This is a genomic window from Azospirillum sp. TSO5 (assembly GCF_003116065.1).
GTDB lineage: Bacteria > Pseudomonadota > Alphaproteobacteria > Azospirillales > Azospirillaceae > Azospirillum.
This window is the reverse complement of the sequence record NZ_LGQY01000083.1, coordinates 1-44,576: the sequence shown is the minus strand read 5'-3', so window position 1 is coordinate 44,576 and position 44,576 is coordinate 1. Positions and strand designations below refer to the sequence as shown.

The window sequence follows — 44,576 nt, the reverse complement described above, 5'->3', positions numbered from 1 at the left end:
CCACGGCGGGCCACCGCGTCGTCGGCGCCTCCACGGTCGCCCAGGGACTGCGCGCGGTGGAGGACGGCACCGTCCGGCCCGACGCGGTGATCGCCGATTACCACCTGTCGGCCACCGAGAACGGCCTGGACTTCATCGAGACGGTGTGGCGGCGGCTGGGGCTGCGCATTCCGGCGGTGCTGATCTCCGGACGGCTGGACGGCGCGGTGGCGGCGCGCGCGGCGGAAATGGGCGTCACCGTGGCCGCCAAACCGATCATGCCGGACCGGCTGTCGGCACTGGTGGAGCAGATGACGGCCGGGCGACCGGCGGCGGCGGTTTCGCTCGGCACCGCCACTCCGCATAAGACCCTGAGCGAATGACGTCATCGGCCGGGAGCCGGATGTTTAGTACCAAAATTATCTCACATATCCCGCTGTGCTGTGGCACAACAATCGGGCTGTGCCCGAGGACGGTCCTGCAACCCTGTCCAAGGGCGGAAAAAGAAGCAACCTCGGAGGATTCCATGCGCGGCGCCACCACGACCGACATCACCCGTGCCCGTGACATCATCGCCGGCTTCGACTTCGGCTATGTGGTCGAACGCGCCGTCGCCGCAGGCATGACCCGCAGCACGTCCGGGATCGCATTGGCCCAGCTGAAGGACTTCCTGCTGGCCTGCGCCGAGCATCCGGACCGCGACATCGTCCCGCAATCGGCCGCCTGCGACGATCTGTGGCACGAGTTCATCGTCGCCGACACCCGCGCCTATTTCCGCTTCTGCGAGGCGGTCTATGGCGAATACCTGCATCACAACGGCGTCGCCGTTCCGGCCGAGCGGATGGCCGCCGCCCGCACCGACAGTGCCCGCCTGTTCACCGGCGCGGATTGCCTGCGGGAAGCCGCAAAGGCGGATTGCCTGCGCGAGGCGGCGAAGGCTGACTGCCTGCGCGAGGCGAAGGCTGCGGATTGTCTCCGGGAAGCTGCGCAAGCCGACTGCCTGCGTGAAGCCAAGCCGGCTGACTGCCTGCGTGAGGCCGCAAAGGCCGACTGTCTCCGCGAAGCTGCGAAGGCTGATTGCCTGCGTGAGGCGAAGACTGCGGACTGTCTCCGCGAAGCTGCAAAGGCCGATTGTCTCCGTGAGGCCAAGCCGGCCGACTGTCTGCGCGAAGCGCGGTCGCAGGGCGCCGTCTGACGCGGCACCAGGTTCTGCAAAAAGCCCCTGTCCGGCAACGGACAGGGGCTTTTTTCATGCGGTCCCCCTGCCCTGCCCCGCGCCGGCTCAGCCGAAGTTCAGGCCGCCGAACGGGGTGATGAAATTCTCGCTCAATACATTGCCGCGTAGCGCGACATAGTCCGGCACCACCAGCGGGATCACCGGCAGCTCGTTCATCACCAGACATTCGGCATCCTTGTAGACCTCGGCACGGCGGCCGGGATCGGGGATGGCCATCGCCTGTTCGATCAGAGCATCGAACTTCGGATTCGACCAGCCGACGGGGTTGAAGCGGCTGCGGCTGCTGAACAGCTCGTCCAGGAAGTTCATCGGGTCGGGGTAGGTGGCGGTCCAGCCGAACAGGAAGGAATCATAGTCGCGCCGCCGGGATCGCGAGATGAACTCCTGACGGGGAGAGATCACCAGCTTCGCCGGAATGCCGGCGTTGTTCCATTGCGAGACGTAATAGACGAACTCCCGCCGGTATTCCGGAATGACCGCGACCTGGAACGGGTCGATGCCGCGGCCCTCCGGATATCCCGCCTCCTCCAGCAGTTGCTTCGCCAGCATCGGATGGTAGGACAGCGGCTCCAGCCTTTCGTTCGACAGCAGCGCCGGCGGAACGATGCCGTTATGGACGGTCGCCACTCCGCGGAAGAAGCGCTCCGCCATCGCGGTGCGGTCGATCAGCAGCGACATCGCCCGGCGCACCCGCAGATCGGCGAAGGCCTTCACCCGGCGGGGATCGAGCGCGACCACACGCGTCTGCATGCGCGGCACGTTCGACAGCCAGCGTTTGAAGCCGGGATCGTCCATCACCCCGCGCAGCGCGTCGGTGTCGACGAAGGTGAAGTCGATCTGGCTGTCGTTGAACAGCGTGATGCCGTCGTTGCCGATGCCGGTGGCGAGGAAGGACACCCGCTCGAACGGCACCGCACCGCCGCGCCAGCCGGGATTGGCCTCCACATCCATGCGGATGCCATCGTTCGACCGCACCAGCCGGTAGGGTCCGGTTCCGGCCGACATGGTGCGGAACCAGTCCGGGCCGGCCTTCTCCGCCGCCTCCACATCGACGATGTTCAGCCGGGCGAAGGGAAAGACGGCGCAGGGTTCGTCGCAGACCACCTCCAGCGTCCGGTCGTCGACCACGGTGATGCCCGACAGTCCGGATGCTGTCTTCGCCCGCAACTCGCGAAAGCCCCGCACCTTGGACAGGGCGAGCACCGCGAAGTTGGCGCCGTCGCCGGCCAAGGCCGCCTCGAAGCTGCGCTTGACGTCGGCGGCGGTCAGGGGGCGGCCGGTGTGGAAGGTGACGTTGTCGCGGATGGTCAAGCGCCAGCGGCGGGCATCCTCCGACCCCTCCCAGGCGGTGGCGAGGCCGGGGAGGATGCGGCCTTGGGGATCGACGGTGGTCAGGCTCTCATACATCGAGCCGAGGACCTGACGCGCGACCAGATCATTGACGGTCAGCGGGTTGATGGCGCCGGGCAGGGCCTTCAGCCCGATCCGCAGGGCAGGGGCGGCGGCCATCACCGGACGCGGCAGGGCGCCGGCCAGACCGGCTGCGCCGAGCAATCCAATGAACTGTCGTCTCTGCACCGCCGGCATCGCTGATCCGTAACGTCGATGGTCTCGTCACTGATCATTACCATGGGGCAGGGCAGGCGGTCACCCTGGCCGACCGCCAGAGGCTTTCGCAATCGAAAGCAACCAAGAGGTGTACTCTGTCGAAAACGCAACCGGAGAGGGCTTTCGCATTCGAAAGTCCAGGCTGGCGCGGTCAGGCATTCAGTTCAGGCAATAGGTCTTTTGGGGCTTCTCTCGGCCGTCATTCCCGCGAAGGCGGGAATCCAGCCACATCCGCCGCTGATCTGCGGAGTTTCCTGGATCCCCGCCTTCGCGGGGATGACGGTCGATGAGGAAGGTGCTTGGCTTCGAGAGCAATCAAATCTTGGCAGGACTCACGAACCCTCAGCCGTTCAGCAGGGCGTCGATGCGGTCGCGCAGAACCTGCAGCCGCTCGCGGTGTTCGCGTTGCAAGGCTTGGGCGACGGTGTCGATGGCGGCGAGATCCTTGTCCATCCGGTTGATCGCCTTGCCCAGCACCCGCAGCGGCTCCGCCGTGCTGGACGCCGCCGGGCGGGCCGCCCGCACCGCACCAACGGTCAGCCCGCCGGTCCGCGCCGTCTGCCACAGCCGGCGCAGTTCCGCCTCGTCCTCGACAAAGGCCAGCTCGACCAGGGCGGAGCGCGACACCGCGTCGGGATTGGCGCGGTAGTCGGCCAGGATGTCGTCGGGCAGGCGCAGCACCTTCAGGCGCTTGGACACCTCGGCCTCCGAACAGCCGACGGCCGCCGCCACCTCCGCCTGGGTGTAGCCGTGCGCCTCGATCAGCTGCGACAGGCCGCGGGCGAGGTCGATGGCGTCGAGGTCCACGCGCTGGACATTCTCGATCAGCGCGATCTCTTCGGGCCGGCCCTTGGTGATGATGGCGGCGATGGTGCCGCGGCCGAGCAGCCGGTGGGCGCGCAGCCGCCGTTCGCCGGCCACCAGCCGATAGCGGCCCTTCTCCGTCCCCTCCTGGACCAGCACGGGTTGCTGCAACCCATGGCGGGCGATGGAGTCGGCCAGCGAGCGCAGGGAGTCGTCGTCGAACACCGTGCGCGGCTGGCCGGGGTTGGTCTCGACGGCGTCCAGATCGACCTCGACCAGCCGGGGCAGCACGCCGCTCAGCCCGAACATACGGTCGGTCTCGGCGGCGAAGCCGGCCTCCTTGGCCTGGAGCACGGTGGCGGCGGTCTGCCGGGTCAGCTTCTTAGGCGGCATCGACAGTCTCCTGCAGGCGGCCCATGGCGGTCAGCAGAGCCGAGGCGATGGCGGCATAGCTCTCCACACCCGGCGCACCGATGTCGGCATCCAGCGTGATGACGTTGGCGCCGGCCGCCTGGGCGTAGATGGTGGCGCGCGGCACCGGCGGGAACACACGGCGGCTGTCGCCCCACAGGCGCTGGATGTCGTCGAGCGACGAACGGTCCTGGGTCTGGCGCGGGTTGACCATGGTCGGCAGGATGCCCAGCACCTCCAGCCGCGGGTTGAGGCGCCGCTGGATCTTGGCAACGGTGTCGAGGAAGGCGCTGACGCCGAGGATGGCGTGCGGCTCCGCCTGGCAGGGCACCAGGACGTAATCGGCGGCGGTCAGCGCGTTGATGGTCACGGCGCCGAGGTTGGGGGCGCAGTCGATGACGATCACGTCATAGCGCTCGCGCACGCCGTCCAGCATCTCCGCCAGCGCGGTCTGGGCGTTGGTCAGGTTGCCGGGAAGTTCGGTGTCGGCACTGGCCAGCGCGATGCTGGAGGGGACGACGTCCAGCCCTTCGACGCTGGTCGGACGGATCACCGCGTCGAGCGGCGTCTTGCCCATCAGCGCGTGGTAGAGAACCTTCCCCGCCTCCGTCAGCGCCACAACGTCGGTCTGCGGCACCCCGACATGGACGGTGGCGTTGCCCTGCGGATCGGCATCGACCAGCAGAACGCGGTTGCCGGCGCGGGCCAGGATGAAGGCGAGGTTGATCGAGGTCGCGGTCTTGGCAGTGCCGCCCTTCTGCAGGCCGACGGCGACGGTGGTGCCGCGGCGGGGCAGGGCGCTTTCCGGCCGTTCCAGATCCAGCAGCAGAAGCCGGCCCAGCAGGTCGCGGGGCAGGGCCTCCTTACCGGTTTCCCACTTGCTCAACCTTTGCTTGTCGTACTTGCGACCGGTCAACTCGTTGACGTAAGCCGCCATCTGCGTCTGGGTCAGGCCGCGCCGTTCCCGCAACGCCTTCAACTGTTCCCCTGTCACGCCCCGTCCTCCTGCCCCGGCACCGGTTGGCAGCGACCCTAGCAAGTCGTCGCGACTCCGGCAACGGGTGTCTACCGAATGGGCGTGACCGGAGGGGCAGGGGGATCAGACCGTTTCGTCGTATTCCACCTTGGGAACGTCGATCCAGTTTTCCGGCTGGCCCTGGTCCTTCTTCCAGAACAGGACCGGCAACTCGGCGTTCAGCACGCGGCCCTGAACGGCGCCGCGCGCCTTCATGGTCTCCTTGTATTCCGCCGTCTCGACGATGCGGACGCCATAGCCGGGGATGCGGTCGGCGGCCAGGACGGGGCCGAGCGCGTTCTTGAACTTGCGCAGGTCGTTGTCGGAGCCGACGCGCTTGCGCAACGGCTCCAGCGCCATCCAGAAGGCATGGCCGCGGGCGAGGTGGGCGCGGGCGATCTCGTAGAGGCGCTTTTCCACCGGCTTCAGCGCGAAATACTGGTCGTCGTAGCTCAGCAGATTGTGGCCCAGCGCCGCACGGGTGACCCAGCCCGACAGCGTCAGCTTCAGCCCGCGCACCGCCCGCTCGCCGTCCTTCTTGCGCTGGTAGAGCAGCTTGTAGTCGGAAATCCACGAGAAGGCGCCGCTCTCGCCCTCGCCGCCGGTTTCAAGGTTGGTCTTGATCTGCGTGCCCTGCAGCCGCTCCAGCGCCCCTTCGATCTTGTCGTATGCGCTGCCGCCGGCGGTCTTGCCGACGATGCGCTGGAGATCGCTGGTGGTGAAGTGCAGCTCGCCCAGCTTGGACGGGCCCTTGCCGGATTCCATCTTCTCGCGCAGCAGCGAGATGGCGTAGAGCAGCACCGCCTTGTCCCAGATCGTCGCAACGCCGACATTCTTCGGCGCCCGCACCTCGATCCGCACCTTGCCGTCATCATAGGTCGGCAGCGATTCCGCCTTGTCCTTCGACAGGCCGAACAGGCTGTAGACCATCATGTGGCGGTCGTTCTGGACATCGCCGGTCAGCGGGGAATCGAGCCGCAGAGCCAATTGCAGCGGCCGGTCGAGCAGCTCGGCGTTGGTGGTCTGGGTCATGCGATCTCTCCGCGGGTCCCGTGCGGCTTGAAGGGGTCCTAGCCATAATCCACAAGCCTGCCGCCCTGTTCCACACTGCCGGACCAAACGTCGCCGTTCTGCCGAAAGATTCCCGTGACCGGGGCGGATTGGGGTGCCGAATGTCGCCGTTCTGCCAGTTTTGCCGGCCGGGGGCGGATGCCGGCCGGTGACGCGGCGGCGGACCGGCTGTCGCCGGGCGATGGCGGCGCCAACGTCTGCGTTCTGCCGTGCCGGAGGGGGGCAGGGCGGGGGGAACGATGGGCAATCCGCTGATTTCATTGGGTTATTGTGGTGCCTCCACCCCCCGATGGCGGTCGAATGCCCCCGTGGATGGCCTTCGACTGGCAGAACGGCGACGTTCGGACGATCCACCGAAGGGCCGATTCCCGCCCGATTCCCCGCCGATTCCATCCCGGCGAGGGTGGGGGAGGGGAGAGATCCGCTCCATCATTCGGCAGAACGGCGACGTTCGACACCACGATCCGGCCGTCGCACGCTGCCGATGTCCAAGAATCTTTCGGCACAACGGCGACGTTTGGACCCGAATCTTTCGGCACAACGGCGACACTTGCAGGCGGCTGGCCGTGGCGACTCCAGCCCAAGTGGTTGATTCCGCCGTGAGAATCCCGCGAGGCGTCCGCGAAATGCCGCCGGTTGGCGATTTTTCCAAGACCGTGGACAGATGCGCGACGGCACGTACACATTTCAAAAAACGGGCGAAAACCGCCCTTACGCCATCGACATGCGCCCTTGCCAGATGCTGGCCGGCGCCACGGGTGCTTGCAGCCGTGTTTTCTGAAGGAACGAGCAGCATGCGGTAACGGAGAACCGACCTCCGCAAACACAAAAGGCCCGGATTGCTCCGGGCCCTTCGTGTCGGACGGAGGAGACCGAGGGAAACCCGGGCACCCCACATCTGGCGGTTTGGCGACTCCATGATGGCAGGGCAGGCCCGCAAAGCCAAGCGGATTCAAGAGCGAGTCCGTTGACGCCATTCCCTTGCCTCCGCCCGTCCACGGATCGACCGACAGACGGGTAACGCAATGAAGCCATACATCGACATGTACAGGCGCTGGATCGCCGTGCCCGGCATCCAGGCCGCCGACATCGCGGTGTTGTCCGCGCTCTACGCCCATGCCGACCGCGACGGTGTCTGCACCGCCACGCAAGGAGAGCTGGCCGAGGAGCTGGGACAAAGCCGCGCCTGGTTCAACGCCGTGCTGAAGGGCCTGCAGGAGAAGGCGGCGCGGGAAACGGCGGCGGCGCTGGTCTGCGCCAAGCCGCGGCGGGGTCTGCGCGGCTTCGCCTATCAGCTGGCGGGGATGGAGGGCTTTACCGCCGGCATGTCCTGTCAGCCGGCTGACAGCAGCAGTTCGCCAGCCGGCATTTCCTTGGAATCCCAGAATCCTGAATCCTCCTCCTCCCCCTCGGGTGGGAGCATGGATCGTGGGGAAATGGATCGGCGGGACGAGGCATTGCCGGCGGACTGGCAGCCGGATGCGGCCGATCTGGCCTGGGCGGCGCTGGAGCGGCCGGAGGTCGATGCCGGCCGGGTGACGGCGAAGTTCGTGTCCTGGTGCCGCAAGGCGCACCGCCGCAATGGCTACCGCCCCCCGGATCCGGGGGCTGCCTGGCGCCGCTGGATCGCTCGCGAGCTGGTGGCGCCGGCCGAGCCATTGGCTGCACCTGCCTCTCAGCCGTCCGTCCAGTCCTCCGCCCCACAATTCCGCCGGGAGCCCCGCAATGACCGCCGCTCATCTGCCTTGCGTGCAGTCCCCCCACACGCAAATTCCGTCTCCGATGCCGCCGGGCGCAACCGTGAAACCCTTGCAGCCTTGCGCCTTCGCCTCGTTGGCCAGGCTTGAGGCGGCGGATCTGCGGTTCGAGATGCAGGATCTGTCGCCCGAGGAGATCGGCGCGCTGGCCGACCGGGTGGAGCAGGCCATCGGCGCGCTGACCCCGGCGATCGGCATCGAGAATGTGCTGATCGGGCTGGAGAAGCTGGCCGAACGCTTCGCGCTGGAACTGCCGGACGCCGACCTGCTGGAGGCCGACGTGCGGGCGATGGCGGGCTGGCCGGCCGACCGCTGGATGGCGGCCTTCGAGGCGGTGTGGGCGGGGTTCCGCAGCGGCTGGAGCCGCTTTCCGACGCTGGGCGACTTCCGCGAGGCGCTGGGCGCCCTGCCGCCGGCGGCGGAAAGCCGCGCCGCCGACGATCTGAAGCGGCTGGCCGGCCGGCTGCGCCAGGAACAGCACTTGCGCGCCCGCACCGAGGACCAGCGCCGCCGTGCCCGTGCCCGCGAAGCGGCCCTAGCCGGGCGGCAGCGCGAACTGGCGCTTGTCCGGCCGCCGGACGATCAATCGCCAATGTTGCATTCGCCCCATGGCGGCCAGCATTATCCGCCGGACCACCGGAGAGTGCCGACAGCGGATGAAACCGAACCATCGCCCGACGGGCACCGCCGACGCACAGGCGCTTCTGACCCGTGCCGTCACCCATCACCAGAACGGGCAGCTGGCCGAGGCGGCGACGCTCTACGAGCAGGTGCTGAAGCGGCTGCCGAGGCAGGCGGACGCGCTGCACCTGTCGGGCCTGATCAAGGCGCAGACCGGAGCGCTGGCGGAGGGGATCGAGCGGATCCGGCAGGCGATGAAGGCCGATCCGAAGCAGCCGATCTTCCATGCCAATCTCGGCCGGCTGCTGGAGGCGGCGGAGCGGTGGGAGGAGGCTGCGACGGCCTTCCACAATGCGGCCCGTCTGGCGCCGCTCGACCCGACGTTGGGGCGGATGGAGGCGGCGGTGTGGACCCGGCTGGGCCAGCAGGGACCGGCGGCGCAGGCGCTGCTGCGCGCGATGGCGCTGGAACCGGCCGACGCCGGGAGCGCCGCGGATCTAGGCGATGCTCTGTACGATTGCGGGCGCTTCCTGCCGGCGGCGGACTGGTATGGGCGGGCGGCGAGGCTGGAGCCGCACCGGGTGCTGGCCGCCTTCAATCGGGGGGCGGCCCTGCGCGACGCCGGCTGGCCGGATCGGGCGGAGGCGGCCTTCCGGGCGCTGGCTGGGCTGGCGCCGCAGATGATGGAGCCGCTGGAGCAATGCGTGCAGATCCGGCAGCAGGTCGGCGACGGGGTGGGAGCCCTGGCGGCGGCGCGCCGGCTGCTGACGCTGGATCCGGGGCGTCCGGCGGCGGTGCGGAGCCTGGGAGTTTCCGAAAGCGATCCGGTTTGGCTGGCGCGGCTGGTGAGGCTGGAGCCGCTGGCGGACGAGCCGGTGCTGGCGCTGGCCGGGCAGCTCTATGGCCGGCGGACCGCGGCGGCGGAGCGGGCATACCGCCATGCGCTGGCCCTGGCGCCGGCCTCCGGGCTGGCGCTGTCGGGGCTTGGGCTGGCGCGGGCGACACTGGGGGTGGAGCGGGCAACGCGGTGGAGCCTGCGCGCGGTGCGCGTGGCGCCCGGCGACGCGGCACTGGCGGCCAATGCCGGATCCGCCTTCCAGCTGGCCTCGCAGCCGGAGGCGGCGCTGTCCTGGCACCGGCGGGCACTGGCGCTGATGCCCGACGACACGGCGGCCTGGGTCAACATCGGCACCTTGCTGCTGGATGCCAACGCGGCGGAGGAGGCGATTCCGCCGCTGGAGCGGGCAAGGCGGCTCGGCGAAATGGAGCAGGATGGGGGGCAACTGGCGCTCGCCTATTCAAATCTCGGGGTCGCCTGGATGGCGCTGGGGCTGCATGGGGAGGCGGTGGCGGCCTTCCGCGCCGCGCTCGACCGGGCGCCGGACGATGCGACGATCCGCTCCAACATGCTGTTCTGCCTGTGCTTCGACGACCGCGCCTATCCGGTGGAGGTCTTCCGCGAACACCGCGCCTTCGAGCGGTATCTGCCGGCGATTCCGGCCGCGCCCCATATGGTGGAGAGCCGCGATCCGGACCGGCGTTTGCGCGTCGGCTATCTGTCGCCGGACTTCCAGCGCTATCCGGGGCCGGGCTACCATTTCCTGCTGCCGCTGATCGAGGGGCACGACCGGCGGGCGGTGGAGGTCACCTGCTATCACAACGACCGCAGCCGCGACGCCACCACCGAGCGTTTCCAGGCGGCGGCCGACCGCTGGCGCGACGTGGCGGCCCTGTCGGACGAGGATCTCGACCGCCGGATCCGGCAGGACCGCATCGACATCCTGGTCGATGCCGGCGGCCACATGTCGCGCAACCGCATGCCGCTGGTGGCGCGCCGCCCGGCGCCGCTGCAGGTCAGCCTGCCGCTCTATCCCAACACGACGGGACTGAGTGCGGTCGATTACCAGATCGCCGACCCTCGCGTGGCGCCGCCGGAGGCGGATGCGCTGCATGCGGAGACGCTGATCCGGCTGCCGGGATGCGTGCTGTGCTACCGCCCGGCGGAATCCGGTTTCGCGCCGCCGGACCGGCCACCGCTGGAGCGCAACGGCTATGTCACCTTCGGGTCCTTCAACAACATCACCAAGGTGAACGCCGCCACCATCGCGCTGTGGGCGCGGCTGCTGGCGGCGGTGCCGACGGCGCGGCTGGTGCTGAAATGGCGGGGGCTGGGCAGTGGCGGCGGTGCCGACCGGTGCCTGCTGGCCGCCTTCGCCCGGCATGGTATCGCGGCGGAGCGGCTGGAGCTGCGCGGCATCACCCCGGATCCCTATCAGGATTACGTCACCATCGACGTGGCGCTGGACCCCGTCTTCGCCAATGGCGGAACCACCATCTGCGACGCGCTGTGGATGGGCGTGCCGGTGCTGAACCAGAGCGGGCCGACCAAGATCGGCCGCTGGGGCGCCACTCTGCTCAATGCCGTCGGGATGGGCGAACTGGTGACGCGCGACGATGACGGCTATCTGGCGCAGGGTGTCCGGCTGGCGACCGACCGTGGCTTCCTCGACGCCCAGCGCGAGGGGCTGCGCGAGCGGATGCGGCGGTCGGCGCTGATGGACGAGGCCGGCTATGCCCGCGCGGTGGAGGCCGGCTATCGCACCGCATGGCGCCGCTGGTGCGCCGGGCTGCCGCCGGCCGCGTTCGATGTGGAAGGGGAGGGGCGGGCATGAGTTTCTGCGATCTCGGCAGCGTCCGCAGCATCCTGGTCGTCAAGCTGGACGAGGCCGGCGACTTCGTGATGGCGACCCCATTCCTGCGCGGCCTGCGCGCCGCCGCCCCGCAGGCGCGCATCCTGCTGGCGGTGCGCGAGGCGGTGGCGGATCTGGCAGTGACCTGCCGCTGGGTCGATGGGGTGATCGCCCCCCGGCCCAAGGAAGGCGGCGGCATCGACTTCCGTGGCATCAGTCCCGGCGGGCTGAAGCTGTTCGCCGAGTGCTATCGCGCCGGCTTCGATCTGGCACTGGTGCCGCGCTACGACTTCGACCGCCATGGCGCGACGACGCTCGCCGCCAACAGCCGGGCGCGTCTGGTCGCCGGCTTTTCCGAGCGGGTGACGCCGTGGAAGGCGGAGGGCAACCAGGGCTTCGACCGCGCCTATGGGCTGGCGCTGACCCCGCCGCCGGGGCGGCACGAGGTGGAACAGAACGCCGCTCTGCTGGAGGCGCTGGGGGCGCGGCCGGATCTGGGTCCGCTGGAACTGACGCTGACGGCGGAGGATCGTGAAGAGGCGCGGCGGCTTCTCGGGCCTCCCGATGGCCGGCCGGTGATCGCGGTGGCACCGGGGGCGGCCAGTCCGCGCCGCGACTATCCGGCCGAGCGGCTGGCCGCAGTGGTTTCCGCCGTCGCTGCGACGCTCGATGCGCGGGTCGCCGTGCTCGGCACCGCGGAGGAGCGGCCGGCGGCCGGCGTGATCGCGGCGGCGCTGCCGGGACGGACCATTGACCTGACCGGCGCCACGCCGTTGCGCGTCGCCGCCGCGGTGATGGCGGAGGCGGCGCTGGCGGTCACCATGGATTCCGCGCCTGCCCATCTGGCTGCGGCGATGGGGGTGTTGGTGGCGGTGTTCTCCTGCCATCCCATCGGCGGCGATCCCAACCACTTCCACGCGCCAGAACGCTTCCGCCCCTGGACCGGCGGACGGGAGGGGCGCGCGCTGGTGCTGCGCCCCGAGGCGGCGGTGCCGCCCTGCAGCGTGTCCTGTCTGGCGGCCGAGGCGCATTGCATCGCCGCCATCGACCCGGCCGACGCCGCCCGGCGCATTCTGGCACTGGTGGGGAAGGGCGGTAACGGTTGAGTCGAAAGACACTTCATCAGCCGTCATTCCCGCGAAGGCGGGAATCCCGCCACATCCGCCGCTGATCTGCGGAGTTTCCTGGATCCCCGCCTTCGCGGGGATGACGCAAAGTTCCTTTTGTTCCAGAGACTTCCCTGAGAGAGGGCAATAAAGGTTGAGCCCTTCCCCGGCTAACAAATCGTAAAAGTTGCTTTCGAAAAAGAAAGTGGGCGGATCCACGGGGTGCGTGGATCCGCCCGAGGCGAGGAGACTGAATGCCGATGCCTGAACGTGCCTGAAAAGGCACCGGCGTTCCGGAAGCCCGGCTGCGCAGGACAGTGCAGCCAGGCCGTCCGAACCGAGGGTCTCCTATCCCTGTGACACCATCAGCCGCCGATCACCCGGCAATCAGGCCGCGCAGCTGCCGATTTGCGACGGCCAGCATGGCGAGATCGACCGCCGGCTGGGCGCGCAGTTCGGCCAGAAGCTGCTCGACGCGCTCCACCACCAGAGTGCGGCTGGCGATCCAGGCGTCCACCGCGGCGGACTCGTCGCCCTCGCTTTCCAGCACGCGCACGGTTAGCGCGCTCTGGTGAGCGAACAGGTCGTCGACGATGGCGGCGACCGCCTGACGCTGCCAATGGTTGTCGACCTTGGCGCCGGCGGCGCGGTCGCGCAGCCATTCCAGGCCGAAGCGGCGGCCCAGCCCGAAATAGACCGAGGCGACGCCTTCCACCGCACGGCCGGTGCGCTCGGCGATCCGCACCAGATCGGGGGCGGCGGCCAGAACCGGCAGGGCGGCGATCCGGCGGGCCAGATCCTCCGGCACGCCCTGGGCGATGGCATCGGCGATGCGGGTGGCGAGGCGGGAGGATTCCTCCTCGTCGAGGAAGCGGTCGAGACCGGCGGCCAGAGCCTCCACCCCCGGACGGAAGGCGGCGGATTCGCGGCCCAGATCCAGCGGGTGCGGGCTGTGGGCCAGGAACCACGCCACGGTGCGGTCGAGCAGATGGACGGTCTCCAGCATCAGCGCCGTCTGCAGCGCCGCCGGCACCACATTGTCGAGCGCGTCGATGGCGTCCCACAGCGGGCGCAGCTGGAACACGTCGCGGGCTATGGCATAGGCGCGGGCGACGTCCGCCGGGCCGAGGCCGGTCTTTTCCACCATGTCGCGGACGAAGGTGGCGCCGACGCGGTTGACCAGGCTGTTGGTGACCGCCGACGCCACGATCTCGCGGCGCAGGCGATGGCGGAAGATCGCCTCGCGCTGGCCGTCGCGCAGCGGCTGCGGGAAGTAGCGCAGCAGGTCCTCGACCGTCGCCGGGTCGTCCGGCAGCTCCGACGCCAGCAGCTCGTCATAGAGCGTGATCTTGGCGTAGGCCAGCAGCACCGCCAGCTCCGGTCGGGTCAGGCCGCGCCGTTCGGCCATGCGCTGGGCCAGTTCCTCGTCGGTCGGCAGATACTCGATGGCGCGGTTGAGGCGTCCGCTGCGCTCCAGATTGCGGATGAAGCGCGACTGCGCCTCCAGCAGGGCCGGCCCTTGCGCCTCGGCGATGGTCAGGGCCTGGGTCTGGCGGTAGTTGTCGGCCAGCACCAGCCCCGCCACCTCGTCGGTCATGGCGGCCAGCAGGGTGTCGCGCTGCTTCAGCGTCATGTCGCCCCGCGCCATGACGTCGCCCAGCAGGATCTTGATGTTCACCTCATGGTCGGAGGTGTCGACGCCGGCGGAGTTGTCGATGGCGTCGGTGTTCAGGCGCACGCCCTTGCCGTCACGGCCCTTCTGGGCGGCCTCGATGCGGCCGCGCTGGGTGACGCCCAGGTTGGCGCCCTCGCCGACCACCTTGGCGCGGATCTGGCCACCGTCGACGCGCAGTGCGTCGTTGGCCTTGTCGCCGGCCTCGGCATTGGTCTCGGTCGAGGCCTTGATGTAGGTGCCGATGCCGCCGAACCACAGCAGGTCGACTGGGGCCGTCAGCAGGCGGCGCATCAGCTCGGTCGGCGACAGGTGATCCTGGTCGATGCCGAAGCAGGCGCGGACCTCCGCCGTCAGCTCCACCGTCTTGGCGCTGCGTTCGACGATCATGGCGCCCTTGGACAGCTTGGAGCGGTCGTAGTCGGCCCAGGAGGAGCGGGGCAGGGCGAACAGCCGGTTGCGCTCCTCCCAGCTCGACGCTGCGTCGGGATCGGGATCGAGGAAGATGTGGCGGTGGTCGAAGGCGGCCAGCAGGCGGATGTGCTTCGACAGCAGCATGCCGTTGCCGAACACGTCGCCCGACATGTCGCCGACGCCGACCACGGTGAAGTCGGTGGTCTGGATGTCGGTGCCCATCTCGCGGAAATGGCGCTTCACCGATTCCCAGGCGCCCCGCGCGGTGATGCCCATCACCTTGTGGTCGTAGCCGGCCGAGCCGCCCGAGGCGAAGGCGTCGCCCAGCCAGAAGCCGTGATCGACCGACACGCCGTTGGCGATGTCGGAGAAGGTGGCCGTGCCCTTGTCGGCGGCGACCACCAGATAGGGATCGTCGGCGTCGTGGCGCACCACGTCCTTCGGCGGCACCACCGAGCCGTCGGCGGCCAGATTGTCGGTGACGTCCAGCAGGCCGCGCATCAGCGTCTTGTAGCACTCGATGCCTTCGGCCAGTGCGGCTTCACGGCCGGCGCTCGGGGCGGGGGGACGCTTGACGACGAAACCGCCCTTGGATCCGACGGGCACGATGACGGTGTTCTTCACCATCTGCGCCTTCATCAGGCCGAGGATCTCGGTGCGGAAATCCTCGCGGCGGTCGGACCAGCGGATGCCGCCGCGGGCGACCTTGCCGCCGCGCAGATGGACGCCTTCCATGCGCGGGCTGTAGACGAAGACCTCCACCCACGGACGCGGCAGCGGCAGCTCCTCGATCGAGCCGCTGTCCAGTTTGAAGGACAGATGCGGCTTCGGCGTGCCGTCCGGGCTGGCCTGATAGGCGTTGGTGCGCAGGGTGGCGCGGATCAGGTTGACGAAGCGGCGCAGGATGCGGTCGTCGTCCAGATTGGTGACGGCGTCCAGCGCATCCTCGATCTGCTCCAGGATCGGCGCCTCATCTGCTTGGTTCTTCGGGTCGAAGCGGGCGGCGAACAGCCGGGCCAGCAGGCGGGCGGTCTGCGGATGGGCCGACAGCGTCGCCTCGATGGTGTCCTGGGCGTAGGCGAAGCGGGCCTGTTTCAGGTACTTGGCATAGGCGCGCAGAATGGTGACCTCGCGGCCCGCCAGCCCGGCGCGCAGGACCAGACGGTTGAAGCCGTCATCCTCCATCCGGCCGTCCCAGACGTCGGCGAAGGCGTCCTGGAAGGTCTGCTTGACCTTGACGCAGTCCACCGGCAGCCCGGTCTGGGTGCGGGCGGCGAAGTCGTGGATCCAGACCGATGGGGCGCCGCCGGCGGGCCGCACCTCGTAGGGCTGTTCGGTGATGACCTTCAGGTCCATGTGCTCCAGCATCGGCAGCACGTCGGACAGCGGCACCGGCCGGCCCTGGTGGTAGATCTTGACGTGCAGCTCGTCGCCGTCGGCCTCCAGCGGGTGGTAGAGCACGATGCCGAGGCGCTGTTCGGAAAGCGCGCGTTCGATGCGGTCGATGTCGTGGACGGCGGTTTCCGCCGTGAAGGTCTCGCGGTAGCCGGCCGGGAAGGCGTCGGCGTAGCGGCGCAGCCGGGCGTTGCCGGTTTCCTCGCCCTGCGCCTCGACCAGCGCGTCGCGCAGCCGGTCGGCCCAGCTGCGGGAGACCTGAACCAGCCGGGATTCGATCTCGCTGATGTCGACGGCGGGGATCTTGCCCGGCTCCGTCTTCACCATCAGGTGCAGGCGGGCGAGCGCGCTGTCCGACAGCTGGGTGAAGTAGGAGGCGCAGGTGCCGTGGAAGGCGGTTTCCAGCACCGACTGGATCTTGCGGCGAAGCGCGGTGTCGTAGCGGTCGCGCGGCACGAAGACCAGGGCGGAGACGAAGCGTTCGAACGGGTCGCGGCGGACGAACAGGGCGAGGCGCTGGCGTTCCTGCAGGTGCAGGATGCCGACCGCCGTTTCGAACAGCTCGTCCGACGGGGTCTGGAACAGCTCGTCGCGCGGGTAGGTCTCCAGGATGTTCAGCAGCGCCTTGCCGTCATGGCCGGCGGGGTCGAAGCCAGCGCGGCCCATCACCCGGGCGACCTTGCGGCGCAGGAACGGGATCTCGCGCGGGCTGCGGTTGTAGGCGACGGAGGTGAACAGGCCGACCGCCAGCGTGACGCCGACCACCTTGCCCTGGTCGTCGAAGCGCTTGACCAGGATGGCGTCCAGCGGGACCGAGCGGTGCACGGTGGCGTGGCGGGTGCCCTTGGTCACCAGCAGCGCGCGCGGCTGGCGCAGGAAGGCGCGGATTTCCTCCGGCAGCACGGCGGCGTGGCCATGCTCGTCGAACACGGTGATCTCGGGGTTGCGCAGCACACCGAGACCGCTGCCGTCCACCAGCTCCAGCCAGGGCTCCTGCCCCTCGTCGCCGACGGTGGCGATGTAGAGGCGGCTGCCCAGCAGGGTCATGTTGCCGTCGTCGACCCAGGTCAGGAAGTCGGCGGCCTCCTTGGACTCCTCAGCGTCGGGGGCGTTGGCGATGTCGGTGCGGGCGCTGCGCACGCGCTCGCGCATCGGCGTCCAGTCCTCCACCGCGGCGCGGACGTCGGCCAGCACCCGCTCGATCCCCTCGCGCAGACGGGCCTGGGCGGCCGGGTCCGACAGCGGGTCGATCGAGCAGTGCATGAAGGATTCGTCGCGGGCGCCGTCCTTCTCCTCGCCCGGCTCCAGCAGCTCGACGATGCGGCCTTCGGCGTCGCGGACGACGCGGGTGACGGGATGGATGATGAGGTGGACGGTGACGCCCTGCCGGTTCAGCTCCGCCGTGACGGAATCGACCAGGAAGGGCATGTCGTCGTTGACGATCTCCACCACCGAGCGTTCGGTCTGCCAGCCATGCTCGTCCAGCCGCGGGGCGTAAACCCGCACCTTGGGCAGGCCGGGCACACGCTGCTGGCCCCACTGCCACATGGCGAGAGCGGCGCCGTAAAGCTGTTCCGGCGTACCGCGCAGCAGGTCGTCGGGTGGCACGTTGGCATAGAAGCGCTTCACGAAGCGCTCCGCCCGCGCGTTCGGAACCCGGCTGCGCACCAGTTCGGCCAGTTGCTGCCGCAAGTCGCCTGCCAGGTCCTTCGTCGCCGTACGCATGATGGTGGATGTCTCCTCTCGGGTTTTCTTTGGATTGGTAGTACCACCCCACAAACAACATTTCGACGGCAAATAAACGGCAGGATTTCTGACCAAGCGGCGATTCGCACCCCTTTGGGGGTATTTCTCCAAAGATTCGGACAACCCAGTGACATGTCCGCCAAATTTATCCATAGCGCGTTCACATCCCCGGCACAGATGATGCCGCGGTAAAGGCGCGCAACGCCCACCCGCCACATCCGGCGGTGGCCGGAGGGGTGACTCAGGCGAGGGAATGCCGACTCGATTCGGCGAGATCGCTCTTTCGCCGACAAATCGACGGGAGGTCAGGGAAACGGCGGGGAAATAAGGGCAGTGCCGCTGACCTAATGGCGTTTCCGAACGCCGCCGGGGTGCTTTCCGCAAGGCTGGCGACAGACCGGCGGCCGTGGGTGGAAAGTTCGGCAAAATCCTGGCCGAACAGCCGCATTGCGTCGTTCTGCCGCATCGGTCAAGCTGGTCAGGTACGACGAGGCCGACGGAAAGGGGAGGACTGAGCATGGCCCTGCCGGATCGCGGCAACACCGGTCCCGACGACGGAAGCGGCCTTCTGGCCGGGGTGGACCGCCGGCTGCTGGTGGCGGCACTGGCTCTGGCGCTGCTGACGCTGCTGGCCGTGCTGGACCATTACCGGCCGACGCCGGGATCGGCGCCGCCGGTGGAGTGGCGGCTGCCCAGCGTGGAGCTGCCGCGGACAGTGCCGATGGCGACGGCGCCCAGCCCTCGGCAGGACGAGCTGCTGGGGGCGGACTGATCCGCGGATTGATTCGAGCGCGTCAGAACCGGATCAGGATGACGCCCAGGATCAGCAACGCGGCACCGGCCAGACGGGTGAGGCTGACCGGGTGCTGCGACAACCCGAACAGGCCGAAATGGTCGAAGGTCAGCGAGCCGAGCATCTGGCCGACGACGATAAGAGCGAGGACGGTCGCAGCCCCCAGGTGCGGAACCATCAGGATGGCAGTTCCGACGAACAGCGCGCCGAACAGGCCGCCGGACCAGGACAGCCAGGAGGTGACTCCGCCGATGCCGTCGGCTAGCCGGGGACCGGGGGCGTTCAGCGCCACCGCCAGCATCGCCAGCATGCCGACGAAATAGCTGACGAATCCGGCCCACCAGGGCGATCCCAATCCCGTCCGCAGGTTGGCGTTCAGGATCTGTTGCAGGGCGACGCTGACACCTGCGCCGATGACCAGGAGGTATGAGGCTGCGGACAAGGCGGCGGTCATGCCGGACTCCCGTGCGGTTGTTTCCAGCCGATGGATAGCAGGCCGGGGCGACTGCGGTCTGGAACGGATGTGACCGATCGGCGCCAAGCACACTTTGCTGGCGGATTGCCGCGCGGTCGGCGATGCTGTGGGTGTGTTTGCGGCTGGGGAGTGTGTCATGGCGGCATCGCTTCGGTTCCCTGACGGCGTGAGTCCGACCGGTCCCTGGCAGTATTGGCGGGCGTCTGGCGGTGGAATTGTCGAGCTTGGCATCGTCCGCGGACAGGAAGTATCGCTGCCGCCGCATTTCCATGACGAAGACCAACTGACCTTCGTCCTATCCGGACGGCGACGTTTCGTGATGGCTGACAGACTGTTCGAGATCGGGCCGGGGGAGGGACTGAGGATCCCGGCGGGGACGCCGCACCGGTCGTTGGCCGAATCGGCGGATGTCATCGGCCTCAACATCTACACCTCGCCGGATGCCTACATGGCTGCGGAGCTATTTGCAGGACTGGCGCAGCTATGGCGACGGCAGGGATGCATCGGCTGGCGGGATCTCCCCGCAATGGTCGAGGAGTATCGGTGCGATCCGGCTATGCCGCAGCTTCCTTTGGACTTCATCGGCGTCTGTTGGGAAAACGTGGGCGAGGCGGCCCGGCTGGCCGGGATGAGCCGCGAAGGCTTCTCGCGCCGATTCCGCCGGCTGCACGGCATGCCGCCGCAGATGTTCCGGCTAACGGGAAGGCTGAACGAGGCACGCAGCCTGCTGCGCGTCGGGCAGCCGCTTGCGGATGTGGCGGCGGAGACCGGCTTTTCCGACCAAAGCCATCTCGGCCGCTGTTTCCGGCGCGCCTTTGGCGTCACGCCCGGTCAGTACCGCCGCGGCGTCCTGACTGCACCGTAATCAGGGACGTGCCGACCGCTCGGTCGGCAGGCTGTCGCTGCCCTCGCCCAGCGGGCGTTCCATCAGCACGCCGTCCAGCCAGCGGCCGAACTTGAAGCCCACCGCCGGCAGGATGCCGACGTGCCGGAAGCCGCAGGCGCTGTGCAGGCCGATCGAGCCGTGGTTGGCGCTGTCGCCGATCGCCGCGATCATCCGGCGGTAGCCCGCCGCCTCGCACATCTCCAGCAGCGGGATCATCAGCGCCCGGCCGATGCCGCGCCGGCCCATGCCCTCGGCGACATAGACAGAGTTCTCCAGCGTGAAGCGGTAGGCGCTGCGCGTGCGGTACAGACCGGCATAGGCGTAGCCGGCCAGCCGCCCATCGCACTCCGCCACCAGATAGGGCAGGCCGCGGGCCAGGATGTCGGCGCGGCGCCGCGCCATCTCCGCCTCGTCGGGCGGGACCTCCTCGAAGGAGGCGGTGCCGTGCAGCACATGGTGGGCGTAGAGCGTCGTGATGGCGGGAATGTCGGCGTCGGCGGACGCCCGCACCATGATGGCAGGCATGATGACTCAGCTCCGTTGAGGACGGTCGGCGGGAAGAAGAAGGGCGCAGACGGTCGCTAACCCGCCGCCGACGCCGAGAAGCGCGAAACCCCAGCCCCAGCCGGAACCACCGGTGCCGCCGGCATGGTCGAGCACCAGACCGACCGCCAGCGGCGCCGCGCCGCCGGCGCCGAAGCCGAGGATGGAGCGCACGGCGAGCGCCGCCCCCAGGCTGCCCGGCTCGACCGATTCCGTCATCGCCGTCGACAGCACCGGCGAATCGCCCAGCGCCGAAAAGCCGTAAAGCGCCGCCACCGCCAGCACGAGCGCCAGCGGCATCCCGTCCATCCAGCCGATGGTGAAGGAACAGGCCGCGCCCAGCACGCCCATCGCGATCAGCACCGCTCGCCGGCCCAGTCGGTCGGACGCGCGGCCCATCAGCAGCGAGGACAGGAAGCCCGAGATGTGGATGGCCGCGGCGATCCACAGCCCGCGAACCCCGGCGCCGCCGGACTCGGCGAGGCTGGCGGTGAGGAAGGCGGGCAGCCACGCCCACATGCCCAGCAGCTCCCAGCAATGGGTGGTGTAGCCCACGGTCAGCAGGAGGGAGCGGCGGTCGGCCAGGAAGCGGAAGGCACCGCGCAGCCGCCGCGCTCCGCCGCCGGCCACCAGATTGGCCCGGCCGCGCAGACCCGGCGTGCCGAGCAGCGCCGCCAGCAGCGGCCCCAGCCCGCAGGCGATGAAGGCGGCCTCGTAGCCGAAGCGTTCCGACAGTCCGGCGGCGAGCGCGATGGAGCCGAAATAGCCGAGCGACCCCGCTGCCAGCAGCCAGCCCACCGCCGCGCCGCGCCGCGCCGCCGGCACCCCCTGCGCCACCAGCATGATGGACGGGGCGTAGGTGCCGCCCTGGGTCAGCCCGACCAGCGCGAACAGCAGCAGCCCGCTTTCCGCCGAGCGGGCGAAGAAGGCGAAGGCGAGGCCAGTCAGCGCCGTCGCCCAACTGGCCCACAGGAAGACGCGCTTGGCGCCCAGACTGTCGGCGAACCAGGAGGACCCGACCAGCGACAGGGCATAGCCGACGTTGAAGGCGGTCTGGATCGACCCGGCCTCCCCCGCCGACATGCCCCAGGCCTGCATCGCCGGCCCGAGCGCGCCGGCATAGACCATGAAGGACAGCGAGGTGGCGAAGCGGCTGGCGCAAAGCAGCAGGAGCCAGGTTTGGCGGGCGGCAGGAGCGGGGATGGCGGCGGTCGTCATGACCACACCGTCGCGGAGGGCGGATAAAAAGGCAAATTTATTGATTTGATCGGAACCATAAGGAAGACTAGGGGTATGCGCGGCCTGAATCTCGACCAGCTCATCACCTTCGCCACCGTCGTCGAGCATGGCGGCTTCACCGAGGCGGCCGGCCGGCTCGGCCTGACCCAGCCGGCGGTCAGCATGCAGATCCGCAATCTGGAGGAGCGCTTCGGCGTGCGGCTGGTGGAGCGGGTGGGCAAGCGGGCCTTGCCGACCGCGGCCGGGCGCGACCTGCTGCCCTTCATCCGCCGGCTGCGCGAGGAAGTGGAGGCGGCGGCGGTCGCCATGGGCCGCCACCGCGCCGGGCAGGTCGGGCGCGTGCGCATCGGCACCGGCGCCACCGCCTGCATCTACCGCCTGCCGCCGATCCTGACGGCATTGCGCAGCGCCCATCCGGGGCTGGAGATCATCGTCGTCACCGGCAACACGCCGGACATCCTGGACGCGGTGGAGGGCGGTTCGCTCGATCTGGCGCTGGTCACCCTGCCGGCCGGCCGTCCCGGCCTGTCTATCGAACCGGTCTGTGCCGAGGAGCTTGTCTGTGTCGGCCCCAGAGATGGCCCCGGCGACGGCTCCTGCGGCGGCGCCCGGTCTCCGGCGCAGGCGGTCGCCCCGGCGGCGCTGGCCGACCAGACGCTGATCCTGTACGAGCGCGGCGGGACCATGCGCGCGGTGATCGACGGCTGGTTCATGGCCGGCGGCATCCAGCCGCGCCCGGCGATGGAACTGGGCAATGTGGAGGCGATCAAGAACCTCGTCGCCGCCGGGCTGGGCCGGTCGATTCTGCCGTCGGTCACCGTCGGGAGCCCGCAGGATTGCGACCGCTTCGCAGTTCAACCTCTGACGCCGCCTTTGATCCGCAAGTTAGGGTTGGTGCTGCGGCGTGACAAAGTGCTCGATGCGGGCGTACGGGCGATGGTGAAGGCAATCACCGATATGCGGTAACAACATCGATAAAATTTCGCACATTTTTGATCAGGTGGAATATTGCTTTTGGAAGGTTTACAGCGGCTTTAGTCATTGCGCACTCTCGGTTTCTGAGACTTTCGTTTTTCTTGGGCGCCTATGACCAAGCAGCAGTCCGTCCCGAACGAGTCCGCCGGCAACCGAATGGAAGGCGGGCGGGGCGGGCATGCCCAACCGGGTTCCGGACCGGACGCAAAACTGCTGGCGCGGCTGGCGGAGCTGGAGCGTGAGAATGCGCGGCTGCAGACGGCGCTGTCCACCGCCTGCACCGGCTGCGACGACCTGCTGACGGTCACCGCGCTGAACGAGGATCTGCGCACCGCCTTCACCGCGCTGGAGCGCAGCCGCGCCGCCCATGCCGACAGCGAAAGGCGGCTGCGCGCCATCCTGGACAGCGCCACCGGCCACGCCATCCTGACCCTGTCGCCGGCCGGCCGGGTGACCAGCTGGAATCCCGGCGCCGTCCGCATCCTGGGCTGGACGGAGGATGAGGCGCAGGGGCAGCCGGCCGACATCCTGTTTCCGCCGGAAGAGGTCGCCGCGGGCGTGCCCGACGCGCTGCGGGTGCGTGCGCTGGCCGAGGGCCGCGTCCAGGAGGAGCGCGCCTTCCGTCGTCGCGACGGCGCTGCTGTCTGGGGGGCGCTGACCATCCTGCCGCTCCAGGGCGACGAGGAGGGGTTCCTGTGGATCCTGCATGACCGCTCCGACGAGCGGCGGATGGAGGAGGCCATCGCCGACGCGCGCCGGCGCGCCACCGACATCCTGGACAGCATCGACGAGGCGCTGGTGGCGCTGGATTGCGACTATCGCGTCATCTACCAGAACCGCCGCGCCGAACAGCTCGACCGCCAGTCGCTGTCGGCGATACGCGGCCGACGCCTGTGGGAGGTGTGGCCGCAGTTCGCCGGGTCGGATCTGGAGGCGCTGTGCCGCAAGACGATGACGGAGCGCCAGCCGACCAGCATCGAAAAGCGTTTCGACGGCGAAGGCATCACCCTGTGGCTGGAAATCCGCTACCTGCCGACGGCGGAAGGGGTGGGCTGCTTCTTCCGCGACATCACGATGCGCAAGCGCGCGGAGGAGGAGGCCCGCGCCTCGCACGAGCGGGCGGTGAAGATCCTGGAGAGCATCAGCGACGCCTTCTATGCCGTCGATCACGACTGGCGCTTCACCTACATCAACCGCAAGGCCGAACAGCTCTGGGGCCGGTCACGCGACACCCTGCTGGGCCGCTGCCTCTGGGAAGCCTTCCCCAATGCGCTGGGCAGCGAGTCGCTGGAGGCGCAGAAGCAGGCGGTGCGCGAAGGGCGGGAGATGACCATCGAGGTGGTCTCCCCCGTGCTGGGCGACTGGGTGGAGGTCAGCATCTATCCCAACGCCGACGGGCTGTCCGTCTATTTCCGCGACATCACCGCCCGGCGGCAGGCGCAGCAGGCGCTGTTGCAGGCGAAGGAGTCGGCGGAGGCGGCCGACCTCGCCAAGGGCAAGTTCCTGGCCGCCGCCAGCCACGACCTGCGCCAGCCGCTGCAGGCGCTGCTGCTGTTCGTCGACGTGCTGAAGCCGTATGTGCAGGGCAGCCAGGGCGCCAACGCGCTGATGCATCTGGGACGCGGGCTGGACGCGCTGAAGGAACTGCTGGACAGCCTGCTCGACATGTCGCGGCTGGATGCCGGCGTGGTCCAGCCGAACATCGAGACCGTGCCGGTCGCCCCGCTGTTCGAGCACATCGCCGCATCGTACCGGCCGGTGGCGGCGGCGAAGGGGTTGGAGCTGCATGTCTCCTCCTGCAGCGCCGCCGCCCGCACCGACCGCACGCTGCTGACCCGCATGGTGCGCAATCTGGTGGAGAACGCCCTGCGCTACACGGAGAGTGGCCGGATCGACATCGAATGCCGCCGGGCCGGCGGGCGACTGCTGATCGAGGTGCGCGACACCGGCATCGGTATTCCGCCCGACCATCTGGAGCGCATCTGGGAGGAGTTCCATCAGGTCGGCAACCCGGAGCGCGACCGCAACCGCGGTTTGGGGCTGGGGCTTGCCATCGTGCGGCGGCTGTCGCAGCTGCTGAACCATCCGGTGGACGTCCAGTCCAAGCCGGGGCAGGGGACCAGCTTCGTCATTGCCCTGCCGCTCGGCCGCACCATCGAGGCGCCGGCGACCGCGGCGGAGGCGGCGACGACCGGGCGCGGGCGCTTCGCCGTGGTGGTCGACGACGACGCCATCGTGCTGCTGGGGCTGGAGACGATCTTCCGTGAATGGGGGTACGAGGTGCTGGTCGCTGGCTCCGCTCAGAAGGCGGTGGAGGGGTTGAGCCGGATGGGCCGGCGCCCCGACCTGATCGTCGCCGATTATCGCCTGCGCGAAGGGCAGTTCGGGACCGACGCGGTCGCCCGCATCCGCGCGCTGTATGGCGATCCCGGCAAGCCCCCTATCCCCGGCCTGATCCTGACCGGCGAGACCGGCCCCGACTGCGAACGCGACGCCGCCAACCATGGGCTGGGCATCATCCACAAGCCGGTGACCCCGCGCCAGCTGAGCCACGCGCTGGGCGAGCTGCTCGGGGGGACGTGACGCTTCGGCGGCCGTCCGTCCCCCCGGCGGAGCGTGCGTCAGCCCTGCTCGATCAGGTCGGCGCAGGCGTCCACCGCGGCGGCGGCGTAGGGGCGGATGCGCGGCGGGATCTGCGACGGGTTGATGCCCGGCCCGAGGATGCCGACGCCGACCGGCTTCATGAACTGGAGCTGCAGGTCGATCAGGCTGGAGATGACGGCATGGCCCATGACGTTGCCGTGCTCGGTCTCGCCCCGCTCGATGATGCCCAGCGCCACGGCGCCGGCGACGTCGTCGCGCATCAGCAGGCGCTTGATCGCCAGCGGCTTTTCCATCGAGCCGGGAACCCAGACCTCCGCGACGATGCCGAGGCCGCGGCGGGCGGCGACGGTGCGCGCCTCGTCCAGCATCTCTTCCACCTCTTTGCGGTGGAACCGTCCGAGCACGATGCCGATGTTGCTCACCCTCTGCTTCTCCCATGTTCGCGGTGTAACCTTCGCCCAAACTGTCGCGTCGTCGCGCAAAGCGCAAGGGCCGTCCGCGCAAAGCGCCAGAGCAGTCGCGCGGTGCCGACGGAGGCTTGATCGGTACGGAGATTTCCCGTCGGCTTCATAAAGTTGCGCGGGTAATTCCCGCCGCATTGCGGCGAGGTTCCAACTGTCGCAGAGGCGGATCCAAGGAAAAACCCTGATGGACAGGCACGGTCTCCTTGTGCGAACTGTTGCCGAGTGCGACAGGCCGTCGCACTGCGCTACAATTCAGCACAAATTGGTCGCCGCCGCTTTTCTTACGACCATGTAATGATGAGGGCGTTGCGGTTGTGACGGACCTGGAGGCGGGGGAGCCAACAGGGGTGTCGTCAGCCCAAGAGAACGACCAGGCGAATCCGGAACGGCAATCATGTTGAAAGGTGCGATCGAATACGCGCCGTCGACCTTCGAGGAGCGGGGGGCCGCGGTGGCCTTCACCACGCCGCTGCTGTCCCAGACCCGTGTGCGCCGTGGCGAGCGGTCGAAGCTCGAGGTGCTGATCCCCAGCCTGTCGCAGGGCATGGGCATCTATGTCGTCGCCTGGAAGGCGGTGCCGGACATGGTGTCGATGACCATGCACGACCGCTATCTGCACGACCTGATCGTGAAGGAGGACGCCTGCTCCCCGCACGAGATCCGCCGGGCGACGCTGAAGGCGGCGCGGCGCGGGCTTGCCGGGCCGCAGGCGGCGCAGGCCGCCCGCCGCGCCCTGGAGGAGGACGAGGAGCAGAGCACGCTGACCCACTACCTGCTGATCCTGGCGATCCTGAAGGCGGTGGGTCTGGAATCGCCGGAGATGCTGAAGGCCGGCATCGACACCGACGAGGGGCAGCGGCTGACCCGCCAGCTGATGACCCGCGCGGCGGAAAGCCTGCGCATGGACGCCACGCTGCTCTATGCCCGGCTGGCCGACATCGCGGCGGTCGCCGCCCCGGTCGGACTGGCGCATTCGCCGAGGCCCGGCCGGCTGACGCGCGGGCTGAACGACCTCAAGAGCTTCCGCGACAGCATGACCGAATGGGCGCGCGACGTGCCGAGCGACGCCGCCCCGGTGGCGGAGTTCTGCGCCGAGGTGGCGCAGCACACCATCGGCATCGGCGACAAGGTTCTGGGCGACTTCCACCGGCGGGTGGAGGCCATCGGGCCGCTGATGCGTGACTGGGACATCGAGATCCTGCGCGTGCGCGCCCAGGCCGGCCGCATGGCGTGGCTGCTCGACGGCTGGAGCCACATCACCGGGGCGTGGGAGGTGGCGCAGGCCGAGGACCATCACCAGCAGGCGGCGACCGTCAACGACCTGTTCCGCATCCTGCCGCTGCTGCCGCGCAAGGAGACGAGCCGCGACTTCGTCGAGGATGCCAAGCAGGTCAAGCTGGCCCACCGCCGCTCCGTCCGCATGCTGGAGGACTGGCGCACCGGCCAGATGGACATCGACGCCATCCGCCGGATCGAGGCGGTGAAAGCGCGCCTGCCATGACGGGAGGGGCGGAGAAAAAGGGGCAGGTGGACCGCCTGCCGGGGCTGGAAACCAAGCTGTTCGACATCCCTGAGGACAAGTTCATCGAGGTGGTCCGCCTGCTGGAGCGGGTGCGCGACCATCCCGACGTGCGCCAGACCTTCGCCGCCATCCGCCCGCGGCTGGTTCAGGTCCGCCCCGGGCGCCGCCCCACGCTGAAGCGCGTGCTGTGCATGCCGTTCGAGGATGTGCTGGAAAGCTTCAGCGGCGTCGACGTGCCGCTGGGCCGCATCGAACGGCGGGTGATCGACCCGGTGTGGACGCTGGTGACGGAGTGCGGCGACACCGCCCTGATCGACCAGCTCGACCGGCAGGTGCAGGAGACGGCGCCCGGCAATCTCAACGCGCTGCGCAACATCGGGCGCCGGCTGTGGCCGATGGCCGCCCAGGCCATTCGGGGAGCGGTGGAGCAGGACGGCGCCCGGCATGCGCTGTGGCGCGTGCTGCATGGCGACGAGGAATTGCAGCGGCAGGTGCTGGACATCGCCGCCTTTCTGGAGATCGGGCTGACGGTGGAATCGCTGAAGGACGCGCTGGCGCCGAAGCCGCTGCCGGCGCTGGGGGACGAGCATGCCGGCGCCATCGAGCAGGCGGTCCAGGCGGTGGCGCGGCAATCGACCGGGCTGGTCTATTACCTGCTGCTGGCCGCCGCCTCGCGCATGGCGAACCCGGCCGACCTGCTGACGGTGCTGAACGATCTGGATTTCGGCAAGGCCCGGCGCGAGCAGCCGGTGATCTTCGCCCAACTGAGCGGGCTGGTGGTCACCAATCTGGAGGAGCGGTCGGCCCGGCTGGACGGCAACGGCTACAGCGCCGGTCCGGGCGGGGCCGCCGCCGCCATCGCGCCGGAGGAGGCCATCGCCATCGCCGAGCGGCTGGTCGCCAGCGTCAACACCACCTCCGCCGTCATGGATTTCCTGGCCGAGCCGGTCTATCGCGAGCGGCTGGAGGCGGTGAAGACGGCGGTGCGGACGATGGTGGCCGGAACCGTGCTCGACACCGCGTCCGGCGGCATCCTGACCGCCGTCCCGGCTCCGGTCGAGAACGGCCGCCCCGCCGCGGTGGACGAGGACGCCCAGGCGGCGGCCGAGGACCATGCCCGCGCGCTGCGCCGCTGCGAGGGGCTGGCCGACGCGCTGAGCCTGCACGAGCCGCTGAAGACCGCGATGGCGTCGATGGAAAAGGGGCTGATGGCGAAGGCGCACGCCCTGCTGGCGCAGTATCCCAAGGCGGCCGGCGACCCGGACGATGCGGAAACGGCGGAGATCAGCCTGTTCTACGCCCTGCGCCTGCTGGAGCTGGTCGCCGGCCCCGCCAAGGCCGACCAGCTCCGCACCGCCATCATGGCCGCGACGGGGGAGTTCGCGGAGGAGTAGGGGGCGATTACGACGCCGCCGGCAGGGCGTCCCTCGCCTCGTCCTTGGCCGCGCTCTCATCGGCGTAGCGGCGGGCCAGGATGGCGCCGACCATCAGCTGGATCTGGTGGAACACCATCACCGGCAGCAGAACAAGACCGGCGGTGGCGGGGGCGAACAGGACGCCGGCCATCGGCACGCCGCTGACCAGCGACTTCTTCGAGCCGCAGAAGACGATCACCGCCTCGTCGGCGCGGGAGAAGCCCAGGCGGCGGCTGAGCAGCGTCGTGCCGATCAGGAACAGCGCCAGGATGGCGCCGTCGATCAGCACCACCATGCCCAGGGCGGCCGGCGGCACCTGATGCCAAAGGCCGTTCACCACCGCCTCGCTGAAGGCGAGATAGACGACCAGCAGGATCGAGCCGCGGTCGGTGAAGCGCAGCATCGTCTTGTGCCGCGCCGCCCAGGCGCCGACCCAGCGCCGCAGAAGCTGACCGGCGACGAACGGCAGCAGGAGCTGCGCCGCGATGGTCTGCAGCGTGTCGAGCGACAGCGCGCTTCCCTGCACCTTCAGGAACAACGCCACCAGCAGCGGCGTCATCAGGATGCCGGAGATGTTGGAGAGGGTGGAACTGCACACCGCCGCCGCCACATTGCCCCGCGCCATCGAGGTGAAGGCGATGGAGGACTGCACGGTGGAGGGCAGCAGGCAGAGGAACTGCACCCCGATCGCCAGGGCCGGCGGCAGCAGGCTGTGCGGCAGCGTTTCCACCACCGCCCAGCCGATCAGCGGGAAGGCGACGAAGGTCAGGCTGAAGATCAGCAGATGCAGGCGCCAATGCGCCATGCCCGCCACCACCTCTTCCCGCGGCAGGCGGGCGCCGTGCAGGAAGAACAGCAGCGCGATCGCCGCCTCCGCCAGCCAATGCACACCCTGGGCGGCCTGCCCATGCACCGGCAGCACGGTCGCCAGACCGACGGTCGCCACCAGCGCCATGGTGAAGCCGTCCAGGTTCGGGCGAGGCACGCGAATCATTGGTTGGTCCCCCAAATCGTTATCACTGGCCGGACATAACGCATTGGCTTCTCTTATAACGGCCTTCTCCGGTCTGGAATACAGTATTCAACATGCATGGCTGCCTTGAAAAGATTGGGGAAAATCGGCACCGGTCCGGAGTCTTCCACGATGTGGAAATGTGCCGCGACTGCGAAAAGCGGTCAAACTCCTGGGATCGGTCAACTTTCGTCCCTGCTCAGTACCCCCTTGCGGCGCGCCTCGCCATACGGTAACGTATGGTCAAAGAACGGATGATTTCCCAGGGGAGCGATACGTCCATGCTGTCCAACCAGTACCCCAGCCTGAATTTCGACCTCGGCGAGTCGGCCGACATGCTGCGCGATTCGGTGCGGAGCTTCGCCGCCAATGAGATCGCCCCCCGCGCCGCCGAGATCGACCAGACCAACGAGTTCCCCAACGAGCTGTGGCGCAAGATGGGCGACCTCGGCATCCTCGGCGTGACGGTCGACGAGGAATATGGCGGCGCCGGCATGGGCTATCTGGAGCATGTCGTGGCGATGGAGGAGGTGTCGCGCGCCTCGGCCTCCGTCGGCCTCAGCTACGGCGCCCATTCGAACCTCTGCGTCAACCAGATCCGCAAGAACGGCAACGAGGAGCAGAAGCGCCGCTATCTGCCCAAGCTGATCTCCGGCGAGCATATCGGCGCGCTGGCGATGTCGGAGCCGAACGCCGGGTCGGACGTGGTGTCGATGAAGCTGCGGGCCGAGAAGAAGGGCGACCGCTACGTCCTGAACGGCACCAAGATGTGGATCACCAACGGTCCCGACGCCGACACGCTGGTGATCTACGCCAAGACCGACATCAACGCCGGCCCGCGCGGCATCACCGCCTTCCTGGTGGAGAAGACCTTCAAGGGCTTCTCGGTGGCGCAGAAGCTGGACAAGCTGGGCATGCGCGGCTCCAACACCGGCGAGCTGGTGTTCGAGGACTGCGAGGTGCCTGAGGAGAACATCCTGGGCGGCGTCGGGCGCGGCGTGAACGTTCTGATGTCCGGCCTGGATTACGAGCGCGCGGTGCTGTCCGGCGGTCCGCTCGGCATCATGCAGGCCTGCATGGACGTGGTGATCCCCTATGTCCACGACCGCAAGCAGTTCGGCCAGTCCATCGGCGAGTTCCAGCTGATGCAGGGCAAGATCGCCGACATGTACACGATCATGAATGCCGCCAAGGCCTATGTGTACGCCGTCTGCAAGGCTTGCGACCGCGGCGAGACCACCCGCAAGGACGCCGCCGCCGCCATCCTGTTCTCCGCCGAAAAGGCGACCTGGATGGCGCTGGAGGCCATTCAAACGCTGGGGGGCAACGGCTACATCAATGAGTACCCGACCGGCCGCCTGCTGCGCGACGCCAAGCTCTATGAGATCGGCGCCGGCACCAGCGAGATCCGCCGCATGCTGATCGGGCGCGAACTGTTCAAAGAGACCGCGTAAAGCGGTTCGGCAACAAGGCACAGAGGGAAAGGGACAGACCACCATGACCGACAGCATCGTCATCGCCGCCGCCGTCCGCACGCCGATGGGCGGCTTCCAGGGCGACCTCATGGGCCTGACCGGCCCGCAGCTGGGTAGCGTCGCCATCCAGGCGGCGCTTGAACGCTCCGGCCTGCCGGCAGACGCGGTGGACGAGGTGTTCATGGGCAACGTGCTGTCGGCTGGTCTGGGCCAGGCCCCGGCGCGCCAGGCGGCGCTGGGCGCCGGGCTGCCGAAGGGGGTGGGCTGCACCACCATCTCCAAGGTCTGCGGTTCGGGCATGCGGGCGGTGATGTTCGCCCATGACGTCATCAAGGCCGGTTCGGCCAAGGTGGTGGTGGCCGGCGGCATGGAGAGCATGTCGAATGCTCCGTATCTGCTGGACCGCGCCCGCGGCGGCTATCGCATGGGTCACGGCAAGGTGCTGGACCACATGTTCTTCGACGGTCTGGAGGACGCCTACGAGAAGGGCCGCCTGATGGGCACCTTCGCCGAGGAATGCGCCAGCAGCTACAACTTCACCCGCGAGGCGCAGGACAACTACGCCATCGAAAGCCTGAACCGCGCCCGCAAGGCGGTGGAGGACGGCTCCTTCAAGGCGGAGATCGCGCCGGTTCTGGTCAAGGGCCGCAAGGGCGACACGCTGGTCGATACCGACGAGCAGCCGGGCAAGGGCGATGCCAAGAAGATCCCGACGCTGAAGCCGGCCTTCGCCAAGGACGGCACGGTGACGGCGGCGAACTCCTCGTCGATCTCCGACGGTGGCGCGGCGCTGATCGTCACCACCCGCAGCGAGGCCGAGAAGCGCGGCCTGCGCGTGATCGCCGAGATCAAGGGCCATTCCAACCACGCCCAGCAGCCGGCGCTGTTCACCACCGCGCCGGTCGGCGCGATGCAGAAGCTTTTCGAGAAGGTGGGCTGGTCGGCCCGCGACGTCGATCTGTTCGAGATCAACGAGGCGTTCGCCGTGGTGACCATGGCGGCGATGCGCGACCTCGACCTGCCGCACGACAAGGTGAACGTGCATGGCGGCGCCTGCGCGCTCGGGCACCCGATCGGGGCTTCGGGCGCGCGGATCCTCGTGACGCTGCTGGCGGCGCTGGAGAAGTACGACCTGAAGCGCGGTGTGGCGTCGCTGTGCATTGGTGGCGGCGAGGCTACGGCGATCGCGGTGGAGCGGGTGTAAGGGCGGGCGCTTGCCCCCTCCCTAACCCTCCCCCGCTTCGCGGGAGAGGGAACTCCGCTGTACTCCCGCAAAGCTCCTACCCCCTCTCCCTCGAAGAGGGGGAGGGATGGGGAGGGGGCACAGCACGCCACCAACAAAAACCATCGCCCGAGGAAACGTCCGATGCACCTGACCGAAGAACAGACCATGGTCCGCGACATGGCCCGCGCCTTCGCGCAGGACCGGCTCGCCCCGACCGCCGCCGAGCGCGACCGCAGCGGCGCTTTCCCCAAGGCGGAACTCGCCGAGATGGGCGAACTCGGGCTGATGGGCATGCTGGTGCCGGAGGAGTTCGGCGGCGCCGCCACCGACCATGTCGCCTACGCGCTCGCCATCGAGGAGATCGCCGCCGGTGACGGCGCGGTGTCCACCATCATGAGCGTCCACAACTCGGTCGGCTGCATGCCGATCCTGAAGTTCGGCACGGACGCCCAGAAGGACCGCTTCCTGAAGCCGATGGCGCGCGGGGAGATGCTGGGCGCCTTCTGCCTGACCGAACCGCAGGCGGGTTCCGATGCCTCCGCCATCAAGACCCGTGCCCGGCGCGATGGCGATCACTGGGTGCTGAACGGCACCAAGCAGTTCATCACCTCCGGCTCGCAGGCCGACGTCGCCATCGTCTTCGCGGTGACCGATCCGGCCGCCGGCAAGAAGGGGCTCAGCGCCTTCATCGTGCCGACGGACACCCCCGGCTATCAGGTGGCGCGGACCGAGGAGAAGCTGGGTCAGCACTGCTCCGACACCTGCCAGATCGTGTTCGAGGAGTGCCGGGTTCCCGCCGACCTGATGCTCGGGGCCGAGGGCGCCGGCTACAAGGTGGCGCTGGCGAACCTGGAAGGCGGGCGCATCGGCATCGCCTCGCAGTCGGTCGGCATGGCGCGCGCGGCGCTCGACCACGCCATCCGCTATGCCCAGGAACGCCAGAGCATGGGCGTGCCGATCATCCAGCATCAGGCCATCGCCTTCCGCCTCGCCGACATGGCGACGCGGGTGGAAGCCGCGCGCCAGATGGTGCTGCATGCCGCATCCTTGCGCGATGCCGGGGTGCCTTGCATGAAGGAAGCGGCGATGGCCAAGCTGTTCGCCTCGGAGATCGCGGAGAAGGTCTGCTCCGACGCCATCCAGATCCATGGCGGCTATGGCTACCTGAATGATTTCCCGGTGGAGCGCATCTATCGCGACGTCCGGGTCTGCCAGATCTATGAAGGCACCAGCGACATCCAGCGGCTGGTCATCAGCCGCGCGCTTGTTCAGTAACACAGTCCGCAATCAAGACCGCCAAACCGGGAGGAAGACGGCATGACCGTCCTGAAGAGCGCCCTGAACGCGCGCTCCGCCGAGTTCCAGGCCAATGCCGACGCCATGCAGGCGCTGGTCGACGATCTGCGCCGGAAGGTCGCCGCCATCCAGCAGGGCGGCGGCGCGAAGGCTCGTGAAAAGCACCTCGCCCGCGGCAAGCTGCTGCCGCGCGAGCGCATCCGCCAGCTGCTCGACGTCGGCTCGCCGTTTCTGGAGCTGTCGCAGCTGGCCGCCGATGGCGTCTATGCCGACGACATTCCGTCGGCCGGCATCATCGCCGGCATCGGCAGCGTCGCCGGGCAGGAGTGCATGATCGTCGCAAACGACGCGACGGTGAAGGGCGGCACTTACTACCCGCTGACGGTCAAGAAGCACCTGCGGGCGCAGGAGATCGCGCAGCAGAACAACCTGCCCTGCATCTATCTGGTGGATTCGGGCGGCGCCAACCTGCCGAACCAGGACGAGGTCTTCCCCGACCGCGACCATTTCGGCCGCATCTTCTACAACCAGGCCAACATGTCGGCCGAGGGCATCCCGCAGATCGCCGTGGTGATGGGAAGCTGCACCGCCGGCGGCGCCTATGTCCCGGCGATGTCGGACGAGGCGATCATCGTCCGCAACCAGGGCACCATCTTCCTGGGCGGCCCGCCGCTGGTGAAGGCCGCGACCGGCGAGGTGGTGTCGGCGGAGGATCTCGGCGGTGCCGACGTCCATTCCCGCACCTCGGGCGTCACCGACCATTACGCGATGAACGACGCCCACGCCTTGGCGATGGCGCGCCGCGTGGTGTCGAACCTGAACCGGGCCAAGCACATCGACCTCGACCTGCGCGAGCCGGAGGAACCGGCCTTCGACCCGCGCGAGCTGTACGGCGTCATCCCCAGCGACGCCCGCAAGCCGTTCGACGTGCGCGAGGTGATCGCGCGGGTGGTCGACGGGTCGCGCTTCGACGAGTTCAAGCCGCTCTACGGCACGACGCTGGTCACCGGCTTCGCCCATATCTTCGGCTATCCCGTCGGCATCATCGCCAACAACGGCATCCTGTTCAGCGAATCCGCCCTGAAGGGCGCCCATTTCGTCGAGCTGTGCTGCCAGCGCCGCATCCCGCTGGTGTTCCTGCAGAACATCACCGGCTTCATGGTGGGCCGCAAGTACGAGGCCGGCGGCATCGCCAAGGACGGCGCCAAGCTGGTCACCGCGGTCGCCTGCGCCAAGGTGCCGAAATTCACCGTCATCATCGGCGGCAGCTATGGCGCCGGCAATTACGGCATGTGCGGCCGCGCCTACAGCCCGCGCTTCATGTGGATGTGGCCGAACGCCCGCATCTCGGTCATGGGCGGGGAGCAGGCGGCCGGCGTGCTGGCCCAGGTCAAGCGCGACGCCATGGAGGCCCAGGGCAAGCCGTGGTCGGCCGAGGACGAGGAGGCGTTGAAGGCGCCGATCCGCGCCCAGTTCGAGCGCGAGAGCCACGCCTATTACGCCAGCGCCCGGCTGTGGGACGACGGCATCATCGACCCGGCCGACACCCGCATGGTGCTGGGCCTCGGCCTGTCGGCCTCGCTCAACGCGCCGGTGCCGAAGACGCCCTTCGGCGTCTTCCGGATGTGAGGGGGCGAGCATGAGCGACATTCTGATCGAGGTTGCCGACACCGGCGTCGCCACCGTCACCATGAACCGTGGCGACGTGCACAATGCCTTCAACGAACAGGTGATCGCCGACCTCACATCCGCCTTCCGGCAGGTGGGTGAGGATCCGGCGGTGCGCGTCGTCCTGCTGCGCGGGGTGGGCAAGAGCTTCTCGGCCGGGGCGGATCTGTCCTGGATGAAGAAGATGGCCGGCTACTCCCGCGAGGAGAATCTGGCCGACGCCATGGGCCTCGCCACCATGCTGCGCACGTTGGACGAATGCCCGAAGCCCACGGTCGCCGTGGTGCAGGGGCCGGCCTTCGGCGGCGGCGTCGGGCTGGTTTCGGCCTGCGACATCGCCATCGGGGTCGAGACGGCCACCTTCGCCCTGTCGGAGGTGCGGCTGGGCATCATCCCCGCCGCCATCAGCCCCTATGTCATCGCTGCCATCGGCGAGCGCGCCTGCCGCCGCTATTTCCTGACCGGCGAGCGGTTCAGCGCGGCGGAGGCCCATCGCATCGGTCTGCTGCATGAGCTGACCAATGCCGACGGGCTGGAAGAGACGGTGGCGAAGACGGTGAAGAACCTGATGGACAGCGCCCCCACGGCGGTCACCGCCGCCAAGGAGCTGATCCGCGCCGTCGCCCGCCGACCGCTGACCGACGACGTGGTGCGCGACACGGCGGAGCGCATCGCCCGCCAGCGCGCCAGCGCCGAAGGCAAGGAGGGCGTCGGCGCCTTCCTCGACAAACGCACCCCGTCCTGGCGGAGCTGATCCACATGTTCGACAAGATCCTGATCGCCAACCGCGGCGAAATCGCCTGCCGGGTCATCCGCACCGCCCGCCGCATGGGCATCAAGACCGTCGCCGTCCATTCGGAGGCCGACGCCAAGGCGATGCATGTCCAGATGGCCGACGAGGCCGTCTGCATCGGCCCGGCCCCGGTCGGCGAAAGCTATCTGCGCGGCGACGTCATCCTCGACGTGGCCAAGCGCACGGGGGCGCAGGCCGTCCATCCCGGCTATGGCTTCCTGTCGGAGAATGCCGGCTTCGCCGCGGCTTGTGCGGAGGCCGGTGTCGTCTTCATCGGCCCGCCGATCGACGCCATCCGCGTCATGGGCTCCAAGGCGGAATCCAAGCGGCTGATGGCGAACGCCGACGTGCCGCTGGTGCCGGGCTATCACGGCACCGACCAGGACTTCGCCACCCTGTCGGCGGAGGCCGAACGCATCGGCTATCCGGTGCTGGTCAAGGCGTCGGCCGGCGGCGGCGGCAAGGGCATGCGCGTGGTGCGCGCCGCCAACGAGCTGGCCGATGCGGTGGCCGGCGCCCAGCGCGAGGCCAAGGCGGCGTTCGGCGACGACAGCCTGCTGCTGGAAAAGTATCTCGGCCGGCCGCGCCATGTCGAAATCCAGGTCTTCTGCGACACCCACGGCAACGGCGTCTATCTGTTCGAGCGCGACTGCTCGGTCCAGCGCCGCCACCAGAAGGTGATCGAGGAGGCGCCGGCCCCGAACCTGCCCGACGACCTCCGCCGCCGCATGGGCGAGGCCGCGGTCGCCGCCGCCAAGGCGGTGAACTATGTCGGCGCCGGCACCGTCGAGTTCCTCTATGAGGATGGCGGCTTCTACTTCATCGAGATGAACACCCGCCTGCAGGTGGAGCATCCGGTGACGGAGAAGATCACCGGGCTCGATCTGGTTGAGTGGCAGCTGCGTGTCGCCGCCGGGGCGGAGCTGCCGCTGCGCCAGGAGCAGTTGACCCGCCGGGGCCATGCCTTCGAGGCGCGGCTGTACGCGGAAGACCCGCAGCGCGACTTCCTGCCGGCCATCGGCAAGCTGGTGCGGCTGCGCCCGCCGGCCGAGAACGAGCATGTCCGCGTCGACACCGGTGTCCGCGAGGGCGATTCGGTGACGATGTATTACGACCCGATGATCGCCAAGCTGATCGTCTGGGACGAGGACCGTGACTCTGCGCTGCGCCGCCTGCGGGTGGCACTGGCCGAGTATGAGGTCGTCGGCGTCACCACCAATGTCGGCTTCCTCGGCGCCATCGCCGGCCATCCGGCCTTCAAGGCGGTGGAGATCGACACTGGCTTCATCGAGCGCCACCGCGCCGACCTGCTGCCGCCGCCGGCCCCGGTCGCCGACAAGGCGCTGGCCGCCGCCGCCCTGTCGGTGCTGCTGAAGCGTCGGGAGGAGGCCCAGGCGGCGCTGCGCGCCCGGTCGGATCGCTACTCGCCCTGGCTGCTCGCCAATGGCTGGCGGCTGAACGAGGAGAACCATTACGACCTGCGCCTGATGGACGGCGACACCGCGCGCGAGGTGACGCTGCATTTCCGCAGCGATGGCTACGAGGTCGCGGTCGATGGCGGGAAGCCGATGCCGGTGACCGGGGTCAGTCTGTCGGACGGCCTGCTGACCGCGACGCTGGACGGCATGCGCACCCGCGCCACCGTGGTGCAGCAGGGGCTGGACATCACCGTGCTGATCGACGGCGCGGTGTCCCGCCTGACGCTGGACGACCCCAGCGCCCGCGCGGCGGAGCAGGAGGGCGGCTCCGGCCGTCTGACCGCGCCGATGCCGGGCACCGTGGTCCGCGTGCTGGTCGAAGCCGGCCAGAGCGTGGAGGCCGGCGCGCCGCTGATGCTGCTGGAAGCCATGAAGATGGAGCACACCATCAAGGCCCCGGCGGCCGGCACGGTCAGCGCCGTGAATTTCGCGGCGGGCGATCAGGTGTCGGAAGGCGTCGACCTTCTGGTTCTCGACATCGCGGAGGCCTGACGATGCAGTTGCCCAAATTCGTCCGCATGGTGGAGGTCGGCCCGCGCGACGGCCTCCAGAACGAAAAGTCGATGGTGCCGACGGCGGTGAAGGTGGAGTTGGTCAACCGCCTGTCCGATGCCGGCTTGAGCGTGGTCGAGGCCGCCAGCTTCGTCTCGCCCAAATGGGTGCCGCAGATGGGCGACAGCGCCGAGGTGCTGGCCGGCATCACGCGCAAGCCCGGTGTGCGCTATGCCGCCCTCACGCCGAATTTGAAGGGGCTGGAGGGTGCGCTGGCGGCCAAAGCCGACGAGGTGGCGGTGTTCGGTGCCGCGTCGGAAAGCTTCAGCCAGAAGAACATCAACTGCTCCATCGCCGAGAGCCTGGACCGCTTTGCCCCCGTGATGGAGCAGGCCAAGGCGGCGGGCGTGCCGGTGCGGGGATATGTCTCCTGCGTGCTCGGCTGCCCCTATGAGGGGGAGATCGCGCCGAAGGCGGTGGCGGATGTGGCGGAGCGGCTGTTCGCCATGGGCTGCTACGAGGTCTCGCTGGGCGACACCATCGGCACCGGCACGCCGACCAAGGCGCAGGCGATGATCGCCGCGGTGGCGGAGCGGGTGCCGGTGGAGAAGATCGCCGTCCATTTCCATGACACCTACGGGCAGGCTCTGGCCAACATCCTGGCCGCCCTGCAGATGGGCGTGGCGGTGGTCGACAGCTCCGTCGCCGGGCTCGGCGGCTGCCCCTATGCCAAGGGCGCCAGCGGCAACGTGGCGAGCGAGGACGTGCTGTATATGCTGAACGGCCTGGGCATCGAGACCGAGGTCGATCTGGACAGGCTGATTGCGGCCGGGGCGTTCATCAGCGACGCCATCGGCCGCCCCACCGCATCGAAGGTGGCCCGCGCTCGTGGTTGTGCGTGAGGGAACCTTCGGCAACGAAGGGTCGCGCTTCCGAAAGGGGGCGCGGCCCTTTCGTATTTTGGGGGGCGGCAAGGTAATGCATATGGATGTTGCAGGTTTTTACTGCGGAACATTAGTGTTTTCTGCATCATATTTGAAAATCAGAGATAGTAGATTCAATGCACACCATGGCATTACTCTTGCCGAGTCGGTCGTATTTTTCCGTTGAGTCCTCGTTGTGCAAGGAATGTGGTCATCAACCCTGCGGATAGCTTCCACCGAATGACGCGATTTATGCATTCAGTCTTGACGATTTGAAGTGATACCAGGAAGGCTTTGACGGCGTGAAAGTATCTATCTCACGGTCGAATTTCTCGTATTTGGGGAATTTGTCGGTGGGGATGGTATGGCATCGTCTGTGGTGGTTGGGGAAACCGGGTCAAGGTCGCATTTTGATGCCTATACCGGTCCTGGCGCTGACCGCAAAGGCATTCCCGCCGATGAAGCGGCACACCAATCCCCCGAAGCCTTCATCAGATATTGGAGCGACAAGGGCGGGTCGGAGCGCGCCAACTACCAGAAATTCATCAACCAGCTCTGTGCCCTGATCGGCACGGCGGAGCCGGAAGCCTCGTCGGAGCAGGACGCGCTCAACAATTACGTCTATGAGAAGAGGGTTCGGGCGCTCGATCTGGAGGGCGACGACGGGCGGAACAATTATCTCGACTGCTACAAGCGGGATTGTTTTGTTCTGGAGGCCAAGCAGTCGCGCAAACGCCAGCGCGGCGGGCAGGAGGGCGGCGACCTGTTCGGCGGGTTGCCCCACAGTCCCCCGCCCGCTGGGACGCGGCCGTCATGGGACCGGCTGATGCGGCAGGCGCGCGCCCAGGCTGAACGCTATGCCAAGGCGCTGCCGACCGATCACGGCTGGCCGCCCTTCCTGATCGTCGTCGATGTCGGGCATGTGATCGAGACCTATGCCGACTTCACCGGGCTGGGCAAGGCCTACATGCCCTTCCCCGACAGCCGGTCGCACCGGATCAGGCTGGCGGATCTCGCCGATCCGGAGATCCGCGCGCGGCTGAAGGCAATCTGGGAAGCGCCCAAAAGCCTCGACCCCAGTGCCCGGCGGGCCGAGGTGACGCGGGACATCGCGCAGCGCCTCGCCCGGCTGGCGCAGAGCCTGGAAAAGCGCTACGAGCCGAAACAGGTCGCGCTGTTCCTGATGCGCTGCCTGTTCACCGCCTTCGCGCAGAATGTCGGGCTGCTGCCGGACGGCGCCTTCACCGGCGTGTTGAACGACGCCCGGCCGAACCCGCAATTCCTGCCGCGCTATCTGGAACCCTTCTGGCGCAGCATGGACACGGGCAGCGATCACGACACCACCATCCGCGCCCGCGTCCGCCATTTCAACGGCGGGCTGTTCCGCGAAGCCGAGGCGCTGGCGCTCGACGAACAGGAGATCGGCGAATTGATCGCGGCCTGTTCACGCGACTGGAAGAATGTGGAGCCGGCGATCTTCGGCACTCTGCTGGAAAACGCGTTGAGCAAGCGCGAGCGCAGCCAGTACGGCGCCTTCTTCACGCCGCGCGCCTATGTGGAAAGGCTGGTGGTGCCGGCGGTCATCGAACCGCTGATGGCGGAGTGGCGGAACGCGCAGGTGATCGCCGAGACTGCGCGGCAGAAGAACGATCATGCGCAAGCGATCAAGCAGATCAAGGATTTCCACCAGAAGCTCTGCTCCGTCAAAATACTGGATCCGGCCTGCGGAAGTGGAAATTTTCTTTATGTCGCCCTGGAGAAGATGAAGGCCCTGGAAGGGGAGGTCATTGCGACGCTGGAGGAAATCGGCGGCGGGACGCAGGCCAATCTCGATCTTGCCGGGCACACCGTCGGCCCGCATCAGCTTCTTGGGCTGGAGAAAAATCCCCGCGCCGTGCCGATCGCCGAACTGGTGATCTGGATCGGTCATCTGCAATGCCACCTGCGCCAGCGCGGGCCGGAAAGCCTGAGCGAGCCGATCCTCCACTCCTACGACAACATCCGGCAGTGCGACGCGGTGCTCACCTGGGACCGGGTGGAGCCGATGCTGGACGAGGCCGGTCAACCGCGGGTGAAGTGGGACGGCGTCAGTTGGAAAACCGACCCCTTCACCGGCCAGGAGGTGCCGGATGAAAGCCGCACGGTCCCGCTGCAACGCCATATCGGCGCCAAGCCCGCGGACTGGCCGCAGGCCGACTACATCGTCGGCAACCCGCCCTTCATCGCCGGCAAGGATTTGCGTGCCGAACTGGGCGACGGCTATGCCGAGGCGCTGAGGAAGGCCTATCCGCAGATGCCCGGCGGCGCCGATTTCGTCACCTACTGGTGGGACAAGGCGGCCGAACTGGTGCGCAAGGGAGCGGCCAAGCGCTTCGGCTTCATCACCACCAACAGCATCACCCAGACCTTCAGCCGCCGGGTCATCCAACGCCATCTGGACGCGAACACGCCGCTGTATCTGACCTTCGCCGTTCCGGACCACCCCTGGGCGGACGGGCAGGGCGCGGCGGCCGTGCGGGTGGCGATGACGGTGGGTGCGCTCGTCGAGCACGACGAACGGACCGGCCTGTTGAAGACGGTGGTGCGCGAAGGAACGTCTCCCGATAATGACGGAGCCGTTTCCGTCGAGTTGAAGCCATTTACCGGAATCGTGAGAAGCGATCTCACGGTCGGTGCGGATATCGCATCTGCGAAGCCGCTGGCATCGAATGGGAAGATCTCTTCACGTGGTGTGTCACTCCATGGGGCGGGCTTCCTCGTCACCCCGGCACAGGCACGTGCCCTCGGTCTGGGGCGGATTGCCGGATTGGAAGAGAGGATACGCGAATACCGGAACGGCCGTGATCTGACCGGGCGCTCCCGTGCACTGATGGTGATCGACCTGTTCGGCATGACGGAAGCCGAGGTCAGGCAGAAGTATCCTGATGTTTATCAGTGGTTGCTGGACCGCGTGAAGCCGGAGCGGGATTCCAACAGCAGGCAGTCGTATCGTGAGAACTGGTGGATATTTGGGGAACCAAGAAAGGAGATGCGGCGTGCGCTTTGCGGCCAGTTTAGATATATATCGACCGTTGAGACGGCAAAGCATAGACTGTTTCAGTTCCTAGAGAAAATCATTCTTCCCGACAATATGTTGGTCAACATTGCGATCGGAGAAGAATACGCTCTAGGTGTCTTAAGCAGTAAAATCCATGTGAAGTGGTCGTTGGCTGCGGGTGGATGGCTTGGGGTTGGAAACGATCCGCGCTACAACAAAACCCGCTGCTTCGACACCTTCCCCTTCCCCAACGCCACGCCGCATCAGAAGCGCGTGATCGGTCGGCTTGCCGAGGAACTCGACGCTCATCGCAAGCGGGTGCTGGCCGAGCATCCCGACCAGCTGACGCTGACCGAGCTTTACAATGTCCTGGAAAAGGGGCGGAGCCGGGAGGAACTGACCGCGCGCGAGATGGAGATCTACCAGTTGGGGCAGGTCGGCGTGATGCTGGACCTCCACAGCCGGATCGACCATGCGGTGGCCGACGCCTATGGCTGGCCCGCCGATCTGGAGGATGCGCGGATTCTGGAAAATCTCGTGGCGCTGAACGCCGAGCGCCACCGCGAGGAACGCGACGGGCTCGTCCGCTGGCTGCGACCGGACTACCAGAATCCGAAGGGGCAGGGCGCCGCCGTCCAGATCGCGGCGACGCTCGACATCGCGGCGGACACGGCGAAGCGGATCGTCTGGCCGAAGGCGCCGACCGAACAGGTCCACAGCCTGATGGCGGCGTTGAACCGCTGCGGCCGTGCCGTCGAAGCCGAAAGCCTCGCCCGCCAGTTCAAGGGCGCGCGGTCACCGCGGGTCAAGGAACTGCTCGACATCCTGGTGTCAGTCGGCCATGCCCGGCAGATCAACAACCTCTATGCCCCTTAGGAGGGTGCGTCGGGAAATCGCCGACGCGGCATCCCGATGCGAGGGGAGTTGCCCCATCACGGCTTGCGGCAGATCACCTCGGTCGGGAGGATGCGCTGCTCCTCCAGATTCCTGACCTGATTGCGCGCCATCTCGCGGAACTCCGGGCCCAGAAGGAGGTGGAAGCCGAGCGTCGGCGGGCCGTCGCGCTCGATCCGCTCGCGCAGCTGCTGGAACCACGCGCGGCCTTCCGCGCTGGTGTCCCGCCAACCGATGATTTCGAAACCGCTTCCGCTCAGCAGATCGCGGAGCTCATCCGGCGCGGCGAGGAAGCTGGTGGCGGGGTCGCGTGCCCATGGTACCGGGAAGTGAACCGGACCGCCCGGTCCTTCGAGCAGATCGTAGAGGCCGAACAGGCCGCCCGGTTTGAGGACGCGCGCGACCTCGGCGTAGAACCGCCGCTTGTCGGAAATGTTCATCGCCACATGCTGGGTATAGACCCGGTCGAAGCCGGCGTCGGGCAGGGGAATGTCCAGCGCCGAGCCTTGCAGATACTCGACGGTGCCGCCCAGCCCGACCCGGTCGGCCAGGACGGTCGCCGTGCGGCAGTATTCCTCGGTGAGGTCCAGCCCGACGACCCGGCAGCGGTAGAGATCGGCGAGGTGGCGGGAGGGGCCGCCAAGGCCGCTGCCGACATCGAGGACCCTGGTGCTCGTGTCCAGACGGAGGGCCCGGCCGAGTTCGGCGGTGGCTTCGCGCCCGCGGATGTGGAACTCGTCGATCGACGCGAGGTCGTCGGGGCGCAGACGGGAGAGGTCCTTTCCCGCCCGTTCCAAGGCGCCGAGGATTTCCGCAGCCAAGTCCTGGCGCCCGTAATGCTCAGTCACCCGTTGCTCGACAGACATGCCGCCCTCCCCTGGTTCGATCCCGGCCCCAGCGGGTGTCCAATCATCGGCCGGACCGGGCATCCTGGCAACTGCGCCTTGGAAAGCGCCGCTGCCGCCGACGGCGGGCCTTCCGATATCATCCGGATATGCGGCACCCTAAATTGTACGTACTACAAACTTGACGGTCCGGGGCGTCCGGCGCATCATCATCGACGTGATGGATGGTGCCGAAAACGCATTGTTCCCACGACGCCGACCGGCCTGAGCGCCGGCCGGAACCACGGCTGGAGTTCCAGTGGCAACGACCCACGGCCGCTAATCGCGCGCCGCCACATGACCTGTTGCCCGTCCGGCTGTTCGGCGGCGGAGCCATACCCGGGTGGCTCCGCCGCCGATTGTTTTTTGGCGCCGATTGTTTTTTTGGCCGACTGTTATTTGGGCATCGGCCACGAACCGGTCCAATCCCCGCCATCCTCCCGCCTCATTTCTGTCACGTCCTGTGCCGCTCCGCATTTCATCAGGGCAGCGGTCAGCGCGTAATGGATTTTGCCGAATTTCATACCACTTTTGAGCAAAGACCCCGGCAACCCCTGCCGAAATCGCTCGAAAATCAAACGAAACTTCGAAAAATATTGATGGGCTTTCACAAAATGGGGGTATGGGCTGTGGCTTTAACGCGCCATTAACCAGACTGGATTGAGTTTAGGCACATCAGACGCGGCCAACTCCAACCAGCGCGCGAAGTTGACTTCCAGGCTAGATGGAAATGGTTCGTCCCGTGTTAATGCCGATATGTCGGTTTCCCTTGGATTTGAAAGGCCCGCCCCCATGACCGTGCCGGCAGTCCTCCGCGATGTGGCGCAGTATGGCGCCTACGCCGCCGGCCGGGGCCGACATGCGGGCCTGCTGGTCGCGGTCCTGCTGCTGGCCGGCTGCCCGGCCAACACGGTGGGACCCTGGGGGGGAGCCGACGTGACGGCGGCCCGCCCGCCC

At 68.2% G+C, this 44,576-nt stretch carries 30 protein-coding genes; 19 read left to right on the top strand and 11 right to left on the bottom strand.

What is annotated here, in order from left to right; genetic code table 11:
* The coding region (locus tag TSO5_RS21025; protein WP_146203818.1) for a response regulator at positions 1 to 362 on the top strand (362 nt) is incomplete at its 5' end.
* Between the two features lie 143 nt (positions 363 to 505).
* Positions 506 to 1,174, top strand: a complete 669-nt coding sequence (locus TSO5_RS21020; RefSeq protein ID WP_247870857.1) for a hypothetical protein — start codon at positions 506 to 508, stop codon at positions 1,172 to 1,174.
* 87 nt (positions 1,175 to 1,261) lie between these two features.
* Here TSO5_RS21020 and TSO5_RS21015 read toward each other — a convergent pair whose 3' ends face one another.
* From TSO5_RS21015 to TSO5_RS21000, 4 genes are all read right to left on the bottom strand, one after another.
* Complete coding sequence (locus TSO5_RS21015) at positions 1,262 to 2,803, bottom strand: ABC transporter substrate-binding protein (protein WP_109153388.1); 1,542 nt, start codon at positions 2,801 to 2,803, stop codon at positions 1,262 to 1,264.
* Between the two features lie 363 nt (positions 2,804 to 3,166).
* Positions 3,167 to 4,021: a ParB/RepB/Spo0J family partition protein gene (locus TSO5_RS21010; protein ID WP_109153387.1), complete on the bottom strand. Its 855-nt coding sequence runs from the start codon at positions 4,019 to 4,021 to the stop codon at positions 3,167 to 3,169.
* Positions 4,011 to 5,033: an AAA family ATPase gene (locus TSO5_RS21005; RefSeq protein WP_109075141.1), complete on the bottom strand. Its 1,023-nt coding sequence runs from the start codon at positions 5,031 to 5,033 to the stop codon at positions 4,011 to 4,013. The genes TSO5_RS21010 and TSO5_RS21005 overlap by 11 nt, the downstream gene beginning before the upstream one ends.
* Positions 5,034 to 5,138: 105 nt before the next feature.
* Complete coding sequence (locus tag TSO5_RS21000) at positions 5,139 to 6,086, bottom strand: replication initiator protein A (RefSeq protein ID WP_109153386.1); 948 nt, start codon at positions 6,084 to 6,086, stop codon at positions 5,139 to 5,141.
* Between the two features lie 1,064 nt (positions 6,087 to 7,150).
* Between TSO5_RS21000 and TSO5_RS20995 the strand changes: the two genes are divergently transcribed.
* The 3 genes from TSO5_RS20995 (at position 7,151) to TSO5_RS20985 (ending at position 12,299) form a co-directional block, all read left to right on the top strand.
* The gene (locus TSO5_RS20995) at positions 7,151 to 7,972 is read left to right on the top strand and encodes a MarR family transcriptional regulator (protein ID WP_109153385.1); all 822 of its coding nucleotides are present in this window, start codon (positions 7,151 to 7,153) and stop codon (positions 7,970 to 7,972) included.
* Positions 7,973 to 8,538: 566 nt separating this feature from the next.
* Positions 8,539 to 11,175 carry a tetratricopeptide repeat protein gene (locus TSO5_RS20990; RefSeq protein ID WP_158282466.1) on the top strand — a complete coding sequence of 879 codons (2,637 nt, stop codon included), beginning with the start codon at positions 8,539 to 8,541 and terminating at the stop codon, positions 11,173 to 11,175.
* Positions 11,172 to 12,299 carry a glycosyltransferase family 9 protein gene (locus tag TSO5_RS20985; protein WP_109153383.1) on the top strand — a complete coding sequence of 376 codons (1,128 nt, stop codon included), beginning with the start codon at positions 11,172 to 11,174 and terminating at the stop codon, positions 12,297 to 12,299. The genes TSO5_RS20990 and TSO5_RS20985 overlap by 4 nt, the downstream gene beginning before the upstream one ends.
* 376 nt (positions 12,300 to 12,675) lie before the next feature.
* Here TSO5_RS20985 and TSO5_RS20980 read toward each other — a convergent pair whose 3' ends face one another.
* On the bottom strand, positions 12,676 to 17,505 hold the full coding sequence (locus TSO5_RS20980; protein WP_109153382.1) for an NAD-glutamate dehydrogenase: 4,830 nt from the start codon (positions 17,503 to 17,505) through the stop codon (positions 12,676 to 12,678).
* A 538-nt stretch (positions 17,506 to 18,043) separates the two neighbouring features.
* On the opposite strand from TSO5_RS20980, the gene TSO5_RS20975 reads away from it, so the two are divergent.
* Positions 18,044 to 18,298, top strand: coding sequence for a hypothetical protein (locus TSO5_RS20975; protein ID WP_109153381.1), 255 nt, complete (start codon positions 18,044 to 18,046; stop codon positions 18,296 to 18,298).
* A 22-nt stretch (positions 18,299 to 18,320) separates the two neighbouring features.
* Here the strand turns inward: TSO5_RS20975 and TSO5_RS20970 are convergent, their stop codons facing one another.
* Positions 18,321 to 18,773 (bottom strand): DMT family transporter, encoded by a 453-nt coding sequence (locus tag TSO5_RS20970; protein WP_109153380.1) that lies wholly within the window; start codon positions 18,771 to 18,773, stop codon positions 18,321 to 18,323.
* Positions 18,774 to 18,930: 157 nt separating this feature from the next.
* On the opposite strand from TSO5_RS20970, the gene TSO5_RS20965 reads away from it, so the two are divergent.
* Complete coding sequence (locus tag TSO5_RS20965) at positions 18,931 to 19,659, top strand: helix-turn-helix domain-containing protein (RefSeq protein WP_109153379.1); 729 nt, start codon at positions 18,931 to 18,933, stop codon at positions 19,657 to 19,659.
* Here TSO5_RS20965 and TSO5_RS20960 read toward each other — a convergent pair whose 3' ends face one another.
* Together TSO5_RS20960 and TSO5_RS20955 are read right to left on the bottom strand one after the other, a co-directional pair.
* Complete coding sequence (locus TSO5_RS20960) at positions 19,660 to 20,205, bottom strand: GNAT family N-acetyltransferase (RefSeq protein ID WP_109153378.1); 546 nt, start codon at positions 20,203 to 20,205, stop codon at positions 19,660 to 19,662.
* 6 nt (positions 20,206 to 20,211) lie between these two features.
* On the bottom strand, positions 20,212 to 21,441 hold the full coding sequence (locus tag TSO5_RS20955) for an MFS transporter (protein WP_109153377.1): 1,230 nt from the start codon (positions 21,439 to 21,441) through the stop codon (positions 20,212 to 20,214).
* Between the two features lie 75 nt (positions 21,442 to 21,516).
* On the opposite strand from TSO5_RS20955, the gene TSO5_RS20950 reads away from it, so the two are divergent.
* Positions 21,517 to 22,428, top strand: a complete 912-nt coding sequence (locus tag TSO5_RS20950) for a LysR family transcriptional regulator (protein WP_109153376.1) — start codon at positions 21,517 to 21,519, stop codon at positions 22,426 to 22,428.
* A 120-nt stretch (positions 22,429 to 22,548) separates the two neighbouring features.
* A complete protein-coding gene (locus TSO5_RS20945; protein ID WP_247870856.1) occupies positions 22,549 to 25,020 on the top strand; it encodes a PAS domain-containing protein in 2,472 nt (823 codons plus the stop codon).
* Between the two features lie 38 nt (positions 25,021 to 25,058).
* On the opposite strand, the gene TSO5_RS20940 is transcribed toward TSO5_RS20945, so the two are convergent.
* Complete coding sequence (locus TSO5_RS20940; RefSeq protein ID WP_085084143.1) at positions 25,059 to 25,463, bottom strand: 6,7-dimethyl-8-ribityllumazine synthase; 405 nt, start codon at positions 25,461 to 25,463, stop codon at positions 25,059 to 25,061.
* Positions 25,464 to 25,899: 436 nt separating this feature from the next.
* Here TSO5_RS20940 and TSO5_RS20935 point away from each other — a divergent pair, with 436 nt between their 5' ends.
* On the top strand, positions 25,900 to 27,006 hold the full coding sequence (locus TSO5_RS20935) for a hypothetical protein (RefSeq protein WP_109153375.1): 1,107 nt from the start codon (positions 25,900 to 25,902) through the stop codon (positions 27,004 to 27,006).
* A gap of 26 nt (positions 27,007 to 27,032) precedes the next feature.
* Positions 27,033 to 28,421, top strand: coding sequence for a hypothetical protein (locus TSO5_RS20930; protein ID WP_247870855.1), 1,389 nt, complete (start codon positions 27,033 to 27,035; stop codon positions 28,419 to 28,421).
* A 7-nt stretch (positions 28,422 to 28,428) separates the two neighbouring features.
* Here the strand turns inward: TSO5_RS20930 and TSO5_RS20925 are convergent, their stop codons facing one another.
* On the bottom strand, positions 28,429 to 29,436 hold the full coding sequence (locus tag TSO5_RS20925; protein WP_109153373.1) for a bile acid:sodium symporter family protein: 1,008 nt from the start codon (positions 29,434 to 29,436) through the stop codon (positions 28,429 to 28,431).
* A 299-nt stretch (positions 29,437 to 29,735) separates the two neighbouring features.
* Here TSO5_RS20925 and TSO5_RS20920 point away from each other — a divergent pair, with 299 nt between their 5' ends.
* The 8 genes from TSO5_RS20920 (at position 29,736) to TSO5_RS20885 (ending at position 42,717) form a co-directional block, all read left to right on the top strand.
* On the top strand, positions 29,736 to 30,908 hold the full coding sequence (locus tag TSO5_RS20920) for an isovaleryl-CoA dehydrogenase (protein WP_109153372.1): 1,173 nt from the start codon (positions 29,736 to 29,738) through the stop codon (positions 30,906 to 30,908).
* A gap of 43 nt (positions 30,909 to 30,951) precedes the next feature.
* Entirely contained in the window at positions 30,952 to 32,133 is a 1,182-nt protein-coding gene (locus TSO5_RS20915; RefSeq protein WP_109153371.1) for an acetyl-CoA C-acyltransferase, read from the top strand.
* A 162-nt stretch (positions 32,134 to 32,295) separates the two neighbouring features.
* Positions 32,296 to 33,429, top strand: coding sequence for an acyl-CoA dehydrogenase (locus TSO5_RS20910; RefSeq protein ID WP_109153370.1), 1,134 nt, complete (start codon positions 32,296 to 32,298; stop codon positions 33,427 to 33,429).
* 42 nt (positions 33,430 to 33,471) lie between these two features.
* On the top strand, positions 33,472 to 35,079 hold the full coding sequence (locus tag TSO5_RS20905; RefSeq protein WP_109153369.1) for a carboxyl transferase domain-containing protein: 1,608 nt from the start codon (positions 33,472 to 33,474) through the stop codon (positions 35,077 to 35,079).
* 10 nt (positions 35,080 to 35,089) lie between these two features.
* Positions 35,090 to 35,872 (top strand): enoyl-CoA hydratase/isomerase family protein, encoded by a 783-nt coding sequence (locus tag TSO5_RS20900; protein ID WP_109153368.1) that lies wholly within the window; start codon positions 35,090 to 35,092, stop codon positions 35,870 to 35,872.
* A 5-nt stretch (positions 35,873 to 35,877) separates the two neighbouring features.
* Positions 35,878 to 37,881 carry an acetyl/propionyl/methylcrotonyl-CoA carboxylase subunit alpha gene (locus tag TSO5_RS20895; RefSeq protein ID WP_109153367.1) on the top strand — a complete coding sequence of 668 codons (2,004 nt, stop codon included), beginning with the start codon at positions 35,878 to 35,880 and terminating at the stop codon, positions 37,879 to 37,881.
* Positions 37,882 to 37,883: 2 nt separating this feature from the next.
* Entirely contained in the window at positions 37,884 to 38,783 is a 900-nt protein-coding gene (locus tag TSO5_RS20890) for a hydroxymethylglutaryl-CoA lyase (protein WP_109153366.1), read from the top strand.
* A gap of 385 nt (positions 38,784 to 39,168) precedes the next feature.
* Positions 39,169 to 42,717 carry a class I SAM-dependent DNA methyltransferase gene (locus TSO5_RS20885; RefSeq protein WP_199230966.1) on the top strand — a complete coding sequence of 1,183 codons (3,549 nt, stop codon included), beginning with the start codon at positions 39,169 to 39,171 and terminating at the stop codon, positions 42,715 to 42,717.
* 56 nt (positions 42,718 to 42,773) lie between these two features.
* Here the strand turns inward: TSO5_RS20885 and TSO5_RS20880 are convergent, their stop codons facing one another.
* Positions 42,774 to 43,601 (bottom strand): class I SAM-dependent methyltransferase, encoded by an 828-nt coding sequence (locus tag TSO5_RS20880; protein WP_109153365.1) that lies wholly within the window; start codon positions 43,599 to 43,601, stop codon positions 42,774 to 42,776.
* Positions 43,602 to 44,576: the final 975 nt, after the last annotated feature.

Excerpts from the sequence above, each read along its gene's own strand:
- TSO5_RS20950 (WP_109153376.1), top strand. The coding sequence starts at position 21,517 with ATGCGCGGCCTGAATCTCGACCAGCTCATCACCTTCGCCACCGTCGTC.
- TSO5_RS21010 (WP_109153387.1), bottom strand. The coding sequence starts at position 4,021 with ATGCCGCCTAAGAAGCTGACCCGGCAGACCGCCGCCACCGTGCTCCAG.
- TSO5_RS20890 (WP_109153366.1), top strand. The coding sequence starts at position 37,884 with ATGCAGTTGCCCAAATTCGTCCGCATGGTGGAGGTCGGCCCGCGCGAC.
- TSO5_RS21020 (WP_247870857.1), top strand. The coding sequence starts at position 506 with ATGCGCGGCGCCACCACGACCGACATCACCCGTGCCCGTGACATCATC.
- TSO5_RS20995 (WP_109153385.1), top strand. The coding sequence starts at position 7,151 with ATGAAGCCATACATCGACATGTACAGGCGCTGGATCGCCGTGCCCGGC.
- TSO5_RS20960 (WP_109153378.1), bottom strand. The coding sequence starts at position 20,205 with ATGCCTGCCATCATGGTGCGGGCGTCCGCCGACGCCGACATTCCCGCC.
- TSO5_RS20975 (WP_109153381.1), top strand. The coding sequence starts at position 18,044 with ATGGCCCTGCCGGATCGCGGCAACACCGGTCCCGACGACGGAAGCGGC.
- TSO5_RS20910 (WP_109153370.1), top strand. The coding sequence starts at position 32,296 with ATGCACCTGACCGAAGAACAGACCATGGTCCGCGACATGGCCCGCGCC.
- TSO5_RS20880 (WP_109153365.1), bottom strand. The coding sequence starts at position 43,601 with ATGTCTGTCGAGCAACGGGTGACTGAGCATTACGGGCGCCAGGACTTG.
- TSO5_RS20980 (WP_109153382.1), bottom strand. The coding sequence starts at position 17,505 with ATGCGTACGGCGACGAAGGACCTGGCAGGCGACTTGCGGCAGCAACTG.
- TSO5_RS20990 (WP_158282466.1), top strand. The coding sequence starts at position 8,539 with ATGAAACCGAACCATCGCCCGACGGGCACCGCCGACGCACAGGCGCTT.
- TSO5_RS20895 (WP_109153367.1), top strand. The coding sequence starts at position 35,878 with ATGTTCGACAAGATCCTGATCGCCAACCGCGGCGAAATCGCCTGCCGG.
- TSO5_RS20925 (WP_109153373.1), bottom strand. The coding sequence starts at position 29,436 with ATGATTCGCGTGCCTCGCCCGAACCTGGACGGCTTCACCATGGCGCTG.
- TSO5_RS20985 (WP_109153383.1), top strand. The coding sequence starts at position 11,172 with ATGAGTTTCTGCGATCTCGGCAGCGTCCGCAGCATCCTGGTCGTCAAG.
- TSO5_RS20920 (WP_109153372.1), top strand. The coding sequence starts at position 29,736 with ATGCTGTCCAACCAGTACCCCAGCCTGAATTTCGACCTCGGCGAGTCG.
- TSO5_RS20885 (WP_199230966.1), top strand. The coding sequence starts at position 39,169 with ATGGCATCGTCTGTGGTGGTTGGGGAAACCGGGTCAAGGTCGCATTTT.
- TSO5_RS20915 (WP_109153371.1), top strand. The coding sequence starts at position 30,952 with ATGACCGACAGCATCGTCATCGCCGCCGCCGTCCGCACGCCGATGGGC.
- TSO5_RS20970 (WP_109153380.1), bottom strand. The coding sequence starts at position 18,773 with ATGACCGCCGCCTTGTCCGCAGCCTCATACCTCCTGGTCATCGGCGCA.
- TSO5_RS20900 (WP_109153368.1), top strand. The coding sequence starts at position 35,090 with ATGAGCGACATTCTGATCGAGGTTGCCGACACCGGCGTCGCCACCGTC.
- TSO5_RS21015 (WP_109153388.1), bottom strand. The coding sequence starts at position 2,803 with ATGCCGGCGGTGCAGAGACGACAGTTCATTGGATTGCTCGGCGCAGCC.
- TSO5_RS20935 (WP_109153375.1), top strand. The coding sequence starts at position 25,900 with ATGTTGAAAGGTGCGATCGAATACGCGCCGTCGACCTTCGAGGAGCGG.
- TSO5_RS20945 (WP_247870856.1), top strand. The coding sequence starts at position 22,549 with ATGACCAAGCAGCAGTCCGTCCCGAACGAGTCCGCCGGCAACCGAATG.
- TSO5_RS20965 (WP_109153379.1), top strand. The coding sequence starts at position 18,931 with ATGGCGGCATCGCTTCGGTTCCCTGACGGCGTGAGTCCGACCGGTCCC.
- TSO5_RS20905 (WP_109153369.1), top strand. The coding sequence starts at position 33,472 with ATGACCGTCCTGAAGAGCGCCCTGAACGCGCGCTCCGCCGAGTTCCAG.
- TSO5_RS21000 (WP_109153386.1), bottom strand. The coding sequence starts at position 6,086 with ATGACCCAGACCACCAACGCCGAGCTGCTCGACCGGCCGCTGCAATTG.
- TSO5_RS20955 (WP_109153377.1), bottom strand. The coding sequence starts at position 21,441 with ATGACGACCGCCGCCATCCCCGCTCCTGCCGCCCGCCAAACCTGGCTC.